The 46,148-nt window shown below is 74.5% G+C and carries 41 protein-coding genes, 1 pseudogene and 1 riboswitch (1 of these 43 cut by a window edge); of the genes and pseudogenes, 28 read left to right on the top strand and 14 right to left on the bottom strand.

Annotated elements, in window-relative coordinates:
• The 5 genes and pseudogenes from G1H19_RS04365 to G1H19_RS04345 form a co-directional block, all read left to right on the top strand.
• Positions 1-364: pseudogene (locus G1H19_RS04365) on the top strand (methyl-accepting chemotaxis protein); the annotation flags it as partial.
• A gap of 270 nt (positions 365-634) precedes the next feature.
• Positions 635-1,144, top strand: coding sequence for a (2Fe-2S)-binding protein (locus tag G1H19_RS04360; protein ID WP_152730361.1), 510 nt, complete (start codon positions 635-637; stop codon positions 1,142-1,144).
• The gene (locus tag G1H19_RS04355) at positions 1,141-3,627 is read left to right on the top strand and encodes a xanthine dehydrogenase family protein molybdopterin-binding subunit (protein WP_152730360.1); all 2,487 of its coding nucleotides are present in this window, start codon (positions 1,141-1,143) and stop codon (positions 3,625-3,627) included. The genes G1H19_RS04360 and G1H19_RS04355 overlap by 4 nt, the downstream gene beginning before the upstream one ends.
• Complete coding sequence (locus G1H19_RS24390) at positions 3,624-4,484, top strand: FAD binding domain-containing protein (RefSeq protein ID WP_162393278.1); 861 nt, start codon at positions 3,624-3,626, stop codon at positions 4,482-4,484. Before G1H19_RS04355 ends, G1H19_RS24390 begins: the two co-directional genes overlap by 4 nt.
• 470 nt (positions 4,485-4,954) lie before the next feature.
• Entirely contained in the window at positions 4,955-6,007 is a 1,053-nt protein-coding gene (locus tag G1H19_RS04345; protein WP_152730358.1) for an SRPBCC family protein, read from the top strand.
• Between the two features lie 102 nt (positions 6,008-6,109).
• On the opposite strand, the gene G1H19_RS04340 is transcribed toward G1H19_RS04345, so the two are convergent.
• From G1H19_RS04340 to G1H19_RS04330, 3 genes are all read right to left on the bottom strand, one after another.
• Complete coding sequence (locus G1H19_RS04340) at positions 6,110-6,691, bottom strand: alpha/beta hydrolase family protein (RefSeq protein WP_235928217.1); 582 nt, start codon at positions 6,689-6,691, stop codon at positions 6,110-6,112.
• Positions 6,692-6,741: 50 nt separating this feature from the next.
• Positions 6,742-8,454 (bottom strand): nucleotide-binding protein, encoded by a 1,713-nt coding sequence (locus G1H19_RS24385; protein WP_152730356.1) that lies wholly within the window; start codon positions 8,452-8,454, stop codon positions 6,742-6,744.
• A gap of 195 nt (positions 8,455-8,649) precedes the next feature.
• On the bottom strand, positions 8,650-9,333 hold the full coding sequence (locus tag G1H19_RS04330; RefSeq protein ID WP_152730355.1) for a DedA family protein: 684 nt from the start codon (positions 9,331-9,333) through the stop codon (positions 8,650-8,652).
• Between the two features lie 70 nt (positions 9,334-9,403).
• Here G1H19_RS04330 and G1H19_RS04325 point away from each other — a divergent pair, with 70 nt between their 5' ends.
• From G1H19_RS04325 to G1H19_RS04315, 3 genes are all read left to right on the top strand, one after another.
• Entirely contained in the window at positions 9,404-10,699 is a 1,296-nt protein-coding gene (locus tag G1H19_RS04325) for an amidohydrolase family protein (protein WP_152730354.1), read from the top strand.
• 20 nt (positions 10,700-10,719) lie between these two features.
• Positions 10,720-11,184 carry a ribonuclease HI gene (gene rnhA / locus G1H19_RS04320; protein ID WP_217269546.1) on the top strand — a complete coding sequence of 155 codons (465 nt, stop codon included), beginning with the start codon at positions 10,720-10,722 and terminating at the stop codon, positions 11,182-11,184.
• 76 nt (positions 11,185-11,260) lie between these two features.
• Positions 11,261-12,877 carry a sensor domain-containing protein gene (locus G1H19_RS04315; protein ID WP_152730353.1) on the top strand — a complete coding sequence of 539 codons (1,617 nt, stop codon included), beginning with the start codon at positions 11,261-11,263 and terminating at the stop codon, positions 12,875-12,877.
• A 74-nt stretch (positions 12,878-12,951) separates the two neighbouring features.
• On the opposite strand, the gene G1H19_RS04310 is transcribed toward G1H19_RS04315, so the two are convergent.
• Together G1H19_RS04310 and G1H19_RS04305 are read right to left on the bottom strand one after the other, a co-directional pair.
• Complete coding sequence (locus G1H19_RS04310) at positions 12,952-13,122, bottom strand: hypothetical protein (RefSeq protein WP_162393269.1); 171 nt, start codon at positions 13,120-13,122, stop codon at positions 12,952-12,954.
• Between the two features lie 136 nt (positions 13,123-13,258).
• Positions 13,259-14,098 carry an MBL fold metallo-hydrolase gene (locus G1H19_RS04305; protein ID WP_152730352.1) on the bottom strand — a complete coding sequence of 280 codons (840 nt, stop codon included), beginning with the start codon at positions 14,096-14,098 and terminating at the stop codon, positions 13,259-13,261.
• 37 nt (positions 14,099-14,135) lie between these two features.
• Between G1H19_RS04305 and G1H19_RS04300 the strand changes: the two genes are divergently transcribed.
• The 13 genes from G1H19_RS04300 (at position 14,136) to G1H19_RS04240 (ending at position 28,269) form a co-directional block, all read left to right on the top strand.
• Positions 14,136-15,650 (top strand): TldD/PmbA family protein, encoded by a 1,515-nt coding sequence (locus G1H19_RS04300; RefSeq protein WP_174278094.1) that lies wholly within the window; start codon positions 14,136-14,138, stop codon positions 15,648-15,650.
• A complete protein-coding gene (locus G1H19_RS04295; RefSeq protein WP_152730351.1) occupies positions 15,647-17,032 on the top strand; it encodes a metallopeptidase TldD-related protein in 1,386 nt (461 codons plus the stop codon). Before G1H19_RS04300 ends, G1H19_RS04295 begins: the two co-directional genes overlap by 4 nt.
• Before the next feature lie 673 nt (positions 17,033-17,705).
• Positions 17,706-18,551, top strand: a complete 846-nt coding sequence (locus G1H19_RS04290; RefSeq protein WP_152730350.1) for an amidohydrolase family protein — start codon at positions 17,706-17,708, stop codon at positions 18,549-18,551.
• A 27-nt stretch (positions 18,552-18,578) separates the two neighbouring features.
• The gene (locus tag G1H19_RS04285; RefSeq protein ID WP_174278093.1) at positions 18,579-19,136 is read left to right on the top strand and encodes an MSMEG_0572/Sll0783 family nitrogen starvation response protein; all 558 of its coding nucleotides are present in this window, start codon (positions 18,579-18,581) and stop codon (positions 19,134-19,136) included.
• A gap of 7 nt (positions 19,137-19,143) precedes the next feature.
• Entirely contained in the window at positions 19,144-20,256 is a 1,113-nt protein-coding gene (locus G1H19_RS04280) for an MSMEG_0568 family radical SAM protein (RefSeq protein ID WP_152730349.1), read from the top strand.
• On the top strand, positions 20,253-21,701 hold the full coding sequence (locus tag G1H19_RS04275) for an MSMEG_0567/sll0787 family protein (protein ID WP_235928219.1): 1,449 nt from the start codon (positions 20,253-20,255) through the stop codon (positions 21,699-21,701). Before G1H19_RS04280 ends, G1H19_RS04275 begins: the two co-directional genes overlap by 4 nt.
• A gap of 70 nt (positions 21,702-21,771) precedes the next feature.
• A complete protein-coding gene (locus G1H19_RS04270) occupies positions 21,772-22,632 on the top strand; it encodes a carbon-nitrogen hydrolase family protein (RefSeq protein WP_152730348.1) in 861 nt (286 codons plus the stop codon).
• On the top strand, positions 22,625-23,959 hold the full coding sequence (locus G1H19_RS04265) for an MSMEG_0569 family flavin-dependent oxidoreductase (protein ID WP_235928220.1): 1,335 nt from the start codon (positions 22,625-22,627) through the stop codon (positions 23,957-23,959). Before G1H19_RS04270 ends, G1H19_RS04265 begins: the two co-directional genes overlap by 8 nt.
• 5 nt (positions 23,960-23,964) lie before the next feature.
• Positions 23,965-24,780 carry a carbon-nitrogen hydrolase family protein gene (locus tag G1H19_RS04260; protein ID WP_202925964.1) on the top strand — a complete coding sequence of 272 codons (816 nt, stop codon included), beginning with the start codon at positions 23,965-23,967 and terminating at the stop codon, positions 24,778-24,780.
• Entirely contained in the window at positions 24,777-25,913 is a 1,137-nt protein-coding gene (locus tag G1H19_RS04255) for an MSMEG_0565 family glycosyltransferase (RefSeq protein WP_235928221.1), read from the top strand. Before G1H19_RS04260 ends, G1H19_RS04255 begins: the two co-directional genes overlap by 4 nt.
• Before the next feature lie 257 nt (positions 25,914-26,170).
• Positions 26,171-26,473, top strand: coding sequence for a hypothetical protein (locus tag G1H19_RS04250; RefSeq protein ID WP_152730347.1), 303 nt, complete (start codon positions 26,171-26,173; stop codon positions 26,471-26,473).
• 78 nt (positions 26,474-26,551) lie between these two features.
• Positions 26,552-27,031, top strand: a complete 480-nt coding sequence (locus G1H19_RS04245) for a hypothetical protein (protein WP_174278092.1) — start codon at positions 26,552-26,554, stop codon at positions 27,029-27,031.
• A gap of 155 nt (positions 27,032-27,186) precedes the next feature.
• On the top strand, positions 27,187-28,269 hold the full coding sequence (locus G1H19_RS04240; protein WP_162393279.1) for a C40 family peptidase: 1,083 nt from the start codon (positions 27,187-27,189) through the stop codon (positions 28,267-28,269).
• A 57-nt stretch (positions 28,270-28,326) separates the two neighbouring features.
• Here G1H19_RS04240 and G1H19_RS04235 read toward each other — a convergent pair whose 3' ends face one another.
• A complete protein-coding gene (locus tag G1H19_RS04235; RefSeq protein WP_152730346.1) occupies positions 28,327-29,532 on the bottom strand; it encodes a saccharopine dehydrogenase family protein in 1,206 nt (401 codons plus the stop codon).
• 110 nt (positions 29,533-29,642) lie between these two features.
• Between G1H19_RS04235 and G1H19_RS04230 the strand changes: the two genes are divergently transcribed.
• Together G1H19_RS04230 and G1H19_RS04225 are read left to right on the top strand one after the other, a co-directional pair.
• Entirely contained in the window at positions 29,643-31,163 is a 1,521-nt protein-coding gene (locus G1H19_RS04230) for an APC family permease (RefSeq protein ID WP_152730345.1), read from the top strand.
• A gap of 46 nt (positions 31,164-31,209) precedes the next feature.
• A complete protein-coding gene (locus G1H19_RS04225) occupies positions 31,210-31,629 on the top strand; it encodes a universal stress protein (RefSeq protein ID WP_162393280.1) in 420 nt (139 codons plus the stop codon).
• Between the two features lie 11 nt (positions 31,630-31,640).
• Here G1H19_RS04225 and G1H19_RS04220 read toward each other — a convergent pair whose 3' ends face one another.
• From G1H19_RS04220 to G1H19_RS04210, 3 genes are all read right to left on the bottom strand, one after another.
• Positions 31,641-32,477, bottom strand: a complete 837-nt coding sequence (locus G1H19_RS04220; protein WP_162393281.1) for a class I SAM-dependent methyltransferase — start codon at positions 32,475-32,477, stop codon at positions 31,641-31,643.
• A gap of 8 nt (positions 32,478-32,485) precedes the next feature.
• Complete coding sequence (locus G1H19_RS04215) at positions 32,486-33,877, bottom strand: aspartate aminotransferase family protein (RefSeq protein ID WP_152730344.1); 1,392 nt, start codon at positions 33,875-33,877, stop codon at positions 32,486-32,488.
• A 105-nt stretch (positions 33,878-33,982) separates the two neighbouring features.
• Complete coding sequence (locus G1H19_RS04210) at positions 33,983-34,564, bottom strand: YdeI/OmpD-associated family protein (protein ID WP_152730343.1); 582 nt, start codon at positions 34,562-34,564, stop codon at positions 33,983-33,985.
• A 119-nt stretch (positions 34,565-34,683) separates the two neighbouring features.
• Between G1H19_RS04210 and G1H19_RS04205 the strand changes: the two genes are divergently transcribed.
• From G1H19_RS04205 to G1H19_RS04190, 4 genes are all read left to right on the top strand, one after another.
• Complete coding sequence (locus tag G1H19_RS04205; protein ID WP_152730342.1) at positions 34,684-35,370, top strand: hypothetical protein; 687 nt, start codon at positions 34,684-34,686, stop codon at positions 35,368-35,370.
• Between the two features lie 94 nt (positions 35,371-35,464).
• On the top strand, positions 35,465-36,208 hold the full coding sequence (locus G1H19_RS04200) for a histidine phosphatase family protein (RefSeq protein ID WP_152730341.1): 744 nt from the start codon (positions 35,465-35,467) through the stop codon (positions 36,206-36,208).
• Positions 36,189-37,079, top strand: a complete 891-nt coding sequence (locus G1H19_RS04195) for an NAD(P)H-hydrate dehydratase (RefSeq protein ID WP_152730340.1) — start codon at positions 36,189-36,191, stop codon at positions 37,077-37,079. The genes G1H19_RS04200 and G1H19_RS04195 overlap by 20 nt, the downstream gene beginning before the upstream one ends.
• 171 nt (positions 37,080-37,250) lie before the next feature.
• Positions 37,251-37,829: a gamma carbonic anhydrase family protein gene (locus tag G1H19_RS04190; protein WP_202925965.1), complete on the top strand. Its 579-nt coding sequence runs from the start codon at positions 37,251-37,253 to the stop codon at positions 37,827-37,829.
• A gap of 140 nt (positions 37,830-37,969) precedes the next feature.
• Here G1H19_RS04190 and G1H19_RS04185 read toward each other — a convergent pair whose 3' ends face one another.
• The 5 genes from G1H19_RS04185 to G1H19_RS04165 all read right to left on the bottom strand — a co-directional run bounded on the left by G1H19_RS04185 (position 37,970) and on the right by G1H19_RS04165 (position 45,491).
• A complete protein-coding gene (locus G1H19_RS04185) occupies positions 37,970-39,190 on the bottom strand; it encodes a cysteine desulfurase-like protein (RefSeq protein ID WP_152730339.1) in 1,221 nt (406 codons plus the stop codon).
• A gap of 174 nt (positions 39,191-39,364) precedes the next feature.
• Positions 39,365-40,972: a methyl-accepting chemotaxis protein gene (locus tag G1H19_RS04180; protein WP_152730338.1), complete on the bottom strand. Its 1,608-nt coding sequence runs from the start codon at positions 40,970-40,972 to the stop codon at positions 39,365-39,367.
• A 237-nt stretch (positions 40,973-41,209) separates the two neighbouring features.
• Positions 41,210-42,904, bottom strand: a complete 1,695-nt coding sequence (ctaD, locus tag G1H19_RS04175; RefSeq protein WP_235928222.1) for an aa3-type cytochrome oxidase subunit I — start codon at positions 42,902-42,904, stop codon at positions 41,210-41,212.
• A gap of 168 nt (positions 42,905-43,072) precedes the next feature.
• The gene (gene metX / locus G1H19_RS04170; RefSeq protein WP_162393282.1) at positions 43,073-44,197 is read right to left on the bottom strand and encodes a homoserine O-acetyltransferase MetX; all 1,125 of its coding nucleotides are present in this window, start codon (positions 44,195-44,197) and stop codon (positions 43,073-43,075) included.
• Position 44,198: 1 nt separating this feature from the next.
• Positions 44,199-45,491 carry a bifunctional o-acetylhomoserine/o-acetylserine sulfhydrylase gene (locus G1H19_RS04165; RefSeq protein WP_152730337.1) on the bottom strand — a complete coding sequence of 431 codons (1,293 nt, stop codon included), beginning with the start codon at positions 45,489-45,491 and terminating at the stop codon, positions 44,199-44,201.
• A gap of 44 nt (positions 45,492-45,535) precedes the next feature.
• A riboswitch (SAM riboswitch) is annotated at positions 45,536-45,652 on the bottom strand.
• Between the two features lie 24 nt (positions 45,653-45,676).
• On the opposite strand from G1H19_RS04165, the gene G1H19_RS22940 reads away from it, so the two are divergent.
• Positions 45,677-46,148, top strand: the 5' portion of a protein-coding gene (locus G1H19_RS22940; protein WP_328726892.1) for a zinc-binding dehydrogenase. It continues 764 nt past the right edge of the window; only the first 472 of its 1,236 coding nucleotides appear in the window; the start codon lies at positions 45,677-45,679; its stop codon lies off the right edge, out of view.

The following is a 46,148-nucleotide window of genomic DNA, read 5'->3' as shown; positions in this document are numbered from 1 at the left end:
GGAGCTGGCGCAGGAGACCGCGCGGGCGACCGAGGACATCGCCGGGCGGGTGGCCACCATCCAGTCGGACACGGCGCAGGCGGTGACCGCGATCGACGAGATCTCCACGGTGATCGGGGAGATCAACGACTACCAGGCCTCGATCGCGGCGGCGGTGGAGGAGCAGACGGCGACGACGAACGAGATGAACCGCAACGTCGGCGAGGCGGCCGGGGGGTCGCGGTCGATCGCCGAGAGCGTCTCGGGGTTGGCGGCCAACGCGCAGCAGACGCACGTGCAGGTGGCGGCGGCGCAGGCGGGCGCGGACGAGCTGGCCCGGATGGGTGCCGAGCTCGAGGCGGCGGTGGCCGGCTACACCGTCTGAGGCACTCCCGCAGGCAGCGCGGCCGTCGTCCCCTGCCGGGACGGCGGCCGTCCTGCAACACGGGTGCAACGTTGCCGCCGTCCTGGTCTGCGGACGGTTGTGCGGCAATGATCCGCAGAAGCGGACCACTTCCGCGTTGACACCCGTGTGCACGGAGGTAAATGCCGATGTGGGCGTGGGTGAGCGTGGCCTAAGTCATGTGTCGCTTGACACACTCCGGGCGGCATGGCGGTCGGTTGGCTGCACGTCTGCGACGAAGCGGAGAGCTCGATGACCCAGATCACCGTCCGGGTCGACGGAGTGTCCTACACGGACGACGTCGAACCCCGCACCCTGCTGGTGCACCACCTGCGCGAGCAGTTGGGCAAGGTCGGCACCGTCGTCGGGTGCGACACCAGCAACTGCGGCGCGTGCACCGTCCACCTCGACGGGCAGAGCGTGAAGTCGTGCACCGTGCTGGCCGTCCAGGCCGACGGCAGCGAGGTGACCACCATCGAGGGCGTGGCCGAGGGGGGCGTCCTGCACCCGGTGCAGAAGGCCTTCCACGAGATGCACGGGCTGCAGTGCGGCTTCTGCACCCCCGGGATGATCATGGCCTCGATCGACCTGCTCAAGGAGAACCCGAGCCCCAGCGAGCTGGAGATCCGCGAGGGCATCGAGGGCAACCTCTGCCGGTGCACCGGATACCAGAACATCGTCCGGGCCGTGCAGCAGGCCGCCGGCGAGATGGGCTCGCACGGCACCCACACCGCACCGGAGACCACGGGAGCGCAGGCATGACCCTCGTCGACGAGCCGCAGACCGAGCCGGCCAAGGAGATCGGGCAGGCCCGGCGCCGCAAGGAGGACGCCCGGCTCATCACCGGGAAGACCACCTGGACCGACAACATGGTGCTGCCCGGCATGCTGCACATGGCGGTGCTGCGCAGCCCCGTCGCGCACGCCACGATCAGCCACCTCGACGTGTCCGCGGCCCAGGCCCGGCCGGGCGTCGTCGCCGTCTACACCGGGGCCGACCTCGCCGACGAGCAGGGCTCCATCCCCTGCGCGTGGCCGGTCACCCCCGACATGGTCAACCCCGGGCACCCGTCGATCGCCGTCGACCGGGTCAACCACGTGGGCGAGGCGGTGGCCCTCGTCGTCGCCCGCAGCCGCACCGCGGCGGTCGACGCGCTGGAGGCCATCGACATCGACTACGAGTCGCTGCCGGTGGTGCTGGACATGGAGCAGGCGGTGCAGGAGGGCGCCGACCTGGTGCACGCCCACACCTCCTCCAACACCAGCTACCACTTCGTCTTCGATGCCGGCGAGGCCGGCACCGGCACCGACACCGACCAGGCGTTCGCCGACGCCGAGGTGACCGTGAGCCGGCGGTTCGTGCAGCAGCGCCTCATCCCGGCGTTCATGGAGCCACGCTCGGTCGTCGTCCAGCCCGTCGGCGACAACTACACGATGTGGTCGGCCACCCAGGTGCCGCACATCCTCCGGGTGATGCTCGCCAGCGTCACCGGCGTGCCCGAGCACAAGCTGCGGGTCATCGCCCCCGACGTCGGCGGCGGTTTCGGCGGCAAGCTGCAGGTCAACCCGGAGGAGATCCTCTCGCTGCTGGTCGCCCGCCGGCTCGGCAAGCCGGTCAAGTGGACCGAGACCCGCAGCGAGTCGCTGATGACCGCGCACCACGGCCGCGACCAGGTGCAGTTCATCGACGTCGCCGCCGACCGCGAGGGCAACGTCAAGGCGCTGCGGGTGCGGCTGCTGGCCGACATGGGCGCCTACCTGCGGCTGATCACCCCCGGCGTGCCGGCCCTGGGCGCCTTCATGTTCCCGGGCATCTACAAGTTCCCGGCCTACCGCTTCGAGTGCGACGGCGTGTTCACCAACAAGGTGCCCACCGACGCCTACCGTGGCGCCGGCCGCCCGGAGGCCACGTTCGCCATCGAGCGGATCATGGACGAGCTCGCCGTCGAGCTCGGCATGGACCCGCTGGAGCTGCGCCGCAAGAACTGGATCAACGCCGACGAGTTCCCGTTCACCACCGTGGCCGGGCTCTCCTACGACAGCGGCGACTACGGCATGGCCACCGACCAGGCCCTGGAGCTGCTCGGCTACGACGAGCTGCGCGCGGAGCAGCAGCGCCGCCGCGAGGGAGGCGACCCGGTCCAGCTGGGCATCGGCTTCTCCACCTTCACCGAGATGTGCGGCCTGGCCCCCTCCCGGGTGCTCGGCTCGCTGGCCTTCGGCGCCGGCGGCTGGGAGCAGGCCTCCATCCGGATGCTGCCCACCGGCAAGGTCGAGGTCGTCACCGGCTCCACGCCGCACGGCCAGGGCCACGAGACGGCCTGGAGCCAGATCGTGGCCGACTCCCTCGGCGTCCCGTTCGACGACGTCGAGGTGCTGCACGGTGACACCGCGATCTCCCCGCGCGGGCTGGACACCTACGGCTCCCGCTCGCTCGTCGTCGGTGGCACCGCGGTGGTCAAGGCCGCGGAGAAGGTCGTGGCCAAGGCCCGCAAGGTCGCCGCGCACCTGCTGGAGGCCAGCGAGGACGACCTGGAGTTCCGTGGCGGCTCGTTCTCCGTCAAGGGCACCCCGGGCGCCAGCATCCCGATCCAGCAGATCGCCGGGGCGGTGTTCGCCGCGCACGACTACCCGGAGGGCATCGAGCCCAGCATCGACGCCGAGGCCACGTTCGACCCGGAGAACTTCTCCTTCCCCCACGGCACGCACATCTGCGCCATGGAGGTCGACACCGAGACCGGGCACGTGACGATCCGCAAGTACGCCTGCATCGACGACATCGGCACGATCGTGAACCCGCTGATCGTCGAGGGCCAGATCCACGGCGGGCTCGCCCAGGGCATCTCCCAGGCCCTGTACGAGGAGGCGATCTACGACGCCGACGGCAACCTGACCACGGGCACGTTCGTCGACTACCTGGTGCCCTCGGCGATGGACCTGCCGCACTTCGACACCGGCAACACCGTGCACCCGGCGACCAGCAACCCGCTGGGCGCCAAGGGCGTCGGCGAGGCCGGCTGCATCGCCAGCACCCCGGCCGTCGTCAACGCCGCGCTGGACGCCGTCCGGCACCTCGGGGTCACCGACATCCGGATGCCGCTGACCCCGGAGCGGGTCTGGCGGGCCATCCACCTCGGGGGGGACGGCGGCGACCGGGCCGCCGAGGGCAGCAACGCCTACGGCGGGGCCCGCACCACCGAGTCCGGCGTCGAGTCCGCGACCGGCACCCAGGGAGGAGCCCAGTGATCCCCGCAGCGTTCGCCTACGCACGCCCGACCACCATCGAGGAGGCGCTGCAGGCCATCGCCGACGGCGGGGACGACGTCAAGGTCCTCGCCGGCGGGCAGTCGCTGATCCCGGTCATGCGCCTGCGGCTGGCCGCCCCGGAGACGGTCGTGGACCTGACCCGGGTGGCCGAGCTGCGCGGGGTGTGCGAGGACGGCGACCACCTGGTGATCGGTGCGATGACCACGCACCACGACATCCTCGTCGACCCGCTGATCGCCGCCTACGGGGCGCTGATCGCCGAGGCCACCGAGACCGTGGCCGACCCCGCCGTCCGGCACCGCGGCACCTTCGGTGGCGCGCTGGCCCACGCCGACCCCGCCGGTGACCTGCCCGCGGTGGCCCTGGCGCTGGACGCCGAGTTCGTCATCGCCGGCCCCGGCGGCGCCCGCCGCACGGTCGCCGCGGCGGACTTCTTCGTCGACTACCTCACCACCGCGCTGGAGGACGGGGAGCTGCTCGTCGAGGTCCGGGTGCCCAAGCTCGGTGCCGAGTGGGGCGTGCGCTACGAGAAGTTCAACCGGGTCGCCCAGGCCTGGTCGATCGTGGCGGTCGCCGCGGCGGTGCGGCACGAGGCGGGCCGGATCGTGGAGGCCCGCATCGCGCTGACCAACATGGGGCCCACGCCGATCCGGGCGAAGGCCACCGAGGCGGCACTGATCGGTGTCGACGTGAGCCTGGAGACGGTCACCGCCGCCGCCGCGCAGGCCGCCGTGGGCACCAGCCCGAGCAGCGACCTCAACGCCCAGGCCGACTACCGGGAGCACCTGGCCCAGGTGCTCACCAAGCGCGCCGTGCTGGCGGCCGCCGGCATCTGAGCACGATCGGGGGTGCCGTCACGCCGCCCGGCGGTACGGCACCCCCGCGCACCCACGCCAGACGGCCCTTTCCGCGATGATGGCCGGTCGTCGTCCCGGACCCAGCGGCCCTTTCCGCGGAAATGGCCGGTCGTCGTCCTCGACCCATGGCCCTTTCCGCGAGAAGGGCCGGTCGTCGTCGCGGACCCATGGCCCTTTCCGCGAGAAGGTCCGGTCGTCGTCGCGGACCCACGGCCCTTTCCGCGGGAAGGTCCGGTCGTCGTCGCGGACCCAGCGGCCCTTTCTGCGAAAATGGCCGGTCGTCCCGGACCCAGCCGCCGTGTGCGCGGTCAGGGCTGGTCGTCGACCCGGGAGGTCGGGGGGTGGGGGGCGCGGTAGCGTCGGCACACCGTCGGCGAGCACCGTCTCGTCGCCCGGCCCGCCCCCTCGACCGGGGCCGGCGGCCGAGCGGCCCATCTGCGGAGGTCCCCATGCAACTCGAGAACTCCTTCACCGTCCCGCTGCCGATCGACGAGGCATGGCGCGTCCTGCTCGACATCGACCGGATCGCCCCGTGCATGCCCGGTGCCGCCCTGGACTCCGTCGACGGTGACGACTTCACCGGTCGGGTCAAGGTCAAGCTGGGGCCGATCAACCTGACCTACGCCGGCAAGGGCTCCTTCATCGAGAAGGACGAGGCCGCGCACCGGGCCGTCATCGACGCCCGCGGCAAGGACCAGCGCGGCAATGGCACCGCCGCCGCCATCGTCACCGCCACGTTGGCCGCGGAGGGCACCAGCACCCGGGTCGACGTGCTCACCGACCTGAACATCACCGGACGGCCGGCCCAGTTCGGCCGCGGGGTCATGACCGACGTGGGCAACAAGCTGCTCGGCCAGTTCGCCGACAAGCTGGCCGCCCAGCTGGGCGAGGGCGACGCGCAGGGCGACGCCGACCGGGCCGCCGCCGCGGCGTCGTCACCCGCGGAGTCGCCCGCCGTCGCGGCGTCGTCGCCGGCCGGGACCGCTGCGGCCCGCCCCGCGGCGACCGTGGCCGGCGCGGTCGAGGAGGCCGCCGCCGGGCTGGCGTCGGTCCCCGGCGACAACGTCGTGGCCGGGGCCGCGCGATCGGCCGGCACCGCCGCCCGCAAGGCCGCCGCGAAGGCCGCCGACCAGGCGCAGCCGGCTGCCGCGTCGAGCACGGGCAACACCACCGCGGACCTGCCGCCGGCCAGCACGGCCCCGAACACGGTCGCCGACCCCGACTCGGGCACGCAGATCCCGACCGGACCCACGCTGTCCGTCGCCAAGGCCCCGAGCCGGCCGCCGACGGGCACCACCGCGCCCCCGAGCCGCCCCTCCACCGCGGGCCCGGCCCGGAGCACGCCCACCGCCGCCCCGCGGCCGCGCGTGGTCACCGAGCCCGAGCCGATCGACCTGCTGGAGGTCGCCGGCGGCGCCGCCGTCACCCGGTTCGCCGTCCCGGCTGCGGGTGCGGCCGCACTGCTGCTGCTGGTTCTCCTGGTCCGCCGCTCCCGCCGCTGACCGCACGCCCCCGCGGGGACCGCGCACCAGGACCGACACGAACCCCCCGCAGAGATGGCCATCTCTGCGGGGGGTTCGTGTCGGTCCTGTCTGGAACGCCGGTCAGGTGAGGGCGGTGAGCCAGGGGACGACGGCGGCGGCCACCGCGGCGGTGTCCCGGCTCAGGGCGTGGTCGCCGGGCACCGCGGCGACGACGGCGCCGGGCCGGCCGGCCAGTGCCGCGCGCACCTCGGCGGGCCCGCCGAACGCGTCCCGCTGGCCCTGCACCAGCAGCATCGGCACCTCGACCAGGGCGAGCTCACCCGCCCGGCTCTTCTCCGGCCGCTTCGGCGGGTGCAGCGGGAAGGCGAGCGTGAGAACCCCGGCCGCGCCGTGCTCGGCGGCGGTGCGGCAGGCGACCCGGGCCCCGGCGCTGCGCCCGCCCTGCACCAGCGGACCGGTCAGGTCGCCGGCGGCACGCAGCCCGGCGACCACTGCGCGCCAGCCCTCGTCCAGCCGCGGCGGGGCCGGGGCGATCCGCCGTCCGGCCACCCGCCACGGCTGCTCGACGCGCAGCACCTGCCAGCCCGCGCCGGCTGCCGCGGTGGCGACGGCGACCAGGTCGGGGGCGTCCACCCCGCCGCCGGCGCCGTGGCCGAGCAGCAGCGTGCCCACCGCGGCGCCGTCCGGGCCGTCCCGGTGCACCCGCGCCGGGCCCAGCGGGGTGTCGACCGTCCGCGGCGGGCCGCTGTCGGTCAGGCCCGGACCAGCGGCGAGCGGCGCAGCGGCGGCAGCGCGAACCCGTCGGCGACGGCGGCCGCGAGCTCCAGGTAGGCGCGCTGCGCCGGTGCGCCGACCTGCGACAGGTCGATGAGGCCACCGGTGACCAGGTGGCTGTCGTACGGGATCTCCACGACGGCGCGGCAGCGGGCCGCGAAGTGCTCGCGCAACAGCTCCATGTCGACGTCGCCGGTGTTCGGCCGCACGCTGGAGATGACCGCGACCGAGCGGGAGACCAGCTCCTCGTGGCCGTGCGCGATCAGCCAGTCCAGGGTCTTGCTGGCCCGGCTGGCACCGTCCACCGACGGCGCGCCGACGACGACGAGGGAGTCGGCGATGGCCAGCGTCCCGGACATCGCCGAGTGCAGCAGGCCGGTGCCCGAGTCGGTGAGGATGATGTTGAAGTAGCGGGCCAGGATGTCGGCCACCGCGCGGTACTCGGCCTCGCTGAAGGCCTCCGACAGCGCCGGGTCCTGGTCGCTGGCCAGCACCTGCAGCCGGCCGGCCAGCGAGGTGTAGGCCGACACGTCGGTGAACGAGCGGATGTCGTCGATGGCGGCCAGCAGGTCGCGCACGGTCACGTCGACGACGTTGGTCAGCCGCTCGGCCAGGGTGCCGGCGTCGGGGTTGGCGTCGACGGCGACGACCCGGTCCCCGCGGTGGTGGGCCAGCGTGAGGCCGAGGCAGGACGTGGTGGTCGTCTTGCCGATTCCGCCCTTGAGCGACACCACGGCGATCCGGTTGCTGCCGCGCACCGGGGTGGTCACCCGGGAGACCAGCGCCCGGTGCTCCTGCTCCGCGGCGGACAGCCCCGGGTTGTAGGTGCCGCCGGTGGCCCTGTGCACGAACCGGCGCCAGCCACGGGTCGGCGCGTCGGCGCGGGTGCGCAGCAGCGACTGGCTGGTCAGCGCCGGCGGCGGGCCCGGACGGTCCGCAGTAGCAGCAGCAGCAGCGGGCGCGGCAGCGGGCCCCGGCTCCGGCCGGGCGCCCGGCGCCCAGGCCTGCGGGTCGGGGCGGCCCGGCTGCGGGTGGCCGGCAGCGGGCTGCTGCGTCCAGCCCTGCGCCGCCGGCGGCACCGGCGGGCGGCCGGGCAGCGGCCGGGGCGGCGCGAACGGCAGCACCGGGACGGCGATGGTCGGGCCGGCGACGGGCGAGCCGGCGACGGGCGGGCCGGCCTCGGCGCGCGGCGGGTCGCCGGCGGACCAGGCGGGCTGCTCCCAGGCCGGCTGCTCCCAGGCGGGCGTCGACGCCCAGCCGGGCTGCTCCCAGGTGGGCTGCTGCCAGCCGGGCTGCGCCCAGCCACCGGCCGGCCGGGCGTCGTCGCTGGCCGGCTGTGCCGAGCGGTCCCAGGCCGGCGCGCGGTCCCAGGCCGGCGCGTCGGCCACGTCGGGAGCGTCGGCCGCAGCGTCCGCGGGGACGGCGGCCTCTCCTGCGTCCCCGCCGTCCAGGGCGTCCCCGGGTGTGGTGCCGGCGTCGTCCGCTGCCGGGGCGGCGGTCGACCCGCCGGCGCCCACGGTGTCCGAGGTGCCGGCGGTGTCCGAGGTGCCAGCGGTGACCGGTGCGCCCGACCAGCTGGCGACGCTGGCCTGCCAGCGGCCCTCGTCCGTGCTGCGTACCGGGGTCTCCGACGAGGGTGCCGCGGGCTGCTCGCCGTCGGGAGTGGGGCGGTCGTCCTGGCGCTCGGACACGAGAGCTCCCTCGGCAGTGGGCGGTGCGGGTGGCGGAGCGGCCACGCTAACTCGACCGGTACTGCCCGGGCTCGCTCACTCACCCGGTCGGGGGGAGTGCCCGCGACCCCGCCACGAGGTGCGCCGGGGACGCGAGCCGCGGGTGGGCCCCGACCCGCCGCGGCGGCCGATCGGCCCGACCGTCCGCGGCCCGCATCAGTCCCGGGCGTCGGTGTCGCCCGGGGTGCGGTCCTCCCGGCCGGCCCGGTCCCGCTGCAGGTAGGGCAGCACGCCGCGGCGGTAGATCATCCACGCGACGCCGCCCACGATGGCCGCGTAGATCAGGTAGTTCACGTAGTGCAGGTAGTCGTAGACCAGGTCGCCCACCGCGACGCCCAGCCCGATCAGCACGCTGTTCCAGATCAGGCTGCCGGCGGTCGTGTAGACCAGGAACTGCGGCCACGGCATCCGGACGACGCCGGCCGGCACGGACACGAAGCTGCGCACGATGGGCACCATCCGGCCGAAGAACACCGCTGCCCGGCCGTGCCGCTCGAACCAGGCGAAGGTGCGCTCCACGTCGGAGGTCTCCACCAGCGGCAGCCGGTCCAGGAACGCGCGGGACCGGACCGGGCCGAGCGCCCGGCCGATCGCGTACAGGAAGGCGGCGCCGAGCACCGAGCCCAGGGTCGCGAACAGCACCACCGGCACGAACGACATCTCGCCCTGGTTGATCAGCACGCCGGCCGCGCTGAGCACGACCTCGCTGGGGATCGGCGGGATCACGGTCTCGATGAAGATCGTCATCCCGACGCCGACCGGGCCCAGTGTCTGGACCAGGTCGAGCAGGACACCGGTGATGCCGCCGGAGTCGGACGCGGTCGCGGCGAGGACGGTCATGGGCCCACGGTATCGGCGGCCCCTCCGCGGTGCCCCGGCGCGGCGCGTCGGCACAGTAGGTTCTGTAGGCATGCTCCAGCGCTTCGCAGCCCGCGCCGTCGTCGTCGGCGACCGGGCCGGCACCGTCGTCCCCGATGCCGTGGTCGACGCCGAGGACGGCGTGTTGACCTGGGTCGGGCCGGCCGCCGACGCCCCACCGGCTGCCGACGGCGCCGAGCTGACCCGGCTGCCCGGCGTGCTGGTGCCCGGCATGGTGAACACGCACTCGCACGCGCCGATGGTGCTGTTCCGCGGGCAGGGCGAGGGCCTGCCGCTGGACCGCTGGCTGGCCGAGGTGATGTGGCCGCGCGAGGCCCGGCTCACCCCGGACGACGTCGAGGTGGCGATGACCGCCGCGTCGGCGGAGATGCTGCGGCACGGGGTCACGACCAGCGTGGAGATGTACTTCCACCCGGACCGGATCGCCACCGCGGTGCGGGCCACCGGGGCGCGGGCGGTGATCGCCAACCCATTGATCGGGCTGCCCGGGTTCGGCAGCTTCGAGGAGCAGCTCGACACCGCGGTGCGGCTGTCGGCCGGCTCGGACGAGCAGGTCGAGTACGGCATCGGCCCGCACTCGGCCTACACCGTGCCGCTGCCGGTGCTGCGCGACGCCGCCGCGGCCGCCCGGGAGCACGACCTGCTGCTCACCGTGCACGTCGCCGAGACGGCAGGAGAGGGCGACGAGCTGCTGGCCACCCACGGGCTGAGCGTGCCGCAGCTGCTGGCCGCGCACGACGTGCTCGGCGGGCGCGTGCTCGGCGCGCACTGCGTGCACATGGACGACGCCGACCTGGCCTTGTGGCAGGAGTACGACGTCGCGGTGGCGCACTGCCCGGGCAGCAACACCAAGCTGGCCAGCGGCACCGCCCGGCTGCGGGACATGCTCGACGCCGGGATCCGGGTGGGCATGGGCACCGACGGGCCGGCGTCCAACGACAACCTGGACCTGTTCGAGGACCTGCGGCTGGCCGCCCAGCTGGCCCGGCTGCGGGAGCGGGACGCCACCGCGCTCACCGCCCCGGAGGCGTTCTGGCTGGCCACCGGCGGCGCCGCGGCCGCCGTCGGCCGGCCCGACCTGGGTCAGCTGACGGTCGGCCGGCGGGCAGACCTGGTGCACGTGGACACCGACGACATCGCGTTCGTTCCGGTGACCGAGCCGGCCGACCTGCTCACCCACCTGGTGTGGTCGGTGGGCTCCCGGCACGTGCGCGACACCTGGGTGGCCGGGCGCCAGGTGGTCGCCGACGGCGTGTCGCTGACCGTCGACGAGCCCGCCCTGCGCGCCGACGTCCAGACACGGGCGATGCGCCTGGCCGGTCGCTGACCGTCGGCTACGGTGCTGGCGTGGTCGAGGCGGGGCTGCCGGCGGTGGACATGTGGACCGATGGCGCGTGCAAGGGCAACCCCGGCGTCGGCGGCTGGGGCGCGCTGCTGCGTTCGGGTCCGCACGAGCGGGAGCTGTTCGGCGGGGAGCCCGCCACCACGAACAACCGGATGGAGCTGACCGCGGTCATCGAGGGGCTGGGTGCGCTGAAGCGCCGGTCGGCGGTGCGCCTGCACGTCGACTCCACCTACGTCATGCAGGGCATCCAGACCTGGATCGCCGGCTGGAAGCGCAACGGCTGGCGCACCTCGGCGAAGGCGCCGGTGAAGAACGTGGACCTCTGGCGTGCCCTGGACGCCGCGGTCGCCGAGCACGAGGTGACCTGGACCTGGGTCAAGGGCCACGCCGGCGACCCCGGCAACGAGCGGGCGGACGCCCTCGCCAACCGGGGCGTCGAGCAGGTCCGATCCGGCACCGCCCGCTGACCTGCCGTCACCCGTGCGGGGGGCAGCGGGCCGGTACACGCTCAGGGGTCGGGGGCGGTCCACCGATGTGCAGGTGGTGACCACTGAGACGGTGTCCCTCGACGAGCGGGTGCGGCTGCTGGACGAGCTGCTCGCCGAACCGAACGCGCTGCTCGTCGCCATCGCCGCCGACGGGCACCTGGTGGCCATGCCGGCTTCGGTGCCGGTGCCGGCCGGGCGGGTGCTGCAGCTGCCGCCGGACCGCGCCACGATGCTCGACGTGCTCGTCGAGGACGACGCCGTCCCGATCGTGCACGCCTGGGTCGACCACCTGCGGTCGGGGGCGAGCAGCGCCGTCGTGCACACCCGGAGCGATCCGCTGTCGCCCCGCCAGCTGTCCTTCCTGGACGTGCGCGAGCAGTACGGCGTCTGCATCGGTGCCCTCGGCCGGGCGCTCGATGACCTCCCCGCAGGGGACGGCCACACCACGATCACCGTGTCGCGGCGCCCCCGCAGCTGCACCGTCGAGGCGACCCCCATGGGCGTGTTCACGGGCATCGAGGAGCGCACCACCGGCATGCTCGGCTGGACCGCCGAGCAGATGGTGGGCCAGAGCTCCCTGGACTTCGTCCACCCTGACGACCAGGGGCGGGCGATCGACACCTGGATGGAGATGCTGGCGCTGAGGAGCTCGCAGCGCACCCGGATGCGGTACCGCCGCTCCGACGGCAGCTGGGTGTGGGTGGAGTCGGAGTGCACCTTCCGCGCCGGGGAGACCGAGGACGAGGACTCCGTGCTCAGCTACCTCAACGACGTCTCCGACGAGATGGCCGCGCAGCAGGCGCTGGAGCAGCAGGCCCAGCTGCTGCGCCGGGTCTCCGAGTCGATGCCCGTCGGCATCGGCCAGCTCAGCGTCGCCCGCGAGCTGGTCTACGCCAACACCCGCCTGCCGGCAGTGCTCGGCCTGGACCGGGTGGACCGGCTCGCCGACGTCCTGGGTGTGCTGTCGGAGGAGGACGTCGCGGCTCTGGACGCCGCGCTCGACGCGGGGACGGCCACCGGTGGGAGCACCCGGCTGGAGGTGCGGCTGGACCACGAGGGCGAGCACCCACGGGTGTGCTCGGTGATCGTCACCCCGCTCAGCGACCGGGAGGGCGCCCCCGGCGCGCTGCTGTGCTTCACCGACGAGACCGACAGCGTGCGGCTGCGCGAGGAGCTGACCGCCAAGGCCACCTTCGACGTGCTGACCGGATGCCACAACCGGGCGTCCACGATGACGGCGCTGGAGAAGGCGTTGCTGGTCGACGACGGCCTGACGGCGGTGGTGTTCATCGACCTGGACCACTTCAAGCCGATCAACGACACGCTCGGCCACGCCGTCGGCGACGAGGTGCTCGCGGCCACCGCCACCCGGCTGGGCGCGGTGCTGCGCGCCGACGACGTGCTCGGCCGGATCGGGGGCGACGAGTTCCTGGTGATCGGCCGGCGGATCGGCTCCCCGGACGCCGCGCTCAGCCTGGCGCAGCGGTTGCAGGACGCCCTGGTCGTGCCGCTGGAGCTCAGCGCCGGCACCGTCACGATCGGCGCCAGCATCGGCGTCGCCCGAGCCGAGCCGGGCGTGGACGCTGTCGACCTCACCAAGCGTGCCGACGCCGCGATGTACCAGTGCAAGCAGCAGCGCCTGGGCGCCCCGGTGCTCTACGACGGCGCCTGACGCTCACGCGCCGGGCCGTCCTGACCCGCAGGACCGGGCTGGACCCAGGCGAGACCCGGTCGACCCTGGCACGGTCAGTGCGCCGTGCCGAGCAGGACGCTCGTGATGCCGACGAGCGGCACGAGCACGAGGGCCCAGCCCTGCCAGGTCTGCGGTCGCAGCCCCACGCCGACGCGCTTCGGGCCGAACCACGGCTTCTGCTCGCCGGTCATCTCGATCTCCTCCAGCCGTTGCGGTCGTTGCACAGCCCATCTGGTGCCCTGACGGTCCACCCGGCCCCGCGGGCGGTCAAGGCGCAGGGGGCGTCCGAGGCGCACCTGACAGCCAACTGACAGCGGCTGCACGGGACGTCCCCACCGGCCGACACGCGTGGCAGGCACGTCACGCGCGCAGCGAGATGGTCTCGCCCCGGCGGACCGGGCGCAGCGTGCCGGGCAGCCGCCGGTCGGCGACCTCGGCCACGAAGTCGCCCAGCGGCGAGGCGAACCGGCTGTAGTCGTCGAAGTGCACCGGGACGGTGAGCGCGGGCCGGAGCAGCTCGACCAGGTCGGCGCCCTGGCGGGCGTCCATGGTGACGGTGACGCCGAGGGCCCTGGTGCCGCCGAGGTGCGGGATGGCCACGTCCAGCGGACCGCAGCGCTCCAGCACGTCGGCGAGGAACGGCCGGAACAGCGTGTCGCCGCTGATGTAGCCCCGCCAGCGCACCTCCGCGCCGTCCCCGGCGTCCCGCACCAGCTCCAGCACGCTGCCCATCACCGGGGGCAGCAGCTGCGCCAGCGGGCCCGGGCCGTGCACGCCGGGCACCGCGGTCACCCGCAGGCTCGACGTCCCCCGGGTGAAGGTGTGGGTCTGCCAGGGCTGCAGGTCCGAGGTGGCCGAGAAGCCGCGACCGGCCAGCTCGCGGGCGGCCGCCGGGGTGGTCACCACCGGCACCGCGGGGTCCAGCGACCGGGTCGCGATGCGGTCCCAGTGGTCGTCGTGCAGGTGCGAGAGCACGACGCCGTCCAGGTCGGGCAGCTGGTCGGGCAGCAGCGCGGGGTCGGTGAGCCGCGTCGTCCAGAGGCCCTTGCCGAGGTACGCGCGCTGGCCGCGGCGCAGGAAGTTGGGGTCGGTGAGCAGGGTGAACGGCCCGATGCGCAACAGCATCGTGGCGTTCCCGCCGAAGGTCATCTCGACGGAGTCGTCGGGGGACGCGGGGCCGGCCGACGGTGCACTGGTCATGCCGCGCCCGTACCCGGGCGGCTGGTAGACAGTCGGGGTGACGCAGATCCGGACCGTCGACGCCTCGTTCCTCGCCCTGCCGCTGTCCGCGCTCACCGACGCCGCGCTCACCCGGGCCCTGGACCTGGGCTGCGAGCACGCCGACCTGCGCGTCGAGCGGATCCGCACCCAGACGATCCGGCTGCGGGACGCACGCGTGGAGGCCTCGGCCGACGGGGAGGACCTCGGCCTGTCGGTCCGGGTGGTGCACGAGGGCACCTGGGGCTTCGCCGCCGGCGTGGTGCTGACCGCGGCCGAGGCGGTCCGGCTGGCCGAGGAGGCCGTGGCGGTGGCCCAGGTGTCGGCGGCGATCAACACCGACCGGGTGGAGCTCGCCCCCGAGCCGGTGTACCCCGACGCCGAGTGGGTGTCGGCCTACGACGTCGACCCGTTCGAGCTGCCGGACACCGAGAAGGCCGGCCTGCTGGTCGAGCTGTCCGAGCAGCTGCTGGCCGCCGACGGCGTCGAGCACGTGCAGAGCGACTGCATGCACGTCAAGGAGCTGAAGTACTACGCCGACACCGCCGGCACGCGGGTGCGCCAGCAGCGGGTGCGCATCCACCCGACGTTCACCGCGCTCGCCGTCGACCGGGCCACCGGTGCCTTCGAGTCGATGCGCACGCTCGCGCCACCGGCCGGGCGCGGCTGGGAGTACCTGACCGACGGCGCCTACGACTGGCGCGGCGAGCTCGCCGAGCTGCCGGAGCTGCTGCGGGAGAAGACCAAGGCCCCGTCGGTCGAGCCGGGCCGTTACGACCTGGTGGTCGACCCGTCCAACCTGTGGCTGACCATCCACGAGTCGGTGGGGCACGCCACCGAGCTCGACCGCGCGCTGGGCTACGAGGCGGCCTACGCCGGCACGTCGTTCGCCACCGTCGACCAGCTCGGCTCGCTGCAGTACGGCTCACCGCTGATGAACGTGGTCGGTGACCGCACCGTCGAGCACGGGCTGTCCACCGTCGGCTGGGACGACGAGGGCGTGGCCGGTCAGAGCTGGGACATCGTCCGTGACGGTGTGCTGGTCGGCTACCAGGTCGACCGGAACACCGCGCGCAAGGGCGGGATGGAGCGCAGCAACGGGTGCGCCTTCGCCGACTCGGCCGCGCACGTGCCGGTGCAGCGGATGGCCAACGTGTCGCTGCAGCCCGCGCCCGACGGGCCGTCCACGGAGGAGATCATCGCCGGCGTCGACCGCGGCGTCTACGTCGTCGGTGACAAGAGCTGGTCGATCGACATGCAGCGTTACAACTTCCAGTTCACCGGCCAGCGGTTCTACCGGATCGAGGGCGGCCGACTCGCCGGCCAGCTGCGCGACGTCGCCTACCAGGCCACCACCACCGACTTCTGGGGCTCGATGAGCCGGGTCGGCGGCCCGCAGACGTACGTGCTGGGCGGGGCGTTCAACTGCGGCAAGGCCCAGCCCGGCCAGGTGGCCCCGGTCAGCCACGGCTGCCCGAGCGCCCTGTTCGAGAACACGGCCATCCTCAACACGGTCACGGAGGGCGGGCGATGAGCACCACACCGCAGCAGCTGGTGGAGCAGGCGCTGGCCGCGTGCACCGTCGACGGTCAGGTCACCTACGTCGTCGAGGGTTCGGAGGCCAATCTCCGCTGGGCGGGCAACAGCCTCACCACGAACGGCGCGATGCGCTCACGCCAGGTCGTGGTGATCTCCTTCGTCGGCTCGGCCGCCGGCACGGCCACCGCCACCGTGGCCCGCACCGGCACCCCGGACGTCGCCGCGCTGGTCGCGGCCAGCGAGCAGGCGGCCCGGGACGCGTCCCCCGCCGAGGACGCGATGCCGCTGATCGGCGAGGTGCCGCCGGGCTCCGGCGCCTGGGACGACGACCCGGCCGAGACCTCGATCGGCGTGTTCGCCGAGTTCGCCCCGGCGCTGGGCGAGGCGTTCGGTGCCGCGCGTGGCCGCGGTGAGCTGCTGTTCGGTTTCGCCGAGCACCAGATGACCAGCACCTACCTGGGCAGCACGACCGGCCTGCGGCTGCGGCACGACCAGCCGACCGGCCGGGTGGAGCTGAACGGCAAGAGCACCGACCTCACCCGCTCGGTGTGGGCCGGCGTGGGCACCCGGGACTTCTCCGACGTGTCGGTGCCGGCGCTGGCCGCCGAGGTCGAGCAGAAGATGGCCTGGTCGCAGCGGCGGGTGGAGCTGCCGGCGGGGCGCTACGAGACGCTGCTGCCGCCGTCCACGGTGAGCGACCTGATGGTCTACGCCTACTGGACGATGGAGGCCCGGGACGCCGACGAGGGCCGCAACGTCTACGCCCGGCGCGGCGGCGGCAACCGGATCGGCGACCGCCTGGCCACGCTGCCGCTCACGCTGCGCAGCGACCCGCACGAGCCCGGCCTGGAGTGCGCCCCGTTCCAGGTGGTGGGCGGCTCGTCGGGCTCGGCGTCGGTGTTCGACAACGGCATGGCCACCCCGGCGATCGACTGGATCCGCGACGGAGTGCTGACCAACCTCGTGCGCCCGCGGGCCTGGGCGCGGCAGCAGGACGCACCGGCCACCGCGGCCCTGGACAACCTGGTGCTCGAGCACCCCGGCGCCACGGCCGGGCCGGCGGAGATGATCGCGGGCACCGAGCGCGGGCTGCTGCTCACCACGCTCTGGTACATCCGCGAGGTCGACCCGCAGACTCTTCTGCTCACCGGACTGACCCGGGACGGCGTGTTCCTGGTGGAGGGCGGCGAGGTGACCGGCGCGGTGAACAACTTCCGGTTCAACGAGTCCCCGGTCGACCTGCTGGGCCGGGTCACCGAGGCCTCGCGCACCGAGCGCACCCTGCCCCGGGAGTGGAACGACTGGTTCACCCGCGCGGCGATGCCGATGCTGCGCGTGCCGGACTTCAACATGAGCTCGGTGTCCCCGGCCAGCTGACCTCTCCGCCCAGCTGACCTCTCCGCCCAGCTGACCCTCCGCGGGCCCGCTGGGCCTCGTCCGCCGTGCCTCGTCCGCCACGCTGGGTCCGCCGCGCTGGGTCCGCTGCGCTGGGTCCGCTGCGCTGGGTCCGCCCCTCGGCTGGGCTCCGCCACCGCGGAGGCATCCACCCGGGCCGCGCCGCGGGTGGCCGGGGGTGGAGCTCACCCCGCACGCAGTTGTGCTCTGCTCGCGTATGCCGAGCAGAGCACAACTGTCCTGGGTGGCTGGGTGGCTGGGTGGCTGAGGGGCTCGGAGGCAGGGCGGCTCGGGGGCAGGGTCGGCCGCGGCCCGTCGGCCGCGCGGAGTCCCGACTCGACGTCGGTGAGCCGGTGACCCGGCGCCACTGCGGCGCAGAGGTGCAGCCAGGACGTCGGGGGGGGCCAGCCGGCCGACGAGTCTGCCCTGGGCCGGTTGACCAGCCAGGGTCGGCGGGACGAGTCGGCCGGCTGACCAGCCAGGCCTGCAGGACGGGTCGGCAGGCGTGGTCGGCCGACGGCGCGTCCGCTGGCGGGTGTGGTGTGCGGTGATCGACACGCCGCCGTCATCCCCGTGCGGCTCGGTGCGGGAACGGCAACACGATCTCGTTCCGGACGTCACCACGGCGACACGTGCGCCCACCAGGGTCTTCTTCATGACGACGGGACAGCGGGGACGGCGGGTGCACGACGCGCACCGGCACCTGGGCGTCCTGCCGGCGCACCCGTTCTACGACGGGCCGCCGATCAACCCCGACACCACCGCCCGGGCCACCATCGCCGAGCTGATCGCCGACATGGACCGCGAGGGCACCGAGCGCGCCCTGGTCATCCCGAACTACGGCGTGCCCGACCCGACGGCGTCCTTCGCGCTCAACGAGCTCGTGGTCGAGGCCGCGCAGCACGACGACCGCATCCGCGCCGGCCTGTGGACCAGCCCCCGCCCGCAGGACGCCGTCGCCACCGAGAAGGCCCTCGCGCTCGCCGGTGAGCAGGGCGTCACCGCGCTCAAGCTCAGCTTCCTGCTGGGCGGCCGGGTCGACGACGAGGCCTGCCTGCCGCAGCTCGACGCCATCTTCGCCACCGCCCGCACGCACGGGCTGGTGGTGCACGTGCACACCAGCCCGGGTGCGGCCAGCGACATCGACGAGATCGCCGGCCTGGTCGAGCGCCATGCCGACGACGTCGCCCTGCACCTGGTGCACATGGGCGGCGGGATGAGCGGCCACATGAAGCTGATCGGCCAGCACTTCTTCCGCTGGATCGCCGAGGGCAAGCGGGTCTACACCGACACCAGCTGGGCGATCGGCTTCGCCCCCCGCTGGTTCGCCGCCGAGATCGAGCGGCACGGCACCGGCCACGACCGGGTGCTGTTCGCCAGCGACCAGCCCTGGGGCGACTTCGAGGGCGAGCACGCCCGGCTCGCCGCCGCCGTCGGCGACGGGGAGCTCGCCGACCACGTCTTCCGCCGCAACTTCGAGGCCCTCCACGGCCTCGGCTGACCCACCCACCCCGAGAAGGAGCACACCGTGACCCAGACCCTGCCCGCCACCGGCACCACCCCGCTCGCCACGCCCGAGGACCTGAAGGCGAACGCGGCCGCGAGCCTCGCGGAGATCCCGCACCCCTCGCTGGCCAAGGGCAGCAACCTCTATGGCTCCACCAAGATCTTCCCCGACTACAAGGCCGGCGAGGGCGAGAGCTACCTGACCCTGGTGCACGGCATCGCGCACGAGTCCTCGGTCAGCTTCGTGGCGATCCTCCAGGCGCTGCGCGCACTGCGGAAGGGCTACGAGTCGGTCCTCTACTTCTACGGCCCGGCCGCGATGAACGCCATGGCCACCCGCGGCTTCCCGACCACCGGCGACTCCGCCTTCCCCGGCGAGCAGAACATCAACGGCCAGATCGAGAAGTTCATCGAGGAGGGCGGCACCGTCTACGTCTGCCGCTTCGGCCTCTCCCTGCACGGCCTGCGCGAGGAGGACCTCATCGCCGGCACCATCCCCTGCCACCCGCTCGACGTGCAGGACGCGCTGATCCACTACGCCCGCAAGGGCGCCATCATCAACTCCACCTACAACCTCTGACCCCGCGATGACCTCGACGACCCAGGACGCGATCGCTCGGGACGCGGGGGCACCGAGCCCGGCACGGGTCTCCACCAGGGTGGACGTCGCGATCCTGGGCGTCCGGGTCGACGCCGGCGTCACCCGCCGGGCCGGGGCCGGCCCCAGCGACGACGGGCACGTGCTGCTCGACGGCCGGGGCGCCGCCCTGCCGATCAACGCGATGAGCCCCTACTCGATCAGCGGCGGCCGGCTGCTGCTCGACGGCGCCGACCTGGGCCTGGACGCCGAGCCCGTGACGCGCCCGCTGTTCTACGACCTCACCACCGCCGACGGCGTCCGCTACGAGCAGCTGGCCCGGCTGCACGGCGCCGACGTGCTGGCCACCACCGTGGTGCAGACCTGCATCCGCTACGACGCCGCCGACCGCTGCCGGTTCTGCGCCATCGAGGCCTCGCTCGCCGCGGGCAGCACCACCGCGGTGAAGTCGCCGGCGCAGCTGGCCGAGGTGGCCGAGGCCGCCGTCCGGCTGGACGGCGTCCGGCAGATGGTGATGACCACCGGCACCACCAACGGCCGCGACCGGGGCGCCCGGCACCTGGCCCGCTGCGTGCGGGCGGTGACCGAGGCCGTGCCCGGCCTGCCGGTCCAGGTGCAGTGCGAGCCGCCGGCGCCGGACGACCTGGCCGCCATCACCGAACTCAAGGACGCCGGGGCCACCGCCATCGGCATCCACGTCGAGTCCCTGGACGACGCCGTCCGCCGGCGCTGGATGCCCGGGAAGGCGACCGTGCCGATGAGCCAGTACGAGGCGGCGTGGGACGAGGCGGTGCGCGTCTTCGGCCGCAACCGGGTCTCCACCTACCTGCTGGTCGGGCTGGGCGAGGACCCCGACGAGCTCGTCGCCGGCGCGCTGCGGCTGGCCGACCGGGGCGTCTACCCGTTCGTCGTACCCTACCGGCCGCTGGCCGGCACCCTCGCGATGGCCGACGGCGTGGGCGCCCCCGACCCGGCCGTGCTGCAGGACGTGACCACCCGGGTCGCCGCCGGGTTGCGGGCCCGGTCCATGCGCGGGGCCGACCAGGGCGCAGGCTGCGCGGCCTGCGGTGCCTGCAGCGCGCTCCAGGCGGCCGGCGCGTGAGGAGCTGGCTGCCCGGCTCGCCGCCCACCGGCGCCGAGCTGGCCTCGCTGGAGCGCAACGTGCTGCTGGTCGACCACCGGCGGGCCCCCGCACCCCCGGCCTGGCACGTCGAGCAGGCCGACGACGACGCCGTCCGGGCGCACCGCCGGCTGCGGCAGGCCGCCTTCGTCGACGACCAGGGCCTGTTCGCCGGCACCGACCTCGACGGCACCGACGACGACCCGCGCACCGTGACCCTTGTTGCACGTGGAACACGTGGGACGGTCCTGGGCGGGGTGCGGCTCGCGCCGGCCGACCCCGGGGCGCCGGACGTGGGCTGGTGGACCGGCTCCCGGCTGGTCGTGGCCCCTGGGTCACCGCGCGGCACCGGACCGGCCCTGGTGGCCGCCGCCTGCGCCCGGGCGGAGCAGGCCGGCGCGCTGCGCTTCGACGCCACGGTGCAGGACCGCCATGCCGCGATGTTCGCCGGTCTGGGCTGGCGCTCGACCGGCGCCACGGTGCTCGGCGGCCGGGCGCACACCACGATGACCTGGCCGATCGGCCGGCTCGCCGCCCTGGCCGCGGCCACGAAGTCCCCGCTCGGCGGGCTGCTGGCCGGGTTCGGTGCGGCGGCCGGTGGCCTGGGCGGCAGCGGCTTCGTCGGCGACGACGGCGCCCCGGTGCCCGGCACCGACGTCGTCGCCGCCTGCGACGCGATCCTGCCCAGCATGGTCGAGCGTGACCCGGAGTGGGCCGGCTGGTGCGGGGTGCTGGTCAACCTCAACGACCTGTCGGCCATGGGCGCGGCACCGCTGGGGCTGCTGGACGCGGTGGGCGCCCGGGACGCCTCGTTCGCCGCCCGGGTCGTCGCCGGGCTGCGGGAGGCCTCGCAGGCCTGGGGTGTGCCGGTGCTCGGCGGGCACACCCAGTTCGGCGTCCCGGCGTCCCTGTCGGTGACTGCGCTCGGCCGCACGTCGCGGCCGGTCCCGGCCGGCGGGGGGCGGGCCGGACACGAGGTGCGGCTGACCGCCGACCTCGGCGGTGGGTGGCGGCGCGGGCACACCGGCCGGCAGTGGGACTCCACCAGCACCCGGACGACGGCCGGACTGCAGACCCTCTGCAGCGTCGTGGCCCGCACCGCGCCGGCCGCGGCGAAGGACGTCAGCATGGCCGGCCTGGTCGGCACCCTCGGCATGCTCGCCGAGGCCAGCGGCTGCGGAGCCGAGCTCGACGTGGCCGCCGTGCCGCGACCCGAGGACGCCACCGTCGGCGACTGGTTCACCTGCTTCCCGGGGTCGGCGTTCCTGACCACCGACGTCCCCGGTGCGCCGGTCGCGGACGCCGGACCTGGAACCACGGCCACCTGCGGGCGGCTCGTCCCCGGACGCGGCGTGCACCTGCGCTGGCCCGACGGCTCCACCACCCCCGCCCTGCCCGGTGCCGTCACCGGCCTGGGCCCAGCCTGAGCGGAGTGCCACGGCCCAGGAGACCTGGCCGCCCGCACTCCACCCCCGCCCCCACCGACAGGAGCACCCCATGACCGGACCGATATCGGTCGCCGCCGTCGCCGAGTCCTTCGGCCGCGACCTGGACGCCGCCTTCGCCCGGATCGCCGAGCTGCTGGACGACGCCCGCGCCCGCGGCGTCCGGCTGCTCGCCCTGCCCGAGGCCACCCTCGGCGGCTACCTGGCCGACCTGGGGCAGACCGGGGTGGCCGCCGTGCCGGCCCGGGACGCACTGCCGCCGGCGCTCGACGTCGACGGGCCCGAGGTCGCCCGGCTGGCCCGGCTCGCCGGGGACGTCGTGGTCACCGCCGGGCTGTGCGAGTCCGACGGCACCCGGCGGTACAACACCGCGGTCGCCGTCACCGGGGACGGCGTGATCGGGGTGCACCGCAAGGTGCACCAGCCGCTGGGCGAGGCCAACGCCTACGCCGCCGGCGAGGGCTTCCGCGCCTTCGACTCACCGGTCGGCCGGATGGGCATGATGATCTGCTACGACAAGGCCTTCCCGGAGGCCGCGCGCACCCTCGCGCTGGACGGCGCGGAGGTCATCGCGTGCATGTCGGCCTGGCCGGGCTCGCGCACCGACGCACCCGCAGACCTCGCCGCCGACCGCTGGACGCGCCGCTTCGACCTCTTCGACCAGGCCCGGGCCCTGGAGAACCAGGTGGTCTGGCTGTCGGCCAACCAGGCCGGCACCTTCGGGTCGCTGCGCTTCGTGTGCAGCGCCAAGGTCGTCGGCCCCGGCGGCGACGTGCTGGCCAGCACCGGCACCGCACCGGGCACGGCGGTGGCCGAGGTCGACGTCCGGGCGCTGCTGGACGGCGCACGCCGCTCGATGGCGCACCTGCGCGACCGCCGTCCGGACGCCTACGGGGTGCTGGCCGGTGTCTGAGCAGACCAGCTGGGGCACGCCCCGGCGCCCGTTCCCGAGCTCGGTGCCGGTCGCCGTCGTCGGCGGTGGGCAGGCGGGCCTGTCGATGTCCTGGTGCCTGACCCGGCGCGGCGTCGAGCACGTGGTGCTGGAGCGGGCGACGGTCGGCCACGAGTGGGCCGACGCCCGCTGGGACACCTTCTGCCTGGTCACGCCGAACTGGCAGTGCCAGCTGCCCGGCTGGCCCTACCGCGGCGACGACCCGGACGGCTTCATGCTGCGCCAGGAGATCGTCGACTACGTGCGCGGCTACGCGGCGTCGTTCGACCCGCCGGTGCAGGAGGGCGTCTCGGTCGAGGAGCTCACCCCTGCACCCGGCGGCGGCTACCTGCTGCACACCAGCGCCGGCACGATCACCGCCGAGCAGGTCGTGGTGGCGACCGGCGGCTACCACCGGCCCGTGGTGCCGGCCTTCGCCGGCTCGCTGCCGGCCGCGGTGCACCAGCTGCACTCCCAGGACTACCGCAACCCGGCGCAGCTGCCGCCCGGGGACGTGCTGGTGGTGGGCACCGGGCAGAGCGGCGCGCAGATCGCCGAGGACCTGCACCTGGCCGGGCGCACCGTGCACCTCGCCGTCGGCCCGGCGCCGCGGATCGCCCGCACCTACCGGGGCCGCGACGTCGTGGCCTGGCTGCACGACCTGGGGCACTACGACATGCCGGTCGAGGAGCACCGGGACGGCGAGGCCGCCCGGCTGGGCACCAACCACTACGTCACCGGCCGGGACGGCGGGCGGGACATCGACCTGCGCGCCTTCGCCCGCGACGGCATGCGCCTGTACGGGCGGCTGAACGGCGTGGAGGGCGGCACGCTGCGGTTCGCTGACGACCTCACGGCCAACCTGGACGCCGCCGACCGGGTCAGCGAGAGCGCGAAGGACCTCATCGACCGGCACATCGCCGCCGCCGGCATCGACGCCCCCGTCGAGCCCCGGTACACCCCCGTCTGGACCCCCGGGCCCGACCACCCCACCACCCTGGACGCCGCCGCCGTGGGCAGCGTGGTGTGGTGCATCGGCTTCCGGGCCGACTACAGCTGGGTGCGCGTGCCGGTGTTCGACGGGCGCGGCTACCCCACCCACCACCGCGGGGTCACCAGCGTGCCGGGGTTCCACGTGCTCGGGCTGCCCTGGCTGCACACCTGGGGCTCGGGCCGGTTCTCCGGGATCGCCCGGGACGCGGAGTTCCTCGCCGAGCACGTCGCCGGCCGGTCCTCGGCGGGCGCCGCGTCCGGGCTGCGCCGCGACCTGGCCCTGGCCGCGGCGGCACCGGCAGCCACCGTCGGCTGACCGCGGTGCGGGTGGCGGCGGTGGCGGCGCACTTCGGCCGGGACGTCGAGCAGTGCCTGGCCAAGATCGAGGGGATCGTCGCCGACGCGCGCGGCCAGTCCGTCGACCTGCTGGTGTTCCCCGACGCCACGATCGGCGGTTACCTGGGCGGCCTGGGCGGGACCGACGACACCGGGCTGCCCCCGGCTCTGGACGCGGACGCGCCGGAGCTGGGCCGGCTGGCCCGGGCGGCGGGGGACATGGTGGTCTGCCTGGGCTTCCGTGAGCGCGCCGGCGGCCGGCACCACAACGCCGCGGTCTGCCTGACCGGCGACGGCGTGCTCGGCCGGCACCGCAAGGTGCACCAGCCGGCCGGCGAGCTGTCGGCCTACCGCGCGGGCGACCGCTTCGACGCCTTCGACACCCCGGTCGGCCGGATCGGCCTGCTCATCGACTACGACAAGACGTTCCCGGAGTCCGCGCGCACGCTGGCCTCCGGCGGCGCGGAGCTGATCGCCTGCCTGTCCGCGTGGCCGGCCAGCCTGACCAACCGTGCGCCGCGGCTGGTGCAGGACCGGCAGTCCCGGCTGTTCGACCTCTACGACTGCGCCCGGGCGGCGGAGAACCAGGTCGTCTGGGTCTCGGCCAACCAGACCGGGACGATGGGCCGGCTGCGGTTCCTCGGCCAGTCCAAGGTGGTCGGCCCCGGCGGCGAGGTGCTGGCCCGCACCTGGGCCAAGGCCGGGCTGGCGGTGGCCGACCTGGACGTCGCGTCGGAGGTGGGCCGCTCCCGGCTGGTGCTCTCCCACCTGCGCGAGCGCCGCCCGGAGGCCTACCGGTGAGCGCGCCGTTGGAGATCGCCCTGCTGACCTACTCCACCCGGCCCCGTGGCGGGGTGGTGCACACCCTGGCACTGGCCGAGGCGCTGGCCCGGGCCGGGCAGCACGTCACGGTCTGGTCGCTGGCCCGCGGCGGCGACGCGTCGTTCTTCCGGCCCGTGGACCACCGGGTCACGGTGCGGCTGGTGCCGTTCCCCGACGTCCCGGGTGAGGACGTCGGGCCGCGGATCCTGCGCTCGATCGCCGTGCTGGGCGCCGCGTACGCCGACGCCCGGGACGGCTACGACGTGGTGCACGCCCAGGACTGCATCACCGCGAACGCCGTCGGCGACTGCCTGCGCACGGTGCACCACCTCGACACGTTCAGCACCCCCGAGCTCGCCGCCTGCCACGAGAAGGCGATCGTCACGCCGCGGGCGCTGGTCTGCGTGTCCGCGGCGGTGGCGGCCGAGGTCGCGGAGGGGTGGGGCCGCACCGCGACCGTCATCCCCAACGGGGTGCAGGCCGGCCGGTTCGAGGCGGCGGCCGGGCCGGCGGGTGCCCCGGCCCGGCAGCGCTGGCGCGAGCAGCTCGGTGGCTACGTGCTCGCCGTCGGGGGCATCGAGCCGCGCAAGGGCACCCTGGACCTGGTCGAGGCGATGGCCCTACTGAACCGGGCCGAGGCGCGGCGGGGGCGCCCGGCGACCCGGCTGGTGGTGGCGGGCGGGGAGACGCTGTTCGACTACCGGGACTACCGGGCCCGGGTCGAGGCGCGTGCGGCCGCCCTGGGCGTGCAGCCGCTGGTGCTGGGCCAGGTCGACCACGAGGAGCTGCCCGCGCTGGTGGCCGCGGCCCGGGTGCTCGCCTTCCCCTCCACCCGGGAGGGCTTCGGCCTGGCGGCCATGGAGGCCCTCGCCGCCGGGGTGCCGCTGGTGACCCGCGACCTGCCGGTGCTGCGCGAGGTGTTCGGCCCGGCGGCGGTGTTCGCCGGCGACCCGGCCGGCCTGGCCGCCGCGCTGCTGGACGCGGTCGACGAGGCCGGCCGGGCCACCGCCGACGGTGCCCGGCGGCAGGCGGCCGGGCGCGCCCTGGCCCGGGCGCACAGCTGGGACACCGCCGCGCAGGCCCACCTGCGGCTGTACCGGGCACTCGGGTGAGACCCGTCTGCCGGGTGGGACGCACGGTGCGCGACATGGCGATGTCCTGCCGTCCCACTGTGACCGGACTGTCACGTCTCGCTCACACATCGTGGGGGCGCCACGCCGGAGCGGCATGGCATCGTGAACGCAGGCGAACGGCAGTACCCGGACTGTGGCTCATGTCAAACCGACACGACCGAGAATTCTCATCTCGGCTCTACTCGTCGGGCCGCGTGCCGATACACACTGCACGACATGGCCGAGGAGGCAGGATCATGATCAGGAGCACCAAGCCGTCGATCTTCCGGGTCGGGGACGTGCGCGACGACGGCACCGCCGTGGTCGTCTCGGGGTGGGGGCTGGGCATGTGCTCGGCCGGCTGCGCCTGCCATCGCGATCCCGTCGGCGGCCAGCTGGCCATCGACGAGGACGCCGGCTCCGGCATGCTGGGCCTGGTCTCGCACAGCGAGGACGTCTGCGACTGCTGCGAGCCCTGGACCGCCGACGAGCTCTCCGGCATCCTGCGTGACCTCGCCGCTGTCGAGGCCCTGGTCTCCCAGGAGCCCCTCGCCGGCTGACGGTGCACGCCGGGCGCACCCGGCGTGGTCGCCGGTCTGCAGGTGTGCCCGCCCGGCGCCGCCGGGTAGGGCTGCGGCATGTGGACACGAGCCGTACTGCGCGGCGCCCTGGCCGGACTGGCCGGGGTCGCCGTGATGACCGCCGGGGAGAAGCTGGAGCAGCAGGTCACCGGCCGCCCGGACTCCTACGTGCCCGCGCGCACCCTAGTCGCCGTCACCACCGGCCGGCGCCTGCCCGGCCGGGCCCGCCCGCTGGTGCCCAACCACCTGATGCACTGGGGCACCGGCGCTGCCGTCGGTGCGCTGCGCGGCGTCTGGTCGGCCGCCGGGCTGCGGGGCTGGCGGGCGTCGGCCTGGCACACCTCGGTGCGGCTGGCCACCGACCAGACCCTGGAGAACGTGACCGGCGTCGGTGCGCCGCCGTGGACGTGGTCCCGGCGCGACCGGGTCGTCGACGTCGCCCACAAGGCCGTCTACTCCTTCGTCACCGGTGCGGTGGCCGACCGTCTGGTGCCCGAGGTGCCGGCCCGGGCGCGCACCCGCGGCCTCTGGGACTGACCTCCCCGCGACCCAGCACACGGTTCGCGGCTCGTCAAGAGGTTCTTCGGTCCGCCCCGCGTGGCGTGCACACGATCTCGGTGTGTCGCCCTACGGTTCGTCACGACACGCGGTGGATCGCCCTCCGCGTCGACCGACGAGCACGGAGGACCACGGTGGACCGCAACCGGACGACGGCCCGATCCTGGGCCCGCTCTGCCGCGCTGGCGCTCACCGTCGGCATCGCGGTGACCGTCTGCGCCCCGACGGCGTCCGCCACGCCCGCCGCCCCGGCCGCCCCCGCTCCGGCCGCCCCCGCCCCGGCTGCCGAGCCCAGCACCGCGGCTGAGGCGGCCACGCTGGTCGCCCGCTCCGGCCAGCAGCTCGAGGCGCTGGCCGAGCAGGTCAACGAGGCCCGCGAGCTGGCCGGCCAGCAGCTGGCCGCCGCCGAGGTCGCCGCCGGCCAGGCCGCCACCGCCCAGGCCGCCGTCGACGCCTTCGCCCCGCAGCTGCGGGCCATCGCCCAGCACGGCTACGCCGGCAACCACCGCTCCCGCCTGGAGGTGCTGCTCACCAGCAGCTCCGCCGACGACCTCGTGCAGCAGCTGGGCATGCTCGACGTGCTCGCCGCCGAGACCGACGACATGATCACCCAGGTCGCCGCGGCCCGCCGCACCGCGCTGGACGCCCAGGCCGCCGCCGACGCCGCCGCCGCGGCCGCGCAGGGCACGGTCGCCACGCTGGAGGGCCAGCAGCGCGACCTGCAGGCCCAGCAGGACGGCTACGAGGCCGACTTCGCCCGGCTCACCGCCGCGCAGCGCGAGCGGGTCACCACCGTCCTGGCCGGCCCGACGCTGGCCGCGCCCACCGCCGCCGCCGTGACGGCCTCCGCCGCCGCCGCGCCCACCGAGGCCGCCGGCGTCGCCGTGCAGACCGCGCTGGCCCAGGTCGGTGACCCCTACGTGGTCGGCGCCGTCGGCCCGAACGGCTTCGACTGCTCCGGGCTGACCATGTTCGCCTACGCCGCGGCCGGGGTGTCGCTGCCGCACTCCAGCCGCAGCCAGTCGCAGATGGGCACCCCGGTGTCCCGCGCCGACCTGCAGCCCGGTGACCTGGTGTTCTTCTACTCCCCGGTCAGCCACGTGGGCATGTACATCGGCAACGGCCAGATGGTGCACTCCAGCGTCACCGGCCGCCCGGTCGCGGTGACCAGCGTGGACAAGTCCGGCTACGTCGGCGCCCGCCGCGTCACCGCGTGACGGCTCCCTCGTAGGGTCCCGCCGCGAGCGTGCGAGTGGTGGGGGGCGAGGGGGTCCTCATCCCTCGCGCATGCCCCAGGGGCTGCCGTAGGCGGTGAGCAGGTCCAGGAACGGGACGGCGTCGAAGGCCTCCGGGCCGAGCACGCCGCTGCCGGTCCAGGCGCCGGTGGCCAGCAGCTCCAGGGCGACCACCGGGTTGACCGCCGTCTGCCAGACCACGGCCTGGGCGCCGTACTCCCGCATCGACCACTCGTTGTCCACCACGTGGTAGAGGTAGACCTCCCGCGGCTCGCCGTCGGTGCCGGTGCCGGTCACCCACAGCCCGGCGCAGGTCCGGCCGGTCATCAGCTCGCCCAGGCCGGCCGGGTCGGGCAGTGCGGCGGCCACCACGTCGCGCGGTGACACCTCGACCCCGCCGACCCGGATCGGCGTCGTCGAGTCCAGGCCGGTGGCGTGCAGGGCCTTGAGCACGCCGATGAACTCCGCGCCCAGGCCGTACTTGAAGGTCACCCGCTCGGCCTGCACCCAGCGGGGCATGAGCAGGACCTCCTCGTGCTCCACGTTGACGCACTCGACCGGCCCGATGCCCTCCGGGAACTCGAACACCTCCGGCTCGCTGAACGGCGGCGTGGTGAACCAGCCCCGCTCGCGTTCCCACACCACCGGCGGGTTCAGGCACTCCTCGATCGTCGTCCAGATGTTGAAGGACGGGGCGAAGTCGTGACCGCGGACGGTGATGTCCGAGCCGTCGCGCACACCGAGCTCGACGATGTGGGAGAACAGGTGGTCGGCGGCGTAGCGGGCGAACACGTCGGACAGCCCGGGCTCCACGCCGATGCCCACCAGGGCCAGCCGGCCGGCCCGCTCCCACTCGGCGGCCAGCGCGAACTGCTCGTCGCCGAGCTTCACCCCGGTCAGCGTGTGCGGGTGGTCGGGGTGCGGGTGCGACAGCGACATCGCCATGTCCAGGTAGTGGGTGCCCGCCGCCAGCGCCGCCCGGAACAGCGGCATCACGAAGCGCGGGTCGGTGGCGTTGACCAGCACGTCGCAGGAGTGCTCGGCCAGCAGTGCCCGGACGGCGTCCTCGTCGGTGGCGTCGACCCGAGCGGCGGTGAACCGCGGGTCGCCGGTGGCGGCCACCGCCTTCTCCGCCCGGGCGAGGTCGAAGTCGGCCACCACCAGGGTGTCGAAGAACGGGCGCCGGGCGGCGATGCCGGTCAGCGCACTCCCGACGCCACCGGCGCCGACGAGCAGGATCCGCATGACTGCCCCTTTCGTGGGTGGCGCCACCCTAGCGACGACTTCCGTCGTCGGGAGGGCGTCCACCCACGAGAGACCTTGTGCAATGGCTCTCCGGCTGCGATAACCGTCGCATGACGAGCCCGGACCGTGCCCCGGCAGAGCTGCGCCGAGGGGCCATCGGCTTCGTCGACGCCCTCGTGATCGGCCTCGCGTCGACGTCGCCCGCCTACTCGCTGGCCGCCGTGATGGGCGCGGTCGTGGCCCTGGTCGGCGTCTACGCCCCCGGGGTGTTCCTGGCCTCGTTCCTGCCGATGCTGCTCATCGCCTCAGCGTTCTACTACCTGAACCGCGCCGACCAGGACTGCGGGACGACGTTCTCCTGGGTCACCCGGGCGATGGGGCCCTGGTTCGGCTGGCTGGGCGGCTGGGCCATCTCGATGACCGGCGTGCTCGTCATCGGGTCGCTGGCCGAGGTCGGCGTCCGGTTCGGCCTGCTGTCCCTGCAGCTGGACGGGATCGCCGACACCACGTGGGCGGTGCGCACGCTGAGCGTGCTGCTCATCCTGGCCATGACCGCGGTCTGCGTGATCGGCACCGAGGTCAGCGCGCGGTTCCAGAACGTGCTGATCATCGCCCAGGTGGTGGCCCTGCTGGCGTTCGCGGCGGTGGCGCTGGTCAAGGGCCTGGGTGGCGACGCCGTGGAGGGCGGCGGCCTGTCGCCGTCCTGGTCCTGGCTGAACCCCTTCGGGGCCGGTGGCGCCGCGCTCACCGGGGGCCTGCTGCTCGGCGTGTTCATCTACTGGGGCTGGGAGTCGGCGGTCAACCTGACCGAGGAGACCCAGGACTCGGCGTCTGCGCCGGGCCGGGCCGGGGTGGTCTCCACCGTCGTCCTGCTGGTCACCTACCTCGCGGTCGCCTACGCGGTGCTGGTGTACAGCGGCACCGACTACCTGGAGGCCAACGCCGAGGAGGCCGAGGACCTCTTCGTCCTGCTGGCCCGGGACGTGCTGGGCGGCTGGGACTGGGTGCTGCTGCTGGCGATCTCCACCTCGGCCATCGCCTCCACCCAGACCACGATCCTGCCGGCCTCGCGCACCGGGCTGTCGATGGCCCGCCGGCACGCGCTGCCGCCCGGGCTGGCCCGGATCCACCCCCGGTTCCGCACCCCGGACGTGTCCACCTGGACGGTCGCCGGCATCGCCAGCGCCTGGTACGTCGTGGTCAACCTGATCAGCGAGAACGCCCTGTTCGACTCCATCACGGCGCTCTCGCTGCTGATCGCCTTCTACTACTCGCTGACCGGCATCGCCTGCGCGGTGTTCCACCGGGACCGGCTGACCCGCAGCGTGAGGGACGCGCTGCTCATCGGGGTGGGTCCGCTGGTCGGTGCGGGCCTGCTGATCTGGCTGCTCGTCGAGTCGATCGGCGACCTGTCCGACCCGGCCAACTCCGACAGCGGCGTCGCCTGGTTCGGCCTGGGCCCGCCGCTGGTGATCGGCATCGGCATCTTCGCCCTCGGCATCGTCGTCATGCTGTGCTGGCGGGTGCGGGACCGCCGCTTCTGGACCGAGCAGCGGACGACGGCCGACCGGCTCGAGGCCGACGTCGCCGCCGGCCGGTCCGGAGCCAGCGTCGTCGACCCCGCCCCGTGACCGGCGCACGACCCACCGACCCGACCACCGTGAGGACCGAGAACCCGTGAGCATCGTGCTGGGCTACGACGAGTCGCCGGGTGCCCGCCGGGCGCTGCAGATGTCGATCGACCTGGCCGGCCGCCTCGACGAGCCGCTGGTCCTGGTCTACGGCGCCGCCCCACCCGGCACCGTCGGGGAGGAGTCGGGCGAGCACGCCCGGGCACTGGCCGAGGTCGGCGGCACCGCCGTCGCGCACGCCGTGGCCGAGGCGGACGCGGCCGGGGTGCGCACCGTCGTCGAGGTGCTGGACGCCAAGCCCGTCGCGGCCCTGCTGGACGCCGCCGACCGGCACGACGCGCGGGTCATCGTGGTCGGCACCTACGGCGAGAGCCCGTTGCGCGGTGCCTTCCTGGGGTCGGTGAGCTACAAGCTGCTGCACCTGTCCACCCGCCCGGTGCTCTGCGTCCCCGCCGAGGCCGGGTAGCACCGACGCCGTCAGACCGGGCGCCAGACGCGCAGCGAGATCGAGCGCATCTGCTCGCTGAAGCGGCCGCTGGGGCTGGCCCGGGCGAGCAGGGCGCGCAGCTCGGCGTCGTGCTCGGCGAACCGGTCGCCGAACAGGTGCGGTGCCGAGCTGGACAGCGAGTGCACCGAGGCGGCGACCTCGTCCAGGCTCCGCTCCACCACCCGGCCGGGCACCTCCAGCCGCTGCGGCCCGGTGAACCCCGCCGCGCGGTAGACGGCGTCCTCGTCGCCCGGCGTCCCGGTGACCACGCCCTGCCCGGCCCGCCGGGCGGGACCGAGCCTGCGCCGTACGAGCTGCGCGATCTCGGCGCGGGGCGGCCGCGGCCAGGGCAGCGGGCCGTCGGGGTCGATGCCCTCGTGCGTCGTGGCACCCACGTGGACGACGACCCCACCCGGGGTGAGCATGTCCCGCACCGTGGCCGCGACGCGGGGCCGGTCCAGCCAGTGGAAGGACTGGGCGAAGGTGACCACGTCGACGGGTGGCAGGTCGGCCGGCAGCTCCTCGGCGCGCAGCTGCCGCCAGCGGACGGCGCGCACGCCGGCCGCGGCGGCGGCCCGCTCGGCCTCGCGCAGCATGTCGGCGTCGGCGTCCAGGCCGACGGTCTCGGCGAACCACGGCGCGAGCAGCAGGGTCAGCGATCCCGGCCCGCAGCCGACGTCGAGCAGCCGCCCCGTCCCGTCCCAGCCGAGCGCCCCGGCCAGCGCGCCGGCGAGCTCGGCCGGGTAGCCGACCCGGCCGGTGGCGTAGTACGCGGCGCTGCCCGCGTACAGCGTCGGGTCCCAGCTCCGGCCTGCCCCGTCGTCCACCGCGCTGCCTAGAGGCGGGCCCAGGCCTCGGTCAGCACGCTGCGCAGGACCTCCTCGATCTGGTCGAACTCCTGCTGACCGGAGGTGAGCGGCGGCGCGAGCTGGATGACCGGGTCGCCGCGGTCGTCGGCGCGGCAGTACAGGCCGGCCTCGAACAGCGCCTTGGACAGGTACCCGCGCAGCAGCCGCTCGCTCTCCGCGGCGTCGAAGGTCTCCTTGGTGGCCTTGTCCTTGACCATCTCGATCCCGTAGAAGTACCCGTCGCCGCGCACGTCGCCGACGATCGGCAGGTCGAGCAGCTTCTCCAGGGTGCGGCGGAAGGCGCCCTCGTTCTCCAGCACGTGCTGGTTCAGGCCCTCCCGCTCGAACACGTCCAGGTTGGCCAGCGCCACCGCCGAGGACACCGGGTGCCCGCCGAACGTGTAGCCGTGCGGGAACGTGGTGGTGCCCTGCAGGAACGGCTCCATGACCTTGTCGCTGGCGATCATGGCGCCGATCGGCGAGTAGCCCGACGTCATCCCCTTGGCGCAGGTGATCATGTCCGGCACGAAGCCGAACTTCTCGCAGGCGAACGTGGTGCCCAGCCGGCCGAAGGCGCAGATGACCTCGTCGCTGACCAGCAGCACGTCGTGCCGGTCGCAGATCTCGCGCACCCGGTCGAAGTAGCCGGGCGGCGGCGGGAAGCAGCCGCCGGCGTTCTGCACCGGCTCCAGGAACACCGCGGCCACGGTGTCCGGGCCCTCGAACTCGATGGCCTGCTCGATCTGGTCGGCGGCCCACCGGCCGAAGGCCTTCGGGTCGTCACCGAAGTACGGCGCGCGGTAGATGTTGGTGTTCGGCACCCGGAAGGCGCCGGGCACCAGTGGCTCGAAGTCCTGCTTCATCGCCGGGACGCCGGTGATCGACAGCGCTCCCTGCGTGGTGCCGTGGTAGGCCACCGCCCGGCTGATCACCTTGTGCTTGTGCGGCTTGCCCGTCAGCTTGAAGTACTGCTTGGCCGCCTTCCACGCCGTTTCGACCGCCTCGCCGCCGCCGGTGGTGAAGAAGACCCGGTTCAGGTCGCCCGGGGCCGCGGCGGCCAGCCGGTGGCTCAGCTCGATCGCGGCCGGGTGCGCGTAGGACCACAGCGGGAAGAACGCCAGCGTCTCGGCCTGCTTCGCGGCGGCCTCGGCCAGCTCCCGGCGCCCGTGCCCGGCCTGGACGACGAACAGCCCGCTCAACCCGTCCAGGTACTGCTTGCCGCGGTCGTCCCAGATGTGCACGCCCTCACCGCGCACGATCACCGGCGGCGGGGCGGTGGCGTAGCCGCCCATCCGGGAGAAGTGCAGCCACAGGTGGTCGGTGCTCCCCGGGCCGTAGGGCGAGTCCGGTGCGGTCACGGGCTGCTCGGTGGTGGTCATGGGGTGCTCCCTCGTCGGCGGCCCTCGTCTGCGGGATCCGTCGTCAGATCGGGAGGGCGCGGTGGGAAGCGTAGCGCCGAGACCCTTCGACTGACGAGGACGTCGTCAGCTGTGCGGGCCGCGGCCCTCGCGCAGCAGCTGCACGGCGGCCGCCACCCGCCGCGCGCGGGTGACCTCGGTGGCCGCGGTGTGCACCCGGTGGCACAGCGCGTACCGGTTGGTCCGGTCCAGGGCGTCGTAGGCGGCGCGCAGCGCGGGCTCGGCGTCCAGCGCGGCGGCCAGAGCGGGCGGGACGGTCATCGTGGCCGGGCCCGGGTACGCGCGGTCCCAGCGCCCGTCGGCCCGGGCGGCCTCGACGGCGGCCAGCCCCGCCGGGCGCATCCGGCCCTCGTCGACCAGGCGGGCCACGGTCTGCACGTTCTTCTGCGACCAGATGCTGCGGGCCCGCCGCGGGGTGAACCGCACCAGCCACCACGTCTGGTCCAGCCGGTTGCTCTGCCCGTCGATCCAGCCGTGGCACAGCGCCACCTCGACGGCCTCGGCCGGGGTCACCGACGGGACACCGGTGCCCTTCTTGGCCAGCTTCAGCCAGATCCCCGGCGAGCGGGCGCCCTCGGCGGCCAGCCAGGCGTCGAACGCGGGGGCGTCGGGGAAGGCGCGCTGCTCCAGGTCCGTGGGCACCGTCATCGGCCCAGCCTGGCGGTTGCCGCGCCGTCCGTCGAGGGGGTGCGCCGGGGTCTGTTCGGCGGCGGCGCGCTGCCCTAGGGTCACCGCTGCCCGTGGGGGCGAGCTGCGGAGGGGTGGTCGTGAGGTCGCTGGTGCTGGGGGCGGCGCTGCTGCTGGTCGCCGGGTGCGGGGAGACCGTCGACGGGTCCGCCGACCCGGCTGCGGGTGCCACCGCGGAGACGTCCGCCCGGCCCTCGCGCACCCCGGCGCCGGGTGCCGGCGGGGGTGCGCAGCCGCCCTGCACGGGGGCGGCCTGCGACGAGCCGACCTCGTCGGGGACCCCGGCCACCGAGGAGCCGGTGTCCGACGAGCCGGCCGGGGACGACGCGCCGGGGGTCAGCCCGGTCGACGTGGCCTGCGCGCCGTTCACCAGCGCCGTCGACTCCTTCGACGCCGTCGCCGGCAGCGCCTTCCCGGGTGGCCTGGTCACCGAGTTCGGGTCGCCCGAGGCGATCGCCTGGCTGGACGCCACCGTCGACGAGGTCGTGGAGCGCTGCGGCTACCAGGTCATGGTGGACATCGCGGGGGAGTACCCCGAGGAGGTGTCGCCGGTGCTGCTGAACTCCGCCGTGGTGGCCCTCGACGAGGTCTCCGACCTGCCCCCGGACCTGCTCTGCCAGGACGTCGAGGCGCGCGGCATGGGCGCCAAGGACGCCGTCGACTACTGGTTCCTCTGGCAGCTGCCCGCGGCCATGGACGCCGACGCCGACGGGGTGCCCTGCGAGACGGTGTGGCCCGACGCCGCGGAGTGGCTGCCGCAGTACTGATCCCGCGCACCCAGCGGTCGTTGCACCCGTCGTCCTGCGGATCGGCGGGGGACAGGGCAGGGTGGGCCGGACGACGACGCGGGGGCGGTGGGGCATGACGCAGGGACCCGGGCCGAGCGCGCTCTGGCTGGTGCGCCACGGCGAGAGCCAGGGCAACGTGGCCGACGCGCGGGCGCACGAGAGCGGCGCGGTGCGGCTCGGACTCGACGTCCGCGACCCCGACGTGCCGCTGTCGGACACCGGGCAGGGCCAGGCCGACGCGCTGGGCCGCTGGCTCGGCACCCTGCCGGACGGGGAGCGGCCCACGGCGGTGCTCAGCTCGCCGTTCCTGCGTGCCGCCACCACCGCGCAGCGCGCCGTCGGGGCGGCCGGGCTGGACCTGGCGATCCGCTACGACGAGCGGCTGCGCGAGCGCGACTTCGGCGCCTTCGACGGCATGACCGCCGCCGGCATCCGCGCCGAGCACCCCGCCGAGGCCGAGCGCCGCGCGCTGCTCGGCAAGTTCTACTACCGGCCGCCGGGTGGGGAGAGCTGGGCCGACGTCGCCCTGCGGGTGCGCAGCCTGCTGGCCACGGAGTCGCAGCAGCTCGACGGCGAGCGGCTGGTGATGGTCGCGCACCAGGCGGTGGTGATGGTGTTCCGCTACGTGCTGGAGGAGCTCACCGAGCAGCAGCTGCTGGAGGTGGACGCCCGGGAGCAGGTGGCCAACGCGTCGGTGACCCGGTACGAGAGCGACGGCAGCGGCCGGCTGGTGCTGACCGAGTTCAACGGCGTGGCCCACCTGGACCGCGCCGACGAGGACGTGACCGAGGAGCCCGATGTCCCCGCGCCCGCCTGACTCCACGCTGGTCTCCCCGCAGGTGCTGCGGGACTGGCGGCTGCCCGAGCCCACCGGCGGCAAGGAGTCCCGCGGCTCGGTGCTCGTGGTCGGCGGCAGCTCGGAGACCCTGGGCGCGGTGCTGCTGGCCGCGGAGGCCGCACTGCGCTCCGGGGCCGGCAAGCTGCAGGTCGCCGTCCCGCGCAGCGTGGCCGGGCTCGCCGCGCTCGCCCTGCCGGAGGCGCTGGTGCGCGGGCTGCCGGAGACCGACGCCGGGGCGATCCGCGCCGACGCGGCGGAGCTGCTGCTGGACCTGGTCGGCAGCTGCTCGGCGCTGCTGGTCGGGCCGGGGATGGTGGACACCGGGCAGACCAGCGACCTGGTCGGCCGGCTGCTGCCGGACCTGCAGGCCGGCCTGGTGCTGGACGCGCTGGGGCTCGCCGCGGTCACCGACGACACCAGCTGCCTGCACCACCTGGACGGGCGCGTGGTGCTCACCCCGAACCCCAAGGAGCTGGCGCTCACGCTGCACGTCGACCAGGACGACGTCGACGACGACCCGGCCGGCCACGCCCGGCAGCTCGCCGACCAGGCGCAGGCCACGGTCGGCCTGGGCGGGGCGACGTCCTGGATCGCGGCGCCGGACGGCCGGCTGTGGCGGGACGAGAACGGCGGCGCCGGGCTCGGCGTCTCCGGCTCCGGGGACGTGCGCGCCGGGGTGACCGCGGGCCTGCTCGCCCGCGGCGCCGAGGCCGAGCAGGCCGCGGTGTGGGCCGCCCACCTGCACGGCCGGGCCGGCGAGCGGCTGGCCGCCTCGGTGGGCCGGCTGGGCTTCCTCGCCCGCGAGCTCCCCCCGCAGATCCCCCGCGTGCAGGCCGAGATCGACCTCTGACCCGCTCCGCCCCGCCTCTGCCCGCTCTGCTGCCGGTGATCATGGACCTGCGTGAGCGACACGCCGGGGTGTCGCTCACGCAGGTCCATGATCGCGGGCCTGGGGGCGGGGGCGGGGGAGGGGCGGGGGGTTCGGGGTGACAGCGGGGCGGGTGGGCGGTAGGCAGGTGCGGTGACCGACCCCTTCATCGCCGAGCTCGACTCCGGCGCACCCGTCATCCACCCGGACGCCTTCCTCGCCCCCACCTCGGTGGTCGTCGGCGCGGTGACGATGGGCGCCCGCTCCAGCATCTGGTACGGCGCCGTGGCCCGCGCCGACCTGGAGCGCATCGAGATCGGCGCGGACTCCAACGTGCAGGACGGGTGCACGCTGCACTCCGACCCCGGTTCCCCGCTGATCGTGGGCCGCGGGGTGACCGTCGGGCACCGCGTGGTGCTGCACGGCGCGCGGGTGGACGACGACGTCCTGATCGGGATGGGCAGCGTGGTGATGAACGGCGCGCACATCGGGTCCGGGTCGATCGTGGCCGCGGGCGCCGTCGTCACGCAGGGCACCCAGGTGCCGCCGCGCTCGCTGGTCGCCGGGGTGCCGGCGAAGGTGCTGCGGCCCACCACCGACGACGACATGCTGCACATCCAGGGCAACGCGATCAGCTACACCGACCGGCTGATCTCCGCCCGGCACGTGCGCCGGGTGCGCCCCCAGCCGCTGCCGCCGTCCGGCAGCACCCCCGGCGACGGCATGCCCTGACGCCCACCGCCCCACCGCGCCGCGCTGCGCCACGCCGCCACGATCGACACGAACAGCCCGCCAAGATGGCCATCTTGGCGGGCTGTTCGTGTCGATCGTGACCGGCTGACCGGCTGACCGGCTGACTGCTCGCGGGCGGGTCAGGGGGAGGTCAGGAAGGTGCGGAGGCCGTCGAGGAGGCGGTCGACGTCGTCGTCGTCGGTGTAGGGCGCGAGGCCGGCGCGGAGGCCGCCGGTGTCGCCGAGGCCGAGCCAGCGGGAGGCCTCCAGGGCGTAGAACGACCCGGCGGGGGCGTTCACCCCGCGGTCGGCGAGCCAGCGGTACGCGTCGGCGGCGTCCCGGCCGTCGAAGGTGAGCAGCAGGGTGGGGGTGCGGTGCGCCGCGCGGGACCACAGGGTGACGCCGGGCAGCGCGGCCAGGTCCTGCTCCAGCCGCAGGCGCAGCGCGTCCTCGTGCTCCTCGACCGCGGACATCGACGCCAGCAGGCGGGCGCGCCGGTCGGTCGCGTCGCCGGGCGGCTGGGCAGGGCCGAGGGAGGCGAGCAGGTCGACGGCGGCGGTGGTCCCGGCGAGCAGCTCGTAGGGCAGGGTGCCGAGCTCGAACCGCTCGGGGACGGCGTCGGTGGAGGGCAGCAGCTTCGCCGGGTGCATCCGGGCGAGCAGTTCCGCACGGCCGGTGAGCACGCCGCAGTGCGGGCCGAGGAACTTGTAGGGCGAGCAGGCGTAGAGGTCGGCGCCGGTGGCGGCGACGTCCACCGGGGCGTGCGCGGTGAGGTGCACGCCGTCCACGGCGAACAGGGCGCCGGCGGCGTGCACGGCCGCGCCGATGGCCGCCAGCGGGGGCCGGGTGCCGATCAGGTTCGACGCGCCGGTCACCGCGACGAGCCGGGTGCGCTCGGACAGCTGGGCGGCGACGTCGTCGGCGGTGAGCTCGCCGGTGGCCGGGTCGAAGCCCACCCAGCGCACGGTGGCCCCGGCGGACTCGGCGGCGTGCACCCAGGGCCGGATGTTGGCGTCGTGGTCGAGCCGGGTGACGACGACCTCGTCGCCCGGGCCCCAGTCCTGGGCGAGGGTGCGGGCCGCGTCGTAGGTCAGCTGGGTCATGCTGCGGCCGAAGACGACGGTCTGCGGGTCGACGCCGAGCAGGTCGGCCATCGCCGATCGGGCGCCGGTGACCACGTCGTCGGCGGTGCGCTCGGCAGCGGTCACCCGCCCCCGGTTGGCCAGCGGCGACAGCAGCGTGTCCCGGACGGCGTCGGCGACGACGTCGGGCACCTGCGTGCCCCCCGGCCCGTCGAAGTGCGCCGCCCCACCCCGCAGCTGCGGGAAGTGCTGCCGGAGCCCCACCACGTCGTAACCCATCCACCCACCCTAGGCAGCCCCCCGCTCGGCGACGACCGGGCGCCCCGACGTCCGGACCTCACCGAGTGGTGCCCGAGCGAGCGGGACCCGGAGGGTCCCCGAGCGAGCGGCTGCAGCAGCTCACCCCGAGCCGGGGACCGCTCCTGGCCGCGGTCGGAGTCCGCAGGACGACCGTCAATACCGGAAGCGCGACACCGTCCCCCGCAGGTCGCTGGCCATCCGGGACAGCTCGTCGACCGCGATCCGGGTCTGGCCGAGGGCCTCGGTGGTGGTGGTGGCGGCCGCGGACACCCCGGTGATGTTCCGGGCGATCTCCCCGGTGCCGGCGGCGGCCTCGAGCACCGAGCGGCTCATCTCCTGGGTGGTGGCGGTCTGCTCCTCGACGGCGCTGGCGATGGTCAGCTGGTAGTCGTTGATGGAGCCGATGATGCCGCTGATCCGGCCGATGGCCTCGGCGGCGCCGGCGGTGTCGGCCTGGATGGCGACCACCCGGCGGGAGATCTCCTCGGTGGCCTTGGCGGTCTCCTGGGCGAGGTCCTTGACCTCGGTGGCGACGACGGCGAAGCCCTTGCCGGCCTCCCCGGCCCGGGCCGCCTCGATGGTGGCGTTGAGGGCGAGCAGGTTGGTCTGCTCGGCGATGGAGGTGATCAGCTTGACGACGTCGCCGATCTCCCGCGAGGACTCGCCGAGCTTGAGCACGGTGCCGTTGGTGGTCTCGGCCTCGGCGACGGCGCTGGCGGCGACCCGGGCGGCCTCGTTGGCGTTCTGGCTGATCTCCCGGATGCTGGCGCCCATCTGCTCGGCACCCGCGGACACGGTGCCGACGTTGCGCGACACCTCGTCGGCGGCGGTGGACACGACGCCGGACTGGGCGCTGGTCTCGTTCGCCGATGCGCTGATCTGGGCCGCGGACGCGCTCAGCTCCTCCGAGGACGCGGCCACGGCCTCGGCGGAGGCGACCACGGAGCTCATCACCCGGCGCAGCCCGGCCAGCGCGGTGCCCAGGCCGGCGGCCATCCGGCCGAGCTCGTCGCCGGACCGCACCTCCGGCTCGACCGTGAGGTCACCCTCGGCGAGCGCCTCCAGGGACGCCTGCACCGAGCGGACGGCGCGCAGCACCTGCCGGACGACGACGGTGGCGAGCACCCCGGCCAGCACCATGCCGACGGCCAGCGCGATCCAGAGGGTGCGCCGGGCGCTGGTGGCCTCGGCGAGGCCGGCTTCCGCGTCGGCGGTCGCGTCGATGCCCTGCCGGGCCTGCTCGGCACCGAAGGCGTCGGAGGTCGCCCGGCCGGCCTCGGCCAGCGGGCCGGTGGCCAGAGCCAGGCTGGTCACCCGGTCACCGGCGTCCGCGGTGGGCACCACCTGCTGGTCGACCAGGGTGTAGTAGGCGGTCAGCTGGTCGTGCACGGGGTCGAAGTCGCCGGGGTCGCCGAGGGTGTCCAGGTAGGCCTGCTCCTGGTCCAGCAGCGTCTGCCGCCGCTCGGCGAGGTCGGGGCGCAGCTCGGCGCGGGTGGCCTCGTCGGAGAGCGCGTACAGGATGTACCGCGCCCGGTCGCCCTGGAAGGTGCGCTGCAGCTTCCCCAGGGTGTCCAGCGGCACGATGCTGCCCTCGTTCAGCTTCACCTCGGCCGCGGCGAGGGTGTCGATCTTGTCGACGGCGAGCACGGTGACGCCGACGGCCACCGTGCCGAGCAGTGCGAGGGACGCGCCCATCTTCACGGCCAGGGGCCGGTCGGTGAACCAGCTGCCCCGGCGGCTGGTCTCGGCGGTGTGTCCCATGGCGTCTCCTCGGTCTGCGGGACGGGGGTGCCTCCGCACCACGCGGCACGCCGTCCCGTCGACGTCCGCGACCGGGCGCGGGTGCGCGACTCGGTGTCCGGGAGTCTGCTGTGCGGACCCGCCGCGCCACGGGTGGCGCGCTCACCTGTCACAGGACCGTTGTCCCGCGGCCGCCGACCCCACCCCGCCGGCACGACTTGTCGACGGGGCGCCGCGTCCGGGGGGTGACCGAGCGGGTCAGTGGGGTGCGGTGTCCCGGCGTCCGGCGTGTGCCTCGGTCAGCAGCCGCTCCCTGAGGTGCGGGTGGTGCAGGTCGAAGGCGGGCCGCTCGGACCGGATGCGCGGGATCTCGATGAAGTTGTGCCGCGGGGGCGGCGAGGACGTGGCCCACTCCAGGGAGTTGCCGTGGCCCCACGGGTCGTCGCGCAGGGCCGGCTGCCCGTACTTCCAGGACGTCACGACGTTGTAGAAGAAGGGGATCGTCGAGGCGCCGAGGACGAACGACCCGATCGTCGAGAACGTGTTCAGCGTGGTGAATCCGTCGGTGGGCAGGTAGTCGGCGTAGCGGCGCGGCATGCCCTCCGAGCCCAGCCAGTGCTGCACCAGGAAGGTGGCGTGGAAGCCGATGAAGGTGAGCCAGAAGTGCAGCTTGCCCAGCCGCTCGTCCATCATCCGGCCGCACATCTTGGGGAACCAGAAGTAGATGCCCGCGTAGGCGGCGAACACGACCGTGCCGAACACGACGTAGTGGAAGTGCGCGACGACGAAGTAGGAGTCGGTCACCTGCCAGTCCAGCGGGGGGCTGGCCAGCAGCACGCCGGTGAGGCCACCGAGCAGGAAGGTGATCATGAAGCCGACGGCGAAGAGCATCGGTGCCTCGAAGGTGATCTGCCCGCGCCACATGGTGCCGATCCAGTTGAAGAACTTGATGCCGGTCGGGACGGCGATCAGGTACGTCAGGAAGGAGAAGAACGGCAGCAGCACCACCCCGGTGGCGAACATGTGGTGGGCCCACACGCTCACCGACAGCGCGCCGATGCCGATCAGGGCGAAGATCATGCCCTTGTAGCCGAACAGCGGCTTGCGGCTGAACACCGGGACCACCTCGGAGATGATCCCGAAGAACGGCAGCGCGATGATGTAGACCTCGGGGTGGCCGAAGAACCAGAACAGGTGCTGCCACAGGATGGGCCCGCCGTTCGCCGCGCTGAACACCTGCGCGCCCAGGTGCCGGTCGGCCAGCAGCGCCATCAGGGCCGAGGTCAGGATCGGGAACGCCAGCAGGATCAGCACGGCGGTCACGAACGTCGCCCACACGAAGACCGGCATCCGGAACATGGTCATCCCGGGCGCCCGCAGGCAGACGATGGTCGCGATGAAGTTGACCCCGCCGAGGATCGTGCCGAGGCCGCTGACCACCAGCCCGGTGATCCACAGGTCGCCGCCGGCGCCGGGGGAGTTGGTGATGTCCGACAGCGGGGAGTAGGCGGTCCAGCCGAAGTCGGCGGCGCCCCCGGGGGTGAGCAGGCCGCTCAGCACGATGAGCACGCCGAAGAAGAACAGCCAGTAGGACAGCGCGTTAAGCCGCGGGAACGCCACGTCGGGCGCCCCGATCTGCAGCGGCATGATCAGGTTCGCGAAGGCGAAGAACAGCGGGGTGGCGAAGAACAGCAGCATCAGCGTGCCGTGCATGGTGAACAGCTCGTTGTACTGCGTGGGGGACAGGTACTGCAGCCCCGGCCGGGCCAGCTCGCCGCGCATGAGCAGCGCCATGACCCCGGCGACGACGAACACGGTGAACGACGTGGCCAGGTACATCAGGCCGATCGTCTTGTGGTCGGTGGTTCGCAGCAGCATGCCCAGCCGTGATCCCCGCGCCGGGGCGGGGACGGCACTCGGCCGGTGCACGATGATGCTGGGGGCGATCGTCACGCGGGACTCCAGACGCTGGCGGCGATGGTCCGCGACCGCGGGCGACGGCGAGTATGCGCCCGCCGGCTGAGCGCCCGGAGCCGGCTGTCAGGCCTGTGACCTGCGGTTGTGTCCTGTGTGGGCGGCCCGTGCCCGCGCTGTCCACAGGCTGTGCGACGTGCGCGTCGCTCAGGTGCCGAGCAGCTCCCGCACCAGAGCGCCGACGGCGTCCAGCTCGATCAGGAACCCGTCGTGCCCGTGCGTCGACGGCACCACGCGCAGGCCGACGCCGAGCGCGTCGGCCACCCGCTGCTGCTGGGCGACCGGGTACAGCCGGTCGCTGTCGATGCCGGCGACCGTGGCGCGGGCGGTGACCCGGCTCAGCGCGGCCTCCACGCCACTGCGGTGCCGGCCGACGTCCCAGGTGTTCATCGCCTCGGTGAGCACCACGTAGCTGCCGGCGTCGAAGCGGCCGGCCAGCTTGGCGGCGTGGTGGTCGAGGTAGGAGGCGACGGCGAACCGGCCGTCGTCCTGCACGTGGGTGCCGAAGCGCTGCTCCAGCTCGGCGGCGCTGCGGTAGGTGAGGTGCGCGATCCGCCGGGCGGTGCCCAGCCCGTCGACCGGGCCCTCCCCGGCGGGGTAGTCGCCGCCGGCCCAGCGGGGGTCGCTGCGGATGGCGGTCTGCTGGGTGGTCTGGGTGCCGATCTGGTCGGCGCTCGCCGCGGCGGCGGAGGCGAGGAAGAACAGAGCCTCGACCCGGTCGGGCCGGGAGACCGCCCACTCCAGCACCCGCATGCCGCCCATCGAGCCCCCGACGACGGCGGCCCACCGGCCGATCCCCAGCGCGTCGGCGAGCGCGGCCTCCACGGCCACCTGGTCGCCGATGGTGACGGCGGGGAAGCGCGAGCCCCACGGTGCCCCGTCCGGCGCCCGGGACGACGGCCCGGTGGTGCCCTGGCAGCCGCCCAGCACGTTGGCGCACACGACGAACAGGCGGTCGGTGTCCAGCGGCGCGCCGGGGCCGACCAGACCGTCCCACCAGCCCGGCGTGGGCTGGCCCGGCCCGGTCGGCCCGGTGACGTGGCTGTCGCCGGTGAGCGCGTGCTCGACCAGCACCGCGTTGCCGGCGTCCGGGGCGAGCTCGCCCCACGTCTCGTAGGCCACCCGCACGGCCGGCAGCTCCCCGCCCCGCTCGAGACGGAACGGTCCGTCGAGGTCGAGGAGCTGGCGGTCGCCGGTCGGGTCGCCCTCGACCCAGCCGCCGGAGCGGGCCGTCGTCCGGGGCGCCGTCCCGGCACCCCGGACGACGGTCACGTCAGCTGGTCTTCGCCGCGCGGAAGCCGGCGTCCAGGTCGGCGAGGATGTCGTCGATGCCCTCCAGCCCGACGGCCAGGCGCACCAGGCCGGGGGTGACGCCGGTGGTGAGCTGCTCCTCCGGGGTCAGCTGGGAGTGCGTGGTCGACGCCGGGTGGATGACCAGGCTGCGCACGTCGCCGATGTTGGCCACGTGGCTGTGCAGCTCCAGGGCCTCCACGAACGCCTTGCCGGCCTCGACGCCGCCCACGATCTCGAAGGCCAGCACCGCGCCGGTGCCCCGGGGCGCGTACTTCTTGCCCGCCGCGTGCCACGGCGAGGACGGCAGCCCGGCGTAGTGCACCGACTGCACCTCGTCGCGCGCCTCCAGCCACTCGGCGACCCGCTGCGCGTTGGCGATGTGCCGCTCCATCCGCAGCGACAGCGTCTCGATGCCCTGGACGACGAGGAACGCGTTGAACGGCGAGATGGCCGGGCCCAGGTCGCGCAGCAGCTGCACCCGGGCCTTGAGCGCGAACGCGGGTGCGCCCAGGTCCTTGTAGACCACACCGTGGTAGGTCGGGTCCGGGGTGGTGAAGCCGGGGAACTTGCCGCGGGACCAGTCGAAGTTGCCGCTGTCGACGATGATCCCGGCGACGGCGGTGCCGTGCCCGCCCAGGTACTTGGTGGCCGAGTGCACCACGATGTCGGCGCCGAACTCGATGGGCCGGATGAGGAACGGCGTGGCCACCGTGTTGTCCACGATCAGCGGGATCTCGTTGCGGTGCGCGACCTCGGCGACCGCGGCGATGTCCAGCACGTCGCCCTTGGGGTTGCCGATCGTCTCGGCGTAGAGGGCCTTGGTGTTCTCCTGCACCAGCGCCTGCCAGGCCGCCGGGTCGTCGGGGTCCTCGACGAAGGAGACGGTGATGCCCATCTTCGGCAGCGAGTGGTGCAGCAGGTTGTACGTGCCGCCGTAGAGCGACGCCGACGCCACGATGTGGTCACCGGCCTCGGCCAGGTTGAGGATCGCGAGGGTCTCCGCGGCCTGCCCCGACGAGACGGCCAGCGCGGCGACGCCGCCCTCCAGGGACGCGACGCGCTGCTCCAGCGCGTCCTGCGTCGGGTTCATGATCCGGGTGTAGATGTTGCCCATCTCGGCGAGGGCGAACAGGTCCGCGGCGTGCTGGCTGTCGCGGAACTGGTAGCTGGTCGTGGCGTAGATGGGCAGCGCGCGGGCGCCGGTGGTGGGGTCGGGGCTCGTGCCGGCGTGGATCTGCCGGGTCTCGAAGCTCCAGCTCTGCGGGTCGGACATGCGCCATGGCCTCCTGTGATCAGCGGAGTCCCGCGGCGCACGGAGCTCCGTCCTTGCCGGGCGGCGGGTGCCGTCCGACCGGCTCTTCCCCTGGGAGCACCTCAGACGGAGTAGAGGTTGCCGGGCAGCAAGCCAGGTGCTTGTCGCTGCCTCTCGTGAGCCACCGCGATGATAGGACATCGCGCGTGCGGCAGTCTCTGGGTGTGCGCGCACTGGTCTTCGAGGAGTTCGGCGGCCCGCTGGTCGTGCGGCAGGTGCCCGACCCGTCCCCGGCCACCGACGGTGTCGTCGTCCGGGTGGAGGCCACCGGGGTGTGCCGCAGCGACTGGCACGCCTGGTCCGGGCACGACCCCGACGTGGTGCTGCCGCACGTGCCCGGGCACGAGCTCGCCGGCACCGTGGCCGCCGTGGGTGCGGGGGTGCGGCGCTGGTCGGTGGGCGTCCGGGTGACCGTGCCGTTCGTGTGTGCCTGCGGCAGCTGCCCGCCCTGCCGGGACGGCGACGGCCAGGTCTGCCTGCGACAGACCCAGCCCGGGTTCACGCACTGGGGTTCCTTCGCCGAGCTGGTCGCGCTGGACGCCGCCGACGTCAACCTGGTGGCGCTGCCCGACGGGCTGCCCGCCCGCACGGCTGCCGCGCTGGGCTGCCGGTTCGCCA

The organism is Goekera deserti (genome assembly GCF_010685995.1).
Classification (GTDB): Bacteria; Actinomycetota; Actinomycetes; order Mycobacteriales; family Geodermatophilaceae; genus Goekera; species Goekera deserti.
Note: the sequence above shows the minus strand (reverse complement) of the source record. Positions and strands in the feature narration are given on the sequence as shown.

What these genes read in the sequence shown, in the direction of transcription:
- G1H19_RS04360 (WP_152730361.1), top strand. Translation starts at nt 635, where the DNA reads ATGACCCAGATCACCGTCCGGGTCGACGGAGTGTCCTACACGGACGAC.
- G1H19_RS04355 (WP_152730360.1), top strand. Translation starts at nt 1,141, where the DNA reads ATGACCCTCGTCGACGAGCCGCAGACCGAGCCGGCCAAGGAGATCGGG.
- G1H19_RS04345 (WP_152730358.1), top strand. Translation starts at nt 4,955, where the DNA reads ATGCAACTCGAGAACTCCTTCACCGTCCCGCTGCCGATCGACGAGGCA.
- G1H19_RS04330 (WP_152730355.1), bottom strand. Translation starts at nt 9,333, where the DNA reads ATGACCGTCCTCGCCGCGACCGCGTCCGACTCCGGCGGCATCACCGGT.
- G1H19_RS04325 (WP_152730354.1), top strand. Translation starts at nt 9,404, where the DNA reads ATGCTCCAGCGCTTCGCAGCCCGCGCCGTCGTCGTCGGCGACCGGGCC.
- G1H19_RS04305 (WP_152730352.1), bottom strand. Translation starts at nt 14,098, where the DNA reads ATGACCAGTGCACCGTCGGCCGGCCCCGCGTCCCCCGACGACTCCGTC.
- G1H19_RS04295 (WP_152730351.1), top strand. Translation starts at nt 15,647, where the DNA reads ATGAGCACCACACCGCAGCAGCTGGTGGAGCAGGCGCTGGCCGCGTGC.
- G1H19_RS04290 (WP_152730350.1), top strand. Translation starts at nt 17,706, where the DNA reads ATGACGACGGGACAGCGGGGACGGCGGGTGCACGACGCGCACCGGCAC.
- G1H19_RS04280 (WP_152730349.1), top strand. Translation starts at nt 19,144, where the DNA reads ATGACCTCGACGACCCAGGACGCGATCGCTCGGGACGCGGGGGCACCG.
- G1H19_RS04270 (WP_152730348.1), top strand. Translation starts at nt 21,772, where the DNA reads ATGACCGGACCGATATCGGTCGCCGCCGTCGCCGAGTCCTTCGGCCGC.
- G1H19_RS04250 (WP_152730347.1), top strand. Translation starts at nt 26,171, where the DNA reads ATGATCAGGAGCACCAAGCCGTCGATCTTCCGGGTCGGGGACGTGCGC.
- G1H19_RS04245 (WP_174278092.1), top strand. Translation starts at nt 26,552, where the DNA reads ATGTGGACACGAGCCGTACTGCGCGGCGCCCTGGCCGGACTGGCCGGG.
- G1H19_RS04235 (WP_152730346.1), bottom strand. Translation starts at nt 29,532, where the DNA reads ATGCGGATCCTGCTCGTCGGCGCCGGTGGCGTCGGGAGTGCGCTGACC.
- G1H19_RS04230 (WP_152730345.1), top strand. Translation starts at nt 29,643, where the DNA reads ATGACGAGCCCGGACCGTGCCCCGGCAGAGCTGCGCCGAGGGGCCATC.
- G1H19_RS04215 (WP_152730344.1), bottom strand. Translation starts at nt 33,877, where the DNA reads ATGACCACCACCGAGCAGCCCGTGACCGCACCGGACTCGCCCTACGGC.
- G1H19_RS04210 (WP_152730343.1), bottom strand. Translation starts at nt 34,564, where the DNA reads ATGACGGTGCCCACGGACCTGGAGCAGCGCGCCTTCCCCGACGCCCCC.
- G1H19_RS04200 (WP_152730341.1), top strand. Translation starts at nt 35,465, where the DNA reads ATGACGCAGGGACCCGGGCCGAGCGCGCTCTGGCTGGTGCGCCACGGC.
- G1H19_RS04195 (WP_152730340.1), top strand. Translation starts at nt 36,189, where the DNA reads ATGTCCCCGCGCCCGCCTGACTCCACGCTGGTCTCCCCGCAGGTGCTG.
- G1H19_RS04185 (WP_152730339.1), bottom strand. Translation starts at nt 39,190, where the DNA reads ATGGGTTACGACGTGGTGGGGCTCCGGCAGCACTTCCCGCAGCTGCGG.
- G1H19_RS04180 (WP_152730338.1), bottom strand. Translation starts at nt 40,972, where the DNA reads ATGGGACACACCGCCGAGACCAGCCGCCGGGGCAGCTGGTTCACCGAC.
- G1H19_RS04165 (WP_152730337.1), bottom strand. Translation starts at nt 45,491, where the DNA reads ATGTCCGACCCGCAGAGCTGGAGCTTCGAGACCCGGCAGATCCACGCC.